Origin of the sequence: Allobosea sp. TAF32 (assembly GCF_052113585.1) — a bacterium.
Classification (GTDB): Bacteria; Pseudomonadota; Alphaproteobacteria; order Rhizobiales; family Beijerinckiaceae; genus Allobosea.
Genome location: NZ_JBFRDM010000010.1, coordinates 57,189 through 110,937, shown reverse-complemented (window position 1 = coordinate 110,937; position 53,749 = coordinate 57,189). Strand labels below are relative to the sequence as shown.

Genomic DNA, 53,749 nt, shown 5'->3' with positions numbered 1-53,749 from the left:
AGCTTGAGCTTTTCCTTCTGGGTGTCGAACAGGCCTGTCTTCGCATTGACCGTCACCCAGCCCTCCCGCTCCATCTGGATGCGTGCGGTCAGGATCTGAAGCTCGATCTGGGTCGGGTTCTTGATCTCCTGAAAGGCATTCTCGGCCGTGACCTGATAGGGCCGGTTATTCTTGCGGTAGCCGGAGAGCTTGGGCGTCTCCATCCGCACCTTGCCGCCGGTGATGCCGACCGAGCTGACCGAGACATTGGCGAGCTTGCCGCGGAGCGGGTTGAGAAAGGGGACGACGACCAGCGCGACCACCAGCGTCACTGCGGTCAGGGGAATAAGCGTGCGCAGGATGTGAACGGCCCGGGTGTGGCGACGCGCCGCGGCAAACGCCGCGCGACGGCTCAGCGCCTGCGCGGAAATCCTTCCCGCCGGGTCGTTCAAGGTCATTGCCACAGTCATGCCCCGCGCAATGGCAGCCGCTCACGGCTTTTTCGTGTCGCTAGGGCGAACCGCAACGCGCCCCCGCGCCGCCCGCTCCAGACCGGACGGGCGCGCCCCTCGCGCCAGTCTTCGCCGCAGACTGACGCAAGAACCCTTCGAAATTGTCAAGTGTGAGCGAAAATGTCGGTCTCGCCCCAGCCGGCCAGATCGAGCTCGGCGCGGTAAGGCAGGAAGTTGAAGCAGGCCTGGGCGAGATGGCTGCGGCCCTCGCGCGCCAGCATCGCCTCGAGCTTGGCGTGGAGCGCGTGAAGATGCAGCACGTCGGAGGCGGCGTAGGCGAGCTGGGCCTCGCTGAGCGTGTCCGCACCCCAATCCGAGGATTGCTGCTGCTTCGAGAGCTCGACGCCGAGTAGCTCCCGCACCAGATCCTTCAGGCCGTGGCGATCCGTATAGGTGCGGACCAGCTTCGAGGCGATCTTGGTGCAGTAGACCGGGGCCGTTACCACGCCGAAAGCGTGGCGCAACACGGCCACGTCGAAGCGCGCGAAGTGGAAGAGCTTCAGCACGGCCGGGTCTTCGAGCAGGCGGATCAGGTTCTTGGGCCGCTCGCCACTCTTCAGGATCTGGACGACGTCCGCCGTGCCGTCGCCACGCGAGAGCTGAACCACGCAGAGCCGATCGCGATGCGGGTTGAGGCCGAGCGTCTCGGTGTCGATCGCAACGCTCGAACCGGCCTCGTAGCCGTCAGGCAGATCGCCGCGATGAAAACGGATGGTCATGCTCGAAACCTCACTCGGGCCGCGCTGAGGCGCCCTTAAACGGTACTCACGGGAATGGAACGGCAGCAGACCGCGCCGGAGCGGCACGCCTTCCGCAGCTAGCGGCCTCGTATGGCTGGTTCAAGCCCTTTCTGATTTGGCACAACTGGCCGACCCTATCGTTAACCTTTTATTCACTATAAGCTTCAAGCTTTCGTTGAGGCATGCGACAAGAGTGACAATGGAGCACGACGCATGTCCCCGATTCGCCTTTTCTGCGATCTCGATGGCCGCATCGGCCTGCGGGCCTTCTGGCTCGGCAGCGCCGCCGTCGCGTTCACTCTGCTTGCCTTGCAGCGGATCCTGCCCCAACTGACGGATCCCCAGATCGCGCGAACCGTCCTTGCCTTCACAAACGCTTTTGCTATGTTTCCCTGGGTGGCGCTGGCCGCCAAGCGCGCCACTGACCGGGGCGGCAGCCCGCTTTTCGGCATCCTGCTGATCTGCGCGATCGTGCTGCCGGAGCACCTGCGTCTCTACATGCCACTCGGCTGGCGGCCTTCGCTGGAAGCGATCTCGACCATCGCCTGGGTGGTCGCCTTCATCGATCTCGGCCTGATGCCTTCGGCCAAGGACGGGCCGGCGGAGGCATTGGTCGCCGTCGAGGCCGGCTCCCGCTCAGCCTGAAGCGCGCCGGATCTCGGCGCGTCCTGCCGGCCCGGAAGTGCGATCTAACTCTTTGTCGGAGCATCGGATCTCTTCGAAGAGCCGATTCCACTTTTTGGTCCGATGCTTTAAAGCGGCGGCATGACGACGACGCCCTCCGCCTCTGCCCCTGCCCTTTCCTTCGATCCCGCCGATCCGGTCGCGCTGACGCAGGCGCTGGTGCGCTGTCCCTCCGTCACGCCGCAGGAAGGCGGCGCGCTCGCCCTGCTCGCCGCCGTGCTCACGGCCGAAGGCTATGAAGTCCACCGCCCGGTCTTCAGCGAGCCGGGCACACCGGATGTCGAGAATCTCTATGCCCGCATCGGCAGCGAGGCCCCGGTCTTCGTCATCGCCGGACATACCGACGTCGTGCCCGTCGGCAACGAGGCGGCCTGGACACGGGCGCCCTTCGACGGCGCAATCGAGAACGGGACCCTCTACGGGCGCGGCGCCTGCGACATGAAGGGCGGCCTCGCCGCCATGGTTGCGGCGGCGATCCGCTATCGCCGCGAGAACCCCGATGCGCCCGGCTCCATCGCCTTTCTGGTCACAGGCGACGAGGAGGGCCCCGCCGTCAACGGCACGGTGAAGCTGCTGGCCTGGGCGCATGAGCGTGGCGAGCGCTTCGACCATTGCATCCTCGGCGAGCCGACCAACCCGGCAACGATGAGCGACATGATCAAGATCGGCCGGCGCGGCTCGCTGACCGGCCAGATCACCGTCCATGGTATCCAGGGCCATGTCGGCTACCCGCACCTCGCCGATAACCCGATCCGCGGCATGGTCCGGCTGCTGGCGGCGCTCGACGCCGGGCCGCTCGACACCGGCACGGAGCATTTCGACCCGAGCAATCTCGAAGTCACGACGGTCGATGTCGGCAACCCCGCGTCGAACGTCATCCCCGCCCAGGCCAGGGCCGTCTTCAACATCCGCTTCAACGACGTCTGGACGCCCGAGACGCTCGCAGCCGAGATCGAGCGGCGTCTGCACGAGGCCGCGGGCAACACCGTGCGCTACGAGGTCGGCTTCCAGCCGACCAACGCCGTCGCCTTCCTGACCGCGCCCGGCCCGTTCGTGGCGATGGTCGGCGATGCCGTCGAAGCCGAGACCGGCAAGCCCCCCGCCCTGTCGACGACCGGCGGCACATCCGACGCGCGCTTCATCAAAAGCTTTTGCCCTGTCGTCGAGTACGGCGTCGTCGGCAAGACGATGCACCAGATCGACGAAAGCGTGGCCGTCGCCGACCTCGCTGCACTGGAGCGGATCACGCATCGGTTACTCGCCAGCTATTTTGCAGCGCAACATAAAGCTTGACGCGCCGGAACTGCGAGCCATTATCGCCGTTAGACGAAAGTCTAAGAACGCAGATAATGGAGATCGTGATGAGGCTTGCCGCCGACGACATCGCGCGCTCGCTGCGCGGTTCCTGGCATCTGATGACCCGCGGCACTGAAGCGCTTGCCGAACTCGACCTCAGCCGCGACGGCTTCTGGCGCTCCTTCCTCGCCTTCGCGCTGATGTTGCCGGCGACCGTCGCGATCCTCGCCGCGGCCCGCCTGTTCGCCGGCCTGCCGAACAGCGCCGGCCTCTTCACCGTGCCTGAGCTCGTGCTGGCGGTGATTGGCGCGCTCTGCCTCGCCATCCTCGCCGTGCCGGCCCTGCTGATCGCGCTGCGCCCGGAGCTTGCGCAGGCGCCGCGGTTCACCAGTTTCGTCATCGCCTGGAACTGGGCCGGCATCGTTTCGGCCAGCCTCATGGCGGTGCCCGCCGCCGTCTTCGCGCTGGGGTGGTCGACACCGGAGCTGGCGCTGGTGCAGGCGGCATTCTTCGCGGCGATCGTGCTGCGCTTGCGCTATTGCGTGGCGCGTGCGGCCTTTGGCCCGGAAGGGCACAGCATCGCGCTGCCGCTGGTCATCGCCAGCATCGTGCTCGACTATGGCGTGATTCGGCTGTTCAGCCTGTTCTGAGCCCGTCTCAGTAGTCTACACCTGCGAGGTAGAGCCCGCAGGACGGCGCGAGGGCGGCGCATTGCGCACGGTCGCGCGCCGCCAGGATCTGGCCGAGCTTCTCCTCGGGCCAGCGTCCCGCCCCGACCATCTTCAGGCTGCCGACGATCGAGCGGACCTGATGATGCAAGAAGGAGCGGGCGTGGGCGTAGACCACGATCTCCGCGCCCTCGCGCCGGACATCGAGCCGGTCGACCGTACGGATCGGGCTGTTGGCCTGGCATTCGGCAGCGCGGAAGGTCGTGAAATCGTGCTTTCCAAGCAGAGACTTGGCGGCGCGGTCCATCGCCTCGTGGTCGAGCTTCACCGGAACGTGCCAGACGCGGCCGCGATCGAGAGCGGGCGGCGCCCGCCTGTCGAGAATGCGGTAGATGTAGTAGCGGCGCTTTGCCGAAATGCGGGCGTCGAAATCATCGGGGACGATCTCGGCGCTGAGCACGCTGACCGGGAAGCGCGCCTTCAGCCGGGCATTGCTCGCATCGCGTACGACGTCGGTCCGCCATTCCCTGTCGATATCGACATGGGCGACCTGATGCGTGGCGTGGACGCCGGCATCCGTGCGCCCGGCGCAGTGCAGCCGGACGGGGTGGCCGCAGAAGGCCTCGACCGCCTCCTCGACGCGCTGCTGCACGGACGGGTCGCTCGCCTGGCGCTGCCAGCCCGAAAACGGCGTGCCGTCATATTCGATGACGAGCTTATAGCGCGGCATCAGAGCTGGCCGCCAAAAAGTGCGAAGCGGTTTTTGGACAACGGCCCGCTCCGTTAAAGCTTGTCGCCGGCCCCGAGCCGCGCGCCGCGCAGGAACTCGGCCCCGCTCATCGGCGCCTTTCCGGCGCGCTGGACCTGCAGCAGCTTCACCGCCCCGACGGCGCAGGCGACGGTGCCCTCGTCATCGAGCAGCGTGCCCGGCTCGGCCGCGCCGCCAGCGCGCGCCGTGCGCAGGATCTTCAGCCGCTCCGGCCCCTTGCCGAGGTCGATCTCGGCGAAGGCGCCCGGGAAGGGCGAGAGGCCGCGCACCCGGTCATGCACCAGTTGCGCCGGCAGCGTCCAGTTCAGCTTGGCCTCGGCATTGGTGATCTTGGCGGCATAGGTGACGCCTTCTTCCGGCTGCGGCGTGAACTGCAGGCCGCCGCGGCCCAGCGCCGCGAGTGCGCGCACCATCAGATCGGCACCGAGGATGCTGAGCTGGTCGTGCAGTTCGCCGGCGGTCAGGTCGGGCCCGATCGGCAGCGTCTCGACCATGGCGACAGGGCCGGTGTCGAGCCCCGCCTCCATCTTCATCACGCAGACGCCGGTTTCGGCATCGCCGGCCATGATCGCGCGCTGGAGCGGCGCCGCGCCGCGCCAGCGCGGCAGCAGCGAGGCATGGAGGTTGAGGCAGCCGAGCTCGGGCAGATCGAGGATCGCCTGGGGCAGGATCATGCCATAGGCGACAACGACGGCGACATCGGCCTGATGCGAGGCGATGATCTCGGCCTGCTCCGGCGTCTTCAGCGTCGCGGGCGTGAAGACCGGGATGCCGAAGCGCTCCGCCGCCTTGTGCACAGGCGAGGGCTTGAGATCGAGGCCGCGGCCGGCCTGCGCCGGGGCGCGGGTGTAGCAGGAGACGACCTCATGCCCCTGCCCGACGATCTCGGTCAGGACCGGCACGGCGAAATCCGGCGTGCCCATGAAAATGACGCGCAAACTCATACGCTCGACTTTACCTCAGCTCCGGCATGGCACCGGAAGAATGAAACAGCCTGCCGATTACGCAGCCCGCTCGCGCTTGGCCGCCTTGGCGAATTTCTTGGTGACGCGCTCGCGCTTCAGCCGCGAGAGATGATCGATGAAGAGCACGCCATCGAGATGGTCGATCTCGTGCTGCAGGCAGGTGGCGAGCAGGCCATCGGCTGCGATCTCCAGCGTCTTGCCGTCGAGATCCATATAACGGACCTTCACCTCTGCGGGACGCTCGACCTCCTCGTAATATTCCGGGATCGAGAGGCAGCCTTCCTCATAGACGTTGAATTCCTCCGAGGACCAGGTGACCTCCGGATTGATGAAGACCTGCGGCTTTCTCGGTTCCGGCTCCTCGCCCTCCTTCGCCTCCGGCTTCGAGAGGTCGATCGTCACCACGCGCAGCGGCACGCCGATCTGGATGGCGGCGAGCCCGATGCCCGGTGCGTCGTACATCGTCTCAAACATGTCCGCGACCAGCGCCTTGATTTCGGGCGTGACAGCCGCGACCGGCTTCGAAACAAGGCGAAGCTGGGCGTCGGGCAGGATGACGAGCGGGCGAACGGACATGGGATTCCAAGGAGAAAGAGCTGTTGAGCCCGGGACATAAGCATTTGTGGGCAAGCGGTCAAACTGTTCCGCTTTCGTTCGCCATTGCTCATCGAATCGGCTAGGCTCGGCGCATGAACGAGATCGCCTTCACCCTGCTGGAGCGCCCGGTGAGCTGGGCCGAAGCCGCCCTCGGCTTCGCAGCCCTGAGCCTTGTGCTCCTGCTCATGGCCGTGATCGCCGGCTGGCGTGGCGGCAGGAGCCGCGCGATTGAGGTCGCGATGGCGGCCGAGCGCGCCCGCGAAATGGACGACAAGGTCGCGGAGATGAACCGCCAGCAGGCGGAACTCGCCGGCCGGATGCAGTCCATGGCCGAAATCCTCTCGACGCGGCAGGGCGATCTTGCCCGGCTCGTAGCCGACCGGATGGACGGGCTTAGCCACAAGGTTGGCCAGGGCCTCGAACAAAATGTCCGCCAGACCACCGAAAGCCTCGGCAAGCTGCAGGAGCGGCTCGCGGTCATCGACACCGCCCAGAAGAACCTGACCGACCTGACCTCCGAAGTGGTGACGCTCAGGGACGTGCTCGCCAACAAGCAGGCGCGCGGGGCCTATGGCCAGGGCCGGATGGAAGCGATCGTCCGCGACGGCCTGCCCGCCGCCTTCTTCACGTTCCAGCCGCAGCTTTCGAACGGGCGCCGGCCGGACTGCCTCGTGACCCTGCCGGGTGACGGGCGCGGCCTCGTCATCGACGCCAAGTTCCCGCTGGAGAGCTTCACGCTGCTGCGCGAGGCACGCGGCGACGACGCACGCAAGGCCGCCGGCCAGCGCGTGCGCAGCGATGTCGGCGTGCATGTGAAGGATATCGCCGAACGCTATTTCCTGCCCGGCGAGACGCAGGATGTCGCGCTGCTCTTCGTTCCGTCGGAATCGATCTATGCCGACCTGCACGAGCATTTCGACGATGTCGTGCAGCGCGCGCACCGGGCGCGGGTGATGATCGTCTCGCCCTCGCTGCTGGCGCTGGCGATCCAGCTGATGCAGTCGCTGGTGCGCGATGCGCGCATGCGGGAAGAGGCGCAGGTCATCCAGACCGAGGTCGGCAAGCTGCTCGACGACGTCCGCCGGCTGGGCGAGCGGGTCGACAAGCTCGATACCCATTTCCGCCAGGCGCAGGACGATGTCGGCCAGATCAAAACCTCGGCCGGCAAGGTCACCAGCCGCGCCGAGAAGATCGGCGCGCTCGATTTCGAGGACGAGAAAAGCGAGCCCAAGCTGCCCTTCGCCAAGGGGCTGGAGCTGAAGGCCGCGGCGGAGTGATCAGCCGCGGCTGAGCACCGCCGAAAGCTCAGGTTTCACGTTCAGCGTCTGGAAAACGACACAGTAGCGCTCGGTGAGCTTGAGCAGCGTGTCGAGCTTCTCCTGCGGCGCGTCGCTCTCGACGTCGAAGAAGAGGCGGATGGCCTGGAAGCCGACCGGCGCATCCTTGGCGACGCCGAGCGTGCCACGGAAATCGAGATCGCCCTCGGCCCGGACGACGCCCTTCTTCAGCTCGATCTCGAGGGCGGTGGCTACCGCCTTCAGCGTCACACCGGCGCAGGCGACCAGCGCCTCCAGCAGCATGTCGCCGGAGCAGAGCTCGGCGCCCGAGCCGCCTGAGGCGGGATGCAGGCCGGCGAGCGCGATAGCCCGGCCCGTCTCGACCTTGCAGGCGATGCGCTGATCGTCGAGCTCGCCATGGGCCTTGAGCGTGATGACCGCAGCCTCAGGATTGGTGCGGTATTCGTCCTTGAGAGGAGCCTGCAAGGCACGCAGCGCGGTGACGTCCATCATCGTGATCCTTCTGAACCGGTCAGCCGGCTTGTAGCCGCTTCAGGCCGCCGCCTCCACCTGCGGCACGGCGGGCTGGCTTTCCTTTTCGAGCGCCCGGCGCAATTCGCGACGCAAGGTGACGAAGCCGACGGAGCCCTCCTCGCGCGGACGCGCCAGCAGATTGTCGAGGTTGAAAGCGACCGGCCCCGGCTGCCGCGGCAGGACGAGGATGCGATCGGCCAGGCGCAGGGCCTCCTCGACGGAGCCCGTGGCGATGACGACGGCGGGGCGCGCTTGCATACAAAGTTCCGGCAGGAAGGCGGTGAGCCGAACGCGCGCATCGGCATCGAGCGCCGCAAAGGGCTCGTCGATCAGCAGCTGCCGCGGTCTGACCAGCAAGAGGCGGGCGATGGCGAGCCGAAGCAGCTCCTCGGGCGAGAGCGCAGCGGGCCGCTGCTTCGCCTGCCCGGAGAGGCGGAGGCGAACCAGCACATTGGCGATCAGGCCCTCGCGCTCGAACGGCGTCACATTCGGGAGGACAAAAGCCAGGTTCTCGGTCAGATCGAGCCAGGGAAAGAAGCGCGGCCGGGCGCAGAGCAGGCCGATCTCAGTCGTCGGTATCGCCGCTTCCTCATCGCCCCGCAGACCGGCGAATGCTCGCAGCGCCGCCCCACGCACCTCCGGCGCACCGAGCAGGGCGACGACCTCGCCAGCCCTGGGGCGCGGCGGAGCGTATTCGGGAGAGCGGGAGAAATCGTGAAGAGCGGCCGACATCGCTGGCTCCATCCATAACAAGGCGGAAGGAGCGCAGACGGCATCGGGCCGTCCCGTCGTTCCCGCGCTTTAGCTGCATTTGTTTCGCGCCCGCAAGCTGAGGCTCAAATCGGCGCGTGTCCTCTTCTAAGGTCCGATTGTCCTTTTTGTCAAACGATACTCACCGCCACATGCCGGCATTTTCGGCCGCCTTTTCCTGATGCGGGGCCTCGTCGCGCAAGGACGCGCATCCGCCTTTCAGGTCCGATCGTTCTGCTTGTCAAACAACACAATCACGACCGTCAATTGGCCAATCACCAGGAAGCATCCGTGGATTTTAACCCTCTCGTCCCCTTTCCACGCGTGCTAGAACAGCCCCAGACGACGGAACCGTGCCCACGTGACAGCCTCCTCCACAACGCCCACGCTCGCCCTCTCCGACATGTTGCACGACCCGGAGGCGGGCATCGCGAAGCTGTTCGAGGCGGCACGGCGCAAGGACAAGGCGGAGAAGCGGCAGTTGCTCGTGGCCGGGCTGCGGCAGTTGCTCGACGACGGCCGGGTTTCGGCCAAGGCAATCCTGACGGGTCCGCGCGGCGGCCTCGCCTGCGCGCACCGGCTCTCGGCGGTGATGGATGCCGTCGTCATCGGGCTGCACAAGGCCGCGGCCTCTTATTTCTATCCGGCCGACAACCCCTCGCAATCGGAACGGATCGCGGTCGTTGCCGTCGGCGGCTATGGCCGCGGCACGCTGGCGCCGGGCTCCGACGTGGATTTGCTCTTCCTCTTCCCGCACAAGCAGACGGCCTGGGGCGAGAGCGTGGTCGAATCCATGCTCTACCCGCTCTGGGACCTGAAGCTGAAGGTCGGCCATTCCGTACGCTCGATCGACGATTGCGTGCGCGAAGCGCGGGCGGACATGACGATCCGCACGGCCTTGCTGGAAGCGCGCTTCCTGGTGGGCGACCGGGCGCTGTTCGACGAGATGACTCGTCGCTTCAATGCCGAGGTGGTGGAGGGCACGGCCGCCGCCTTTACCGAGGCGAAGCTCGCCGAACGCGAGACGCGGGTGCAACGGGCCGGCGCCTCCCGCTATCTGGTCGAGCCGAACGTCAAGGACGGCAAGGGCGGGCTGCGGGATCTCAACACGCTGTTCTGGATCGCCAAATACTCCTACCGCGTCGACGACGTGCGCGAGCTGGTCGCGGCCGGGCTCTTCGACGAGGACGAGCTGCAGATGTTCCAGCGGTCGGAGGAATTCCTCTGGCGCGTGCGCTGCTGGCTGCATTTCATCACGGGGCGCGCCGAGGAGCGGCTCTCCTTCGACCTGCAGCGCCAGGTCGCCGCCGCCATCGGCTATGTCGGCCGCAGCGGCCAAGCCCCCGTCGAGCGCTTCATGAAGGCCTACTTCCTGATCGCCAAGGATGTCGGCGACCTCACCGCCATCGTCTGCGCCGCGCTGGAAGCGCGCCAGCAGAAGCCGCGCGCGACGCTCTCGCGGCTGTTCGACACACTGGCGAAGCGCAAGCGCGAACGCTCCCTCGGCCATCGCGACTTCAAACTGACGAGCCAGCGCCTCAACGTCATCGACGACAGCGCCTTCGAACGTGATCCGGTCAATCTGCTCAGGCTCTACGAAATCGCCAGCCGCGAGGATCTCGCGATCCACCCCGGCGCAAGCCGTCTGGTGACGCAATCGCTGAGGCTGGTGACGCCGGGCTTGCGCAACGACCCGGAAGCCAACCGCATCTTCCTCGAAATCCTCACCGCCCGGCGCTCGCCGGAGGTTGTGCTGCGTCGCATGAACGAATCCGGCCTGCTCGGCCGCTTCATCCCGGATTTCGGACGCGTCGTGGCGATGATGCAGTTCAACATGTACCACCACTATACGGTGGACGAGCATCTGATCCGGGCGATCGGCGTTCTCGCCGAGATCGATGCCGGCGCGCTCGAGGCGGAGCACCCGCTCGCCAACGAGATCATGCCGACCATCGCCAACCGGCGCGCGCTTTATGTCGCGCTGTTCCTGCACGACATCGCCAAGGGGCGGCCGGACGACCATTCGCTTGCCGGTGCCCGCATCGCGCGCAAGCTCGGCCCGCGCTTCGGCCTGACCAGCGCCCAGACCGAGACGGTGGCGTGGCTCGTCGAGCACCATCTCGACATGTCGACCGTGGCGCAGAGCCGCGACCTCGGCGACCCCAAGACGATCGAGAGCTTCGCGGCGACGGTGCAGACCCTGGAGCGGCTGAAGCTGTTGCTCGTTCTCACCGTGGCGGACATCAAGGCAGTCGGCCCCGGCGTCTGGAACGGCTGGAAGGGCCAGTTGCTGCGCACGCTCTATTACGAGACCGAGCTCGTGCTGGCCGGCGGCCATTCGGCCGTCGAGCGCAAGGCACGGGTCACCGTGAAGCAGGACGCGCTGCGCCAGCGCCTGGCGGATTGGAGCAGCGAGGAGCGCGACGCCTATATTGCGCGCCATTACCCGGCCTACTGGATCAAGGTCGATCCCGACCGCCAGGAGAAGCACGCCCGCTTCCTGCGCGAGGCCGAGCAGGCAGGGCGGACCACCGCGACCATCGTCGAGACCGACCAGTTCCGCGGCGTCACCGAGCTTACCGTTCTCGCGCCCGACCATCCGCGGCTGCTCGCCATCGTCACCGGGGCTTGCGCGGCGGCCGGCGGCAACATCGTCGACGCCCAGATCTTCACCACCAGCGACGGGCTCGTGCTCGATACCATCTCGGTTTCGCGCGCCTTCGATCGCGATGACGACGAACTGCGCCGCGCCGAGCGGATCGCGGCTGCGATCGAGCGGGCGCTGAAGGGCGAGATCAAGATCGCCGATCTGGTGGCCCAGCGCCGGGCGCCGCCGCCCCGCGGCCAGACCTTCCAGGTGCAGCCCGAGGTCATCATCGACAACGTGCTCTCGACGCGCCACACCGTGCTGGAGGTCTCCGGCCTCGACCGACCGGGGCTGCTCTACGATCTCACCACCGCAATCGGAAAGCTCAACCTTAATATCGCCTCGGCCCATATCGCGACCTTCGGCGAGAAGGCGGTCGACGTGTTCTACGTCACCGACCTGACCCATGCAAAGATCGTCTCGACAGGACGGCAGCTCTCGATCCGCAAGGCGCTGCTCGACGTCTTCACGCTCGAGGCCGAGAAGCCGGCACCCACCAAGGTCAAAATGCCAGCTCGCGCTTGATTTAACGGGCTATAAGGCCGATATCCGGCACGAACGCGGCAGCGCCCCGACGTGACCGGCCCCGGCTCGGCAAGGAGCGGCGCAGCCAGCCAGACAAAGGGACCTGAAGACACAATGACGCAGAACCCTGCGACGCAAGACCCCAATCTCGAAGCCGCGGCCGATGCCCCCGAGCAGGCCGCGGCCACCGAGGGCACCGAAGCCCTGGTCGCGAAGCTCCAGGCCGAGCGCGACGACCTCAAGGACAAGCTGCTGCGCACCCTGGCCGAGATGGAGAATCTGCGCCGCCGCACCGAGCGCGAGATCGCCGATGCGAAGGCCTATGCGGTGACGAGCTTCGCGCGCGACATGCTCGGCTCCTCGGACAATCTGCGGCGCGCCCTGGAAAGCATGCCGGAGGGAGCCCTGACGACGGCCGACGCCGCCACCAAGGCACTGCATGAAGGCGTCGAGCTGACCGAGCGCGAGTTGCTGAAAACGCTGGAACGTCACGGCGTGCGCCGTATCGACCCGCAGGGCGAGAAGTTCGACCCGCACCTGCACCAGGCTATGTTCGAGGCGCCCGACGCCGCGATCGCCAAGGGCCTCGTCTCGAAGGTGGTGCAGGTCGGCTACAAGATCGGCGAGCGCGTCCTGCGCCCGGCGCTGGTCGGCGTCTCGGCCGGCGCGCCGAAGGCTGCGGAACCGCCGGCCGGCGACGCACCCAAGCACTGACGCCGTGTTCGAGGCTGCCGGCGTCGCCATCTTCGCGCTGACCGGCGCGATCGTCGCGGCCCGCAAGGGGATGGACCCCTTCGGCTTCATCCTGCTGGCGACCGTGACCGGCGCCGGCGGCGGCACGTTGCGGGACGTCCTGCTCGGGAACAGCGCGTTCTGGGTGAACGACCCGTCCGATGTCGCGGTCTGCGTCGTGGTGGCGCTCAGCGCCTGGACGACGGCCTATTTCCGGCCCGGGCTCCTCGAGGGCTGGGCCGGCCGCAAGGTGCTGATCTGGGCCGACGCGGCCGGGCTTTCCCTTTTCGCCGTCATCGGCACCTTCAAGGGACTTTCGGCCGGCGCGCCGGTCCTGTCAGCCGTGGCGCTCGGGGCCATGACCGCCAGTTTCGGCGGCATCCTGCGCGACATTCTGGCCGGCGACAGGCCGATGGTGCTCTGGAGCCGCGATTTCTATGTCACCGCGGCGACAGCCGGAGCGGCCGTCACTGCCCTGCTGGTGGGGCTCGGCGTTCCGACCGCGGTCGTCATGCTGGGCGGCCTGACAGCCGGATTCGGGCTCAGGGCCGGTTCGCTGCTGTGGGGCTGGGCATTCCCGGGCCTGCCCGGAAAACTCTAGGCCTTTGTTTTATCGTGTTTTCTTCGCACGTCCCGGCATCCGCCTCACGCGAAACGCTCCGGGTCAGGGCTTCGTCACGCGCCTGAGCGTCAGATTGATCCGCCCGCCTTCCGGCAGAAGCGTCGAGGAGCCGGAGAGGATGCGGTCGATGCCGTGATAGGCGAGCCGCGCCTCGCCGCCGAAGAGCAGCACATCCCCGGAGGACAGCTTGAGCGAGGTGGTCTTGCCGCCGCGCTCCGTGCCGCCGATGCGAAAGATCGCGGCGTCGCCGAGCGAGACCGAGAGGACCGGGGCATCGAACTCCTGCTCGTCGCGATCCTGATGCAGCCCCATCTTCGCGTTGCTCGCATAGAAATTGACGAGACAGGCCTCCGGCGGATGAGGATAGCCGGAGAGTTCGCTCCACAGATCCAGCAAAGGCGCCGGCATGATCGGCCAGGGCTCACCGGTCTCCGGGTGTTCCGGCTGATAGCGATAGCCGCTGCTGTCGGAAACCCAGCCGAGCGGGCCGCAATTGGTCATCCGCACCGAGAAGGGTTTGCCCGTCTTCGGCATGCGCGGCTGGAAGAACGGTGCCTTGCGGGCTACCGCGCGCAGCTCCGCCAGCAGCGCCGCCTGCTCCACCGGCGCGAGCTTGTCCGGCCAATGGACGACGCCCGGCGCTACGACGAGGCGGGTCATGGTCAGAGCGTATCGAGGCCGAGCACGTCGGCCATGGAGTAGAGACCGGGCGCCCTCCCTCGCCCCCAGAGCGCGGCCTTGACCGCCCCCTGTGCGAACAGGCTGCGATCCTCGGCGACATGGGCAAGTTCGAGCCGCTCGCCCGCGCCGGCGAAGATCACCTTGTGATCGCCGACCACCGTGCCGCCGCGCAGGGCGGCAAAGCCGATCGTGCCGGGCTCGCGTGCGCCGGTGATGCCGTCGCGCACGGCGACGCGATGCTGCGCCAGATCGACGGCGCGGCCTTCCGCGGCCGCCTCGCCAAGGAGCACCGCCGTACCTGAGGGCGCATCGACCTTCATGCGGTGATGCATCTCGAGGATCTCGATGTCCCAGTCCGTGCCCAGGGTCGCCGCGACCTTGCGCACCAGCGCCGCCAGCAGGTTGACGCCGAGGCTCATATTGCCGGAGCGGATGATCGGGGTGCGGCGCGCGACATCGGCCAGCCGGGCAAGATGCGCAGGCTCCAGCCCGGTCGTGCCGACGACATGCAGGATGCCGGCCTCGGCAGCGAGATCGGCGAAGGCCATTGTCGCTTCCGGCGCTGTGAAATCGAGCACGCCATCCGCAGCGGCGAAGGCGGCGGCGGCATCGCTCGTCACGGCAATGCCGAGCGGAGGCAGACCGGCGAGCACGCCCGCATCCGTTCCAAGGGCAGCGGAGCCCGGCCGCTCGATGGCCGCCACCAGCCGGCAGCCTTCGGCCTGCGCGATGGTACGGATCAACATCCGCCCCATGCGCCCGGCGGCTCCGACGACAACGAGACGCATGTCACTCATGGCAGGCAGGCTCCGGGCTCCTTCGACGGCAAAGACGCCATGACTTGGCCAGTATCGCAATAAGCCGACCTCCGCCAGCGCAACACCCGAAAGCCGCGCAAAGCAAAACGGCCGGGTTGCCCCGGCCGCTCTGGTTTCTCGCGCGATAGCGGATCAGGCCGCCTGCTGGATGCCCGAGAGCTTCCACGCGCCGCCACGCTCGCGCAGGAAGGTCCAGTATTCCTTGACCTCCTGGGTCTGCGCCGGGTTGCCCTCGACGACCTGGCCGCTCTTGCGATCGTAGAGCGCGTTGACCAGGCTGAAGCGCATCGCGACGGTGGCATAGTCGGCATCGCCCTCGTGCCAGGCCTGCGACAGGTCGCCCTGCAGCAGCTTGACGTCGGAGACGCGGTCGGCGACGCCGCGGCGGGCATTCGCCGTCAGGTCTTCGTCGAAATAGCCGAACATTTCCGGCGTGGTGCGCTGGCGCAGGCCAGCCTCATCTTCGTTCGAATAGGCGGTGTTGATCTCCCCGAGCAGACGCTCGAAGCTGTTGAAGTCCTCGCCGGTAAGTTCGATCGGCTGGGGCTGCGCCGCGGCAGCGCCTCCGCCGAAGCCGCCCATGCGGGCCGCGGCAGGCTGGGGCGCATCATAGCCCTGACGGGCATAGGGCGCGCCCGCGCCGGCGAGCTGCGGCTCGGAGCGGCGACGGAAGAAGCGGATGGCGAGCATGATGATGCCGGCGACCAGCGCGATCTGCAGCAGGAAGCCGAGCATGCCGGCCAGCGAGGCCAGACCGCCGAAGAAGCCGGAGCCGGAGAGCAGGCCGAACAGGCCGGCGCCGAGCAGGCCGGCGCCGATGCCCATCATCATGTTGCGGGCGAAGGACGGACGGGCGGCCTGCGCCGCAGCCGCACCGGCAGAGGGGCCAGCCATAGAGGGCGACGCCGGCGAGGACGGAGGAGCGGTACGCTGGAACGGCTGGGCGCCACCCGGCGTCGTATTCGTCGCAGGCGGCGCGCTGTTGGTGAACGACCCCCGGCCGCCCGAACTGCGGCCGCCGCCCGGACGGGCTTCGGCAACGAGCGGCACGAGCATCAGGGCCCCGACTACCAGGGCGACGGCACGTCCACGACGGGCGAGCGAAATCAGAGACATTGTTCCTCCCGGAGCCCTCCATGGGCCCACCGGCTCCGAATATGGAGAGCGATCGCGATCCACGCAAGCCCTCGCCCGGCTAACAGACTGAAATCTCTTACTCTTTCAAATCAGTGCATAATTATTCGTCGTGATCGGGCCTGCGTGGTAAACTCCAGCGCCATCCCGCCAAGCAGGGAGAGTGCCATGACCGGATCCGGACCGAGGCCTCACCGACACAGGGCGTTGAGCTGGCTGCTCGCCCTCGCTGTGCTGCTTCTGATCAGCGAGGCGGCCGCCGCCGCCGAGCCGGCCATAGCGCTCGATCCGCCACGCCTCGCGCAGGCGCCGGAACCGCTCTGCTTCTGCTGGAACAACGGCCGCAAGATCGCGGAAGGATCGAACTCCTGCATTCGGACGACCCAGGGCAGCCGGCTGGCGACCTGCGGAAGGGTGGTCAACATGATGTCCTGGCAGATCACCGAGACCCCCTGCCCCGAAAGCTGACGCGCGGGCGGGACAGCGGCATCGAAACAAAAACGCCGCCGGGATTTCCCGGCGGCGTCGCTTCTCATGGCTCTTGTGGTCCTAGCGACTTCGAGACTGACCTCGTCAGAACGCTCCCAGAACGATCGCCATCATGAACACGAAGGCCGCACCCATGATCCATCGGTCGAGACGTAGCGTGATACTCATCACACCCTCCTCCTGTCATTGACCTGTCGCGGAAGCTAGCAGAACTGACGGGGGCCGCAAGGGGGCGAGACCGTGGCCGCGCGACGGCGGAGGCTAGATCACCCTTAAAACTTACTTAAAGCGTTGATTAGATTTGGGGATATTTCGCAAGACAAAACGTCACGGAAACGTCTTGCCATGCCCCTCGCCTTGCCGGCGCCACGTTTGTCCACCGGGCCTAGCCGGCTGATCTTCACGGCAACTGAGAACCTCGGCCGGGCGGCACAGGGAGCCCATAGTTAACGCGCGCGCAGCCCGAATTAAGGACCGATTCACCACCCCGCCAAAGTTAATCGGGCTGTGGCGGCCGGGGCGCAGCCGGTTGAGAAACCGTTCACCAAACGCTTCGCATTTGATAGGTCATGCGACGCGCAAAACTCGCCCTCATCGCACTGGGACTGGCCGCCGCAGCCGGCCTGGCCGGCTGCGGCAAATTCCAGAAGCCGCAGCGCGCTCCCTGGCGCGACCAGGCGGAAGCAACCTGCATGGCCGCCGGCCAGGTGCAGATTTCGAGCTATGTCAGCCTGCGTGGCAAGGCGATCGACGGCCCCGGAATCTGCGGCATGCAACAGCCGCTGAAGGTGACGGCCCTGCAGAGCGGCAGCGTCAGCCTGACGAGCCCTGCCCTGCTCGCCTGCCCTGTCGTGGCGACCACCGACCAATGGTTCGCCGAGATCGTGCAGCCCGCCGCCATGAACATCCTCGGCGCGCAGGTCATCGAGATCCGCGCCGGCTCCTATTCCTGTCGCGCGATGAACAACGGAACCTATACGACGCGCACGTCGGAGCACGCCTATGGCAATGCCGTCGACGTCTTCTCCTTCCGGCTGAACGACAGCCGCGTCGTCACCGTCAAGGATGGCTGGCGCGGCTCGCCCGAGGAACAGAACTTCCTGCGCGAGATCTTCGTCGGCGCCTGCACCTATTTCGGCACGGTACTCGGCCCTGGCGCCGATCCGATGCACTATGACCACCTCCACATCGACCTCGCCCGCCACGCCAAGGGCCGGCACATCTGCAAGCCGATCATCAAGTACACCCCGAACTACAACCTGCCGCCGCCGGACCCGGCCAGGCCCTACTCCTCGGCGCAGAACGCTCCGGCGTCTCAGCGCGGCAACGCACCGGCCGCCACTGCCTATGCCGCCGGGCCTCTGCTGCGCCAGCCGAGCGACGGCCTGCGGCCGCCCGGAGCCGTGCAGGGTGGCTACCCGGTCGCGAACAACGGGCGGGGCCAGGACCACAGCCTCGACGCACAGCAGCGCTTCCTGGACCAATACGACGCGCGGCAGCGGCAAGGGCGCTTTCAGCCCCAGCCCTTACCGAGCGAGGCGCGCGGGCCGCTCACGCTGCCCGGTGCGGTCGAGCCCTCGGAGGAGGAGGCCGTTCTCGGCGATGGCGGCGGCGGGGGCGTCGTCGACCAGCAGGGCTCCGAGGAGGCTCTGCCGATCAGCCCCGAGCGCGACCCCTTCGCCTACAGCTCCGGGCGCACCACGGCGAGGCGCTGAGGCCAGACCTAGGGCGAGACGAGCACCTGCCGGCACTCCGGCGGCAGGGCATCGAGCGACATGGGCGGCTTGGGTTTGGGTTTCGGACCCGGCTTGGGCTTGGGCGGGTTGAAGATCGCCTGGCGCTGGCGCTCGACCCAGCCGCTCAGCTCCGCCCCGCAGCCATCGCCGAAATTCGGCGGCTCCTGCCCCTGGCAACTCGCCATGCCGGCCGGGCAGGCCATGCGGATGTGGAAGTGATAGTTGTGGCCCCAGATCGGCCGGACCTTCTCGAGCCATGTTTTGTCGGCTCCAGCCTCGCGGCAAAGCGCGACCTTGAGCGCCGGATTGACGAAGATGCGCTCGACCCGGGGCTCGGCCGCAACGGCTTTGATCAGGCGGGTATGCGCCGGGGTCCAGTTGCGCGGATCGACGTCGCGCCAGTCGGAACGGGCCATGTTGACCGCCGGCATGTTCTCGCGCTCCTCCCGATCGAGCCGGCCCTTCGGCATCGGCGTCAGCCAGACATCGGCATCGAGCCCGATCTGGTGCGAGGCATGGCCGGTGAGCATCGGACCACCGCGCGGCTGTGACATATCGCCGACGAGAAGGCCCGGCCAGCCGGCGATGCGAGGCACGTCGCGGGCGAGCTTTTCGAGATAATCGATCAGGACCGGATGGCCCCAGTTGCGGTTGCGGTTGAGCCGCATCACCTGCCAGCTCGGCCCATCGACCGGCAAAGATTCGGCGCCCGCGAGGCAGCCGCGGGCATAGGAGCCAATGGCGCGCGCCTGCATGCTGGCCGGCGTGGTCTTCTGGCCGAAGAGCGCGCGAGCAGCGTCAGGATAGGCGGCGATGTTGGCGGCCCGCGTCTTCGCCTCCTGATCGGCGGTCGACTGTGCAAGGCTGGCGGCCGGCAGGAGAACCAACGACGCAAGCAGGGCAGCGATTCGGGAGGTGTTGTGCATGGCTGCAGAATCGCCGCGACCTTCGACGGCGGTCAAGCACGATAGCTGGACAAGCGGCGCGACGGATTGCAGCCTTGGGGCAACGCGGCGCAGAGCACGCTCTCAGGCGCGCGCCGACCGCGCCGGAATTTACGCCCGACGCGGAGACGGTGCCGGGCTTCGACGCATTCTCCTGGCTCGCGCTGTTCGCCCAGCGAAGACGCCGCCGTCGATCATTGCGACGATCCAGGCTGACACCAATCTGCGATCGCCGACCCCGCCGCCAGGTCGAAGATGGATCTGCTCCCCGAACGCGCCGACCGGAGCCAGGCGGAAACGGCCAGCTCCCCGCAATCCGAAATGAAGAAAATGGGGCGGCCTGATCCGGGATGCCGGCATCAAGGCCGAATAATCCCTGGGGCATCTCTTCGGAACCGGCGGTTTCCGGACAGCGTTTCCCGCTAGACCGCGCCCCGCAGGGGCGCCGATTTACGGGAGATTGCCATGTCCACCCTTCTGATCGTCCTGCTCGTCATCCTGCTGCTCGGCGGCGGCGGGTATTATGGCCACCGCAGCTACGGCACCGCCGGCCTCGGCGGCGTGCTCGGCCTCGTGCTCGTCATCGTGCTGATCCTGTGGCTGCTCGGAGCCATTGGCGGTGCGCCGATAGCGTAGGTACGCCTGTGTTCGGCAGGGAACGCGACGACCCAGGCGTCAGGCGCGGTTGTCCCAGACGGCGACGGCAGCGGCCAGATCCTCCAGCGCGACGCCGACCGATTTGAACAACGTGATGCCGCCACCCTCGATCTGGCCGGCGATCCGCCCATGGCAGAGATCGGCGAGGGTGCCGGCGACTTTGTCGGCGCTGTAGCTGCCCTCGGCAATCGCCACGGCGACATCACCGCCCTCGTCGATCGCCTTGCTGGAATCGACGATGACGCGCGCGCGATGCAGCGCGTCCGCATCGGCCTCGCGCATCTGCATGGTGAAGCCGCCGATGAGGTCGAGATGCGCCTCGCGCTTCAGCCAATGGCCATGGATCAGCGGTTCGGTCGCGTTGGTGGCGCAGGAGATAATGTCCGCCATGCGGGCCTCGCCTTCAAGGTCGGCGGTGGCGCGGGCCTCGATGCCGTCCTTCGCCAGCTCGGCGACGACAGCCTCGGCGGCTTCAGGGCGGCGCGCCCAGATCGCGATCTCCGTAAGGGGCCGGACCGCGCGATGCGCCTTGACGATGAAGGGCGAAAGCGCGCCGGCGCCGACCATCAGCATGCGGCTGGCTTCCGGATTGGACATATAGCGCGAAGCCAGGGCCGAGGCCGCGGCGGTACGCCAGGTCGTCAGGCGGTTGCCGTCCATCACCGCAAGCGGCGCGCCGGTTTCGCCGTTCATCAGCAGATAGGCGCCCATCACGCCCGGCAGGTTGCGGCGGCCGTTGCCGAAGAAGACCGAGACGATCTTCGTGCCGATATAGGGCTTGTCGACCTCCGGCCCGCTCCAGGCCGGCATGGTCAGCAGGATGGCATTCTCTTCTTCCGGCCGCTCGATCGCGTACTGGCCACGCTTGGGCGCAATGACCTCGCTGCGGAAGGCATCGTCGAGAATGTCGATCAGTGCGGGATAGCTCAGGGCCGCGTCGATCTCGGCCGCATCGAAAAGGCGCATCAATTACGTCCGCTGGTCAGGGCCGGCAGGGCAGAATCGGGAACGGCGGAGCGCAGGGCCTGCGTCTCGGAGCGCAGGGCCTCGACCTCGCGCCGGTTGCGGCGCGCGGCCTTGCGGTGCTTGCGCTGGGCAATCCAGGACGCCAGTCCGCCGACGAGGACGCCGACGGCGATCGCCGCCAGCACCACGGCAAAGAGCGGCAGCTCATAGGAAAGCGCCGGCAGGTCACGGCTGAAGGGGTCGAGCGAAACCCGCACCGGGGCACGGTTCGCCACCGAAAACAGCACGATCAGCAGCGCGACCGGAACGAGCACCAATGCCTTGAGGAAGGCTTTCATCGCGATCTCCGTGCGACAGGAACGGCCGGCCTAAGGCTCAATCTTTGCCGTTGAGGCGCAGCCGCAGCTCCTTGCCCGTCTTGAAGACGGGGACGAACTTCTCCTCGACCTCCACCGCATCGCCCGTGCGGGGGTTGCGGCCGACGCGGGCGGAGCGCGCCTTGCGCGAAAAAGCGCCGAAGCCACGCAACTCCACCCTGTCGCCACGTGCGAGAGCCTTCACAACCTCGTCCAGGATGGCCGAGACGATGTTCTCGATGTCGCGCTGATAAAGGTGGGTGTTCTGATCAGCAATCCGCTGAACGAGTTCAGACTTAATCATCGCCGGAGTATAACCATTTGTATCAACATCACTTTTCAGCGGCAGGCTGCCAGAGCGCCAAGGGCGCGTCAAGCCGCAAGCCGACCGGCTGGTCGGCTGCCCGTGCAATCGTCGCCGCCAGAGCCTCCAGCCCCGCACCACGTGCCATCGCCTCGGCCAGGCTCCAGAGCCCAAAGGACGAGGATTCGCTGCGGCGACGCCAGTCCCGCACCTTGAGATCCTTGGCGACGCCCTTTTCGCGCTCGAGCCATGTGATCGCTTCGGCCTCACCGCCGATCTGGTCGACCAGCTTCAGCCCCAGCGCCTGACGGCCAGAATGGACCCGTCCATCCGAGACGGTCGCCAATTCGGCATCGGCGAGGTGGCGGCGGTCGCGGACCATCTGCTTGAACCAGGCGTAATTGTCGTCGACGACGCGCTGGAGCGCCTCGCGCGCCTCCGGAGAGGTCGGCTCGAAGCCGCTCGGCGCCGCCTTGAGCGGGCTCGATTTGATCGACTCGACCTTGACGCCGACCGTGTCCAGCAGATGCGAGACATTGGGGAACTGGAAGAGGACGCCGATCGAGCCGACGAGCGAGGTCTGGCGTGCGACGATGCGGTCGGCACCCATGGCGGCGATATAGCCACCCGACGCAGCGACGCCATCGACCACGGCGATCATCGGCTTCTTGGCCGCAAGCTGGCGCAGCGCCGTATGTAATGCCTCCGAGCCGGAGGTGGTGCCGCCGGGGCTGTCGACCCTGAGCACGACGGCGGAGACGGCGCTGCTGTCCTCGACAGACTTGATCAGATCGAGCGTGCGGCGATCGCCGGAGATGAAGCCGGAGACGGTGATGCGCGCGATATGCGCGCTCGACAGACTCGCAGGGCTATCGCCCCTCCAGGCGAGGCCGCCGACCACCGCGGCGACGATCACGCCGAGCACGGCGAGCACGCGCCAAAGCGTCAGCTTGCGCCGCAGGCTGCGGCGATCTGCGAGCAGATCTGCGTCGGACGACATCGGGCACTCCTGGCGGCTGTGGGTCCGTGATGTAGACCCGCCATGCCGGGCAGGCAAGGCGCGAGCTTGGCCTTTAGGCCGCGACCGAGGCGCGCGCCCGGTCGAGCGCCAGCAATGCGAGGCCGCTCGCGACCGAGCGGAAGGCATCGCCGATATGGACTTTCCCGGCGCCGAAGCGGCGATCGAACAGGCGGCGCACCGCCGGGACATAGGAGGTGCCGCCGGTCATGAAGACCGCCTCGATCCGATCTCCGCCAAGCCCTGCCTCGGCCAGCGCGCGGTCAAGCGCAGCTTCGATCGCACCGACATCCTCGGCGATCCAGCGCTCGAAATCGGTCCGGCGGATCGCCTTCTCGATGACGACGCCCATCTGGCTGAAGCTCAGCGTCGTCATCTCGTTGTCGGAAAGCGCGACCTTGGTTGCGGAGACAGCGCGGTAGAGCTCGTAGCCGAGATCGTATTCGATCACCGTCAGCAGGTCCTCGAGCTTGGCCGGCTCGACCGCCTCGCGGATCAGGGCGTTGAGCTCGGCCATGGTCTCGCGGCTCTTCATCAGCGAGAGCTTGTGCCATTGCGCGAAGGCGGCGTGGTAATGCGCGGGCACCGGCAGGAGCTTGTCGAAGGAGCGGTACTCCGTGCCCTTGCCCAGCGCCGGCGAGACCGCATGCTCGATGATGCGGTAGTCGAAGGTATCGCCGGCGACGCCGACGCCGGCGTGGGAGAGCGGGATCGCCTCCAGACCGCCATTGCGGCCGGGCTCGAAGCGCATCACCGAGAAGTCGCTGGTGCCGCCGCCGAAATCCGCGACCAGCATGGTCTGCGGCGTCTTGAGGTCACGGGCGTACCAATAGGCGGCGCCGAGCGGCTCATAGGCGAAATCGACCTGCTCCATGCCGGCCTTGCCGTAGGAGGCCTTCAGGCGGCCGACCGCCAGTTCCTCGTCGGGGCGCTCGCCGGCGAAGACGACCGGGCGGCCGGAAACCAGCGGCAATTCGTCATGGCCGGGCAGGTCCGTCGTCAGGTCGGACAGGAAGACGCCGATCAGATCCTCCAGCCGGAAGAGCTTGCCGAACAGCCGCGTCTCCTGAAAGGCGCGGCTCGAAAGATGGGTCTTGAGCGACTGCAGGAAGCGATGCTCGGTCGTCATGCCCAGGGCCATGTCGAGCGCATCGGGGCCGCTGACATGGGTGATGCGGGTCTCAGGGGGACGGCCCTCGCGCCAGAACATCAGCGCCGAGCGGTAAGCGTCGACCGCGCCCTGCTTGGTGGCGAAGGAGCGCGTCATGACCGAGCCGTCCGCTCCCGCCAGCGCGACGACGCTGTTGGTGGTGCCGAAGTCGATGCCGATGGCGGCGGGGGGCATGGCGAGTTCCTCGTGTTGCGTCATGGTCGGGCTTGACCCGACCATCTCGGAAACCAGCGGACTCTGGTCACGAGATTCTCGGGTCTGCGCTTCGCTCCGCCCGAGAATGACGGGCAGGACCGAAACAAAAGCCCGCGCGGATCGCTCCGCGCGGGCTGTCTTGAATGTCCGGCCGCTTGCGCAGCCGAAACCTCACTTCTTGTCGGTGGCCTTCTTGAGGGCCGCGCCGAGGATGTCGCCGAGCGAGGCGCCGGAATCGGCGGAGCCGTACTGGGCCATCGCCTCCTTCTCCTCGGCCATCTCCAGGGCCTTGATCGAGACCTGGATCTTGCGGGCCTTCTTGTCGAAGAGCACGACGCGGGCGTCGATGCGCTCGCCGGCCGCGAAGCGCTCGGGGCGCTGCTCGGAGCGATCACGCGCCAGCTCGGCACGCTTGATGAAGGTCATCATGTCGGTGTCGGCGATCTTGACGTCGAGACCCGACTCCTTCACCTCGACCACCTCACAGGTGACGATCTGGCCCTTCTTGAACTCGCCGGCATCCACGAAGGGATCGCCGCCAAGCTGCTTCAGGCCGAGCGAGATACGCTCCTTCTCGACGTCCACATCGAGAACGACGGCCTGCAGGACGTCGCCCTTCTTGTATTCCTCGATGACCTGCTCGCCCGGACGGTTCCAGTCGAGATCCGAGAGGTGGATCATGCCGTCGATGTCGCCTTCCAGGCCCAGGAACAGACCGAACTCGGTCTTGTTCTTGACCTCGCCCTCGACCGTCGAACCGGCCGGGTGCTGCTCCGCGAAGAGCTCCCACGGATTGCGCAGGGTCTGCTTGAGGCCGAGCGAGATGCGGCGCTTGACGGGATCGACCTCGAGGATCGCAACGTCGACTTCCTGCGAGGTCGAGACGATCTTGCCGGGGTGGACGTTCTTCTTGGTCCAGGACATCTCGGAGACGTGGATCAGGCCTTCGATGCCCGGCTCCACTTCGACGAACGCGCCGTAGTCCGTGATGTTGGTCACGCGGCCCTTGAGGCGGGTGCCGACCGGGTAACGCTCGGCGATGCCATCCCACGGATCGGCCAGCAGCTGCTTGATGCCGAGCGAGATGCGGTGCGTGTCCTGGTTGATCTTGATGATCTTGACCTTGACCGTCTGGCCGATGGTCACGACCTCGGACGGGTGGTTCACGCGGCGCCACGCCATGTCGGTGACGTGCAGCAGGCCGTCAATGCCGCCGAGGTCAACGAACGCACCGTATTCGGTGATGTTCTTGACGACGCCGTCGATGACCTGGCCCTCTTCGAGCGAGGCGACGAGCTCGGAACGAGCCTCGGCGCGGGTCTCTTCGAGGACGGTGCGGCGCGACACGACGATGTTGCCGCGGCGGCGATCCATCTTGAGGATCTCGAAGGGCTGCGGCTGGCCCATCAGCGGGCCGACGTCGCGGATCGGACGGATGTCGACTTGGCTGCGCGGCAGGAAGGCCACGGCGCCGTCGAGATCGACGGTGTAACCGCCCTTGACGGTGTTGAAGATCATGCCGGTGACCTTCTCGCGGGCCTCGAAGGCCTTCTCGAGCTTGACCCAGCTCTCTTCGCGGCGAGCCTTGTCGCGCGAGATGACGGCTTCGCCGAGCGCGTTCTCGATCCGGTCGAGATAAACCTCGACCTCGTCGCCGACGCCGATCTCCTGCTCACGGCCGGGGCCGGTGAATTCCTTGAGCGCGACGCGACCTTCGGTCTTCAGACCGACGTCGATGATCGCCATGTCCTTCTCAATGGCAACAACCTTGCCCTTGATGACGGTACCTTCCATCGCCTCGTTGCGGGCGAAGGACTCTTCGAGAAGGGCGGCGAAATCCTCGCGACCCGCGCTGTAGCTCTCAACTGCAGACATGTAATCTCCTGGGAGCCGGCCGCGTATCCCGCGGATGTCCGGCTTGGGCGCCTGGGCTAGTGTTGCGTTCCGGACCGCGACCGTCAGCTTCTCCTTTCGGAGGAATCCCGCCCCGACATATCGGGGCCGGAGGCGCCGTGCCGCCGGTTCGATCCGTATCCAAAGAGCCCGCTTCCAGCACGAAACGGGAGCAGGTCTCGAAGACCGCCCCCGGCGCATGATCGATCACGGCCCTTCGGACAAGGGCGATGTAATCCACTCCAGCCGTCAGAGCAAGCTTTCTGCCGCTTTTCCGAGGTCCCCGGCCGTGCCAGTGTGCATGCTCCGGGGCCGGCACAAGGGGAGCTTTGCATGGGCTGGGTCATTCTGGGGCTGATCGTGGCCGTCGTCGCCTATGCGATCATGACCTATAACGGGCTCGTCACGATGCGGCAGCGCGTCAACCAGGCCTTCGCCGACATCGACGTCCAGCTCAAGCAGCGCCACGACCTGATCCCCAACCTCGTCGAGACGGTGAAGGGCTACGCAACGCACGAGAAGTCGACACTCGACGCGGTGATCGCCGCGCGCAACGCGGCACAGGGCGCAAGCGGCGTGCACGACAAGGCTGCCGCCGAGCAGCAGCTTTCCGGCGCCGTCGGGCGGCTGCTGGCGCTGGGAGAGGCCTATCCCGACCTCAAGGCCAGCGCGAACTTCCAGCAACTCCAGGTCGATCTCGGCAATGTCGAGGACAAGCTGGCCGCGGCGCGGCGATTCTTCAACAATGCGGTGGGCGAGTTCAACGCGGCGATCCAGGCCTTCCCGGCCATGCTCTTTGCGCCGCAGATGGGCTTCACGCAACGCGAATTCTTCGATGTCGGCGAGACCGCACGCGCCCAGATCGAGGTCGCGCCGAGCGTGAAGTTCTAGCGCAAGACTGCCGGCGGCAGGGGGAGCGGCTGCGATGGCCCAGGCCTTCGGGCTCTATACCCACCAGCGCAACAACCGGATCAGGTCCAACCTCCTGATCGCCGGGCTTTTCCTGCTCGTCTATCTCACCGCCTGGGGGCTGTTGCTGATCGCCTATGGCTATGGCGGCGTGCCGCGCGGACAAACCGTCTTCGGCGAGGCGAACCGCATCTTCCGCTCCTGGTTTCCCTTCGTCACGCTGACGACGATCCTCTGGATCTTCGTCGGCTTCCGCATCAACGTCGCGCTGATCGGCGCGGTGACCGGCGCCAGGGGCATCGGGCGCGAGGACAACCCCAAGCTCTACCGGATGCTGGAGAATCTCTGCATCTCGCGTGGCCTGCCGATGCCGAAGCTCGCGATCGTCGAGAGCGACGCGCTCAACGCCTTCGCCAGCGGCGTCAACGACAAGCAATTCACGGTCAGCGTCACCAGCGGGCTCCTCGCCCAGCTCAACGACGCCGAGGTCGAGGCGGTTCTCGCCCATGAGCTGACCCATATCCGCAACGGCGATGTCCGGTTGATGGTGGTCGCCGTGGTGATCGCCGGCGTCGTCTCCTTCATCGGCGAGATCGTTTTCCGCGGTTTCGGCCGCAGCAGGATCAGGGTTTCGTCGGACGATTCCAAGAAGGGCAACGGGTTGGCGATCGTCGTCGGTGTCGCGGTGATCGCGATCTCCTGGTTCCTGGCCATTCTGATCCGGCTGTCTCTGTCGCGCTCGCGCGAATATCTGGCCGATGCCGGAGCGGTCGAGCTGACCAAGAATCCGGATGCGATGATCTCCGCCCTGCTCAAGATCTCCGGCCGGGCCGATATCGAGGGCGTTCCCTCCGGCGTGATGGACATGTGCTTCGAGAACGATCCGGACGATTTCGCCGACCTGTTCTCGACCCACCCTTCCGTCACCAAGCGCGTGCAGGCGTTGATCGAGACAGCGGGCGGGCGCATGCCGGAGATGCCGCCGCACCCGCCCAAGCTCGCCGAGCGTCAGGACCTGCCGACCATGGTCGAGGAGACGGTGGCACGCGGCCCCTGGTCCCGCCCGCCGCAAGCGCCCGGCCAAGGCTGATCAGGCGACGACCAGCTTCGCGGGGTCGACTTCGAAAACGACGGGGAAGAAGGTGCTCCAGCGGTTCCAGCGCTGCGTCCCGGCCTCGCTGACCGCACAGAGCTTGCCATCCGGCGCGCGGCCGAGGTCTTCGATGCCGCCAGGGGCCGCGTAACGCGCCAGAACCGCGCCGGTGCGGCTGTCGAGCCTCGAGAGGAATGCGGGTCGATTGCCGGCGCTCTGCGCTATCCAGATGCTCCCGTCATCGTCGAAAGTTGCGCCCTGCGCGAAGAGCGGCAGCGGGACGGTCGCATCCGCATCCGCCAGGCCGATCGCCGCCTCGCTCCCGGACAACACCCGCGCGACCGGCACGGCATGGAGGCTGGGCGTGCCCTCCCGGCGGAAGGGGCCGAACCAGAGCCTGTCGCCGGATGCGGCAAGGAACGAAGGGCCCATCGCCTTGTCGACGCGCGCCTCCTTCAGCGGAACGCATTCCCCGGTGCGACAGGATTCCCTGAAATCGAGTGCGAGCAGGCGCCCCGAATTGGCAACGAACAGCGTGTCCTTGACCATGGCGAGGCCGCCCGGATGGCCATAAGTCGCCGGCAAGGCGAAGCTACCGAGCAAGCGCCCATCGGTACGCGACAGGCGAAAGAGCCGGGACGGACCATTCTCCTGATCACGCTCGCTGCTGCGATAGGCGGCGATCAGGATCTCGTCCCGATAAACCGTCAGCCCCTGGGGAATGTAGCCTTCGTTCAGCCCCGGAGACCAATAACGGCGACCGATGGCAGGCTCGTTGGGCACGGCGCTGAGTTCGCGCGTGTCGTAACCCGGCGCATCGCCCGGCAAAGACGGACGCGCCAGCGCAGCGGGAGCCAGGCATAGACCTGCCCCCGCCGCCAAGAGACGGCGGCGATCGACGATCACGGTTTCAGCGCCCGTCCTGCGCCCATTCGAGCGCTTCCTCCAGCCGATCGTCGCCCCAGAACAGCTCGCCATCGCCAGCGACGAAGAAGGGCGCGCCGAAGATGCCGATCGACTTGGCATATTCGATCTCGGCCCGCAGGCGCCCCTTGGTCTCCTCACTGCGGGAAAGCGGCATGGCGACGCCGGGCTCGCTGCCCGCTTCCTTCAATGCCGCCGCAAGCACCCCCTCCTCGGAGATGTTCTTTCCTTCGCAAAACTGGGCCCGGAACAGCGCCTTGGAGAAGGCCGGCGTCCACCCCGCATCGCGGCCAGCCAGAGCCAACCGCGTCGCGGCCAGCGAATTCTGGGGAAAATTGTCGGGCTTGACGAAGCCGAGCCCCTGCCGCCGAGCGCGCCGAGCCGTGTCGCGCCACATATAGCGGCCCTTGCTGGGATAAAGAGCGAAGGGTGAGGTGTTCAAGCCTTGCGCAGCAAAGATCGGCCCCAACAGGAAAGGCCGCCAGCGCAACATCACGCCGGCCTGCTCGGCCAGCTTTTCGATTCTGAGGGCGCTCAGGCAGGAATAGGGCGACGCGAACTCATACCAGAAGTCCAGAACGGGACGATTCGGCATTCAGCCTCCGAACAAGTCGTCATCTCGTGTCGCGCACCGGCGAGCCTGCGCCCTCCGAAGCACGACCGCAAGCGCCGCGAATGGGCGCCTGTGGAATGGAGGGACGACGCGCTCGCCCACGTCGATCCATCACCGGACGACGCGGGATCGATCAGAAGGTTCCGATTGCTTCGCCCCGAACCCTGCGATAGTGCGCCATTGCGTCCGAAACGCGGCCCATGGGGCTGCCAGAAGGAAATTGAACAGATGGCTGACAGCAGCGTGAAAAAGGTCGTCCTCGCCTATTCCGGCGGTCTCGACACCTCGATCATCCTCAAATGGCTGCAGACCACCTATCGATGCGAGGTCGTGACCTTCACCGCCGATCTCGGCCAGGGCGAGGAGCTCGGGCCGGCGCGCGACAAGGCGCTGCTGCTCGGCATCAAGCCCGAGAACATCTACATCGAAGACCTGCGCGAGGAATTCGTGCGCGACTACGTCTTCCCGATGTTCCGCGCCAACGCCGCCTATGAGGGCGTCTATCTCCTGGGCACCTCGATCGCGCGGCCGCTGATCGCCAAGAAGCTGATCGAGATCGCCGAGAAGACCGGCGCCGACGCCGTCTCCCACGGCGCCACCGGCAAGGGCAACGACCAGGTCCGCTTCGAGCTCACCGCCTATGCGCTCAAGCCCGACGTCGTGGTGATCGCGCCCTGGCGCGAATGGGACCTGCGCTCGCGCGAGCAGTTGATCGCCTTCGCCGAGCAGCACCAGATCCCGATCGCCAAGAACAAGCGCGGCGAAGCGCCCTTCTCGGTCGACGCCAACCTGCTGCACGCCTCCTCGGAAGGCCGCGTGCTGGAAGATCCGGCGGTCGAGGTTCCCGATTATGTCTATTCGCGCACGATCTCGCCGGAAGACGCGCCGGACACCCCGACGATCGTCACCGTCTCGTTCGAGAAGGGCGACGCGGTCGCGATCGACGGCGAGAAGCTCTCGCCCGCGACGCTGCTCGCCAAGCTCAACGATCTCGGCCGCGACAACGGCATCGGCCGGCTGGACCTCGTCGAGAACCGCTTCGTCGGCATGAAGAGCCGCGGCATGTACGAGACGCCCGGCGGCACGATCCTGCACGCGGCGCATCGCGCGATCGAGTCGATCACGCTCGACCGCGGCGCGGCGCATCTCAAGGACCAGATCATGCCGCAATATGCCGAGCTGATCTATAACGGCTTCTGGTTCTCGCCGGAGCGCGAGATGCTGCAGGCGCTGATCGACAAGAGCCAGGAATTCGTCACCGGCGACGTGCGCCTCAAGCTCTACAAGGGCGGCGTCCACGTCATCGGCCGCTCCAGCGACTACTCGCTCTACGATCAGGACCTCGTCACCTTCGAGGAAGGCGCCGTGGCCTATGACCACCGCGACGCTGCGGGCTTCATCAAGCTCAACGCGCTGCGCCTGCGCACGCTGGGCCAACGCAAGAAGAAGCTCGGTCTCTGAGCCCTGCCCACGGAAGCCCGCCCAACGGCGGGCTTCTTCTTTTGAACCGGCGGCCTCCTGAAGCGTTCAGCACTCTCCATTGTCGATGTGAGTGCTCCTGCATGCTCCGCTGCCTCGCCGCCGTTCTGATCTCCACCGCACTATCGGCTTCCGCCTTCGCACAAGAAGTCCCTCCGAAGAGCGAGAAGCCGGCGACGCCGGAAATCGCGACCTGCAAGGCAGCGGCGCTCCAGACGCTGCATGCCAGGGAACCGGCGATCAAGGACATCTATATCGATGAGGACGGCACCACGGTCGCGGTATCGGAATCGAAGATCGAGACCATTCCGGTTACGCGTATCGTGATGGGCGAGGCCTATCTCCGGACCGACCGCACCGACAAACCCCGCCGCTTCCTCTGCCTTCTAGGCGAGAACAGCAAGGTGCTGCTGACCTTCTTCACCGCGCGCTGAAGCCGCATCCGATCGCGTCGCGGTTCGATCGATCGGCTTGGATCGGAGGCAAAGCGCGCCGCCCCTAGGGCTCGTCGATGACTTCGGTCGCAGGGCGATCATGGCCGTCAGCCAACTCCTGACGCCACTGGCCATCCTTGTCCTGATAGACGATGCCATCCGTGTGGCCAGCGACCGTCTGGCGTGCCGCTGCTCGCGTGGCGGCCTTCAGCGCCGCCTCATGCGAACGGAATGTTTCCGACAACACGTCGCCGACCTTATAGGCCCACCCGCCATCGTGCTCGACGATCTGGTACCTGACCAGGGCCATCGCATGTCCTCCTACCGATCCGGAAAGAACGATGGTCCCGTCGCAGGGTTCCGTCTACTCCCCGTTGCCGCTGTCGGCGGCACGCAGGCTTTCGAGCGTCGGCATCGAAGTGATGTGATAGCCGGCGTCGATGTGGTGGATGTCGCCTGTGACACCACCCGACAGGTCAGAAAGATAGTATAGCGCCGAGCCGCCGATCTCATCGAGCGAGACCGATTTGCGCAGCGGCGAGTTGGCCCGCTGCCAGGACAGCATGGCGCGCGCATCAGAGATGCCGGCACCGGCCAGCGTCCGCACCGGGCCGGGCGAGAGAGCGTTCACGCGGATGCCGCGCGGGCCGTAGTCGCCGGCGAGATAGCGCACGCTCGCCTCGAGCGCCGCCTTGGCCACGCCCATGACGTTGTAGTTCGGCATGATCCGGGTCGAGCCGCCATAGGTCAGCGTGATCATGCTGCCGCCCTTCGGCATGCGATCTGCGGCCCGTCTGGCGATCTCGGTGAAGGAGAAGCAGGAGATCACCATGGTGCGCGAGAAGTTCTCGCGCGAGGTGTCGGCATAGAGACCCTTGAGCTCGTTCTTGTCGGAGAAGCCGATGGCGTGGACGACGAAGTCGAGCGTGTTGCGCTCGGGATCACCGCCCCAGGCCTCGTCGAGAGCGGCAAAGGTCGCATCGACAGAGGCAATGTCCTCGACATCGCAGGGGATGACGAGGTTGGAACCGAGGCTCTCCGCCAGCGGCCGGACGCGCTTGCCGAGCGCATCGCCCTGATAGGTGAAAGCGACCTCGGCACCATGCGCGTGAAGGGTGCGGGCAATGCCCCAGGCAATCGAGTTCTGGTTGGCGACGCCCATGATGAGGCCGCGCTTGTTATGCATCAGCGGGAGCATGGCACACTCTGGAAGGGATCTTCAGGAACTGGTCGGATGGCGGGAGAAGTGGAAAACGCTCGGCAACTCTGGCTCATCAAGCCTGAACGGCAGCTGGTGATTGCACGCCCGTTGCACGGGCGGCAACCGCGACGCCGCGCAACTAGGATTTCAGCACCGCGCCCGCCGCCGCCTTCGACGTCGCGACGGGCACGATCTCGAAGCGGGCAAGGTCGCCCCACTGCAGGACCCACTCCTGCAACAGAGCGACATCGTCGCATTCCATGATCTGGAAGCAGCGGCCTAGATCGGCGGCAACCCAGCTTTCAACGTAGCGCAAACCCTCCGGCGCCATACGCCCGCGCTCCTGGAAGCGGGCATAGACATCCTTCACTCGGGCCTGATCGAAATGCTCGATCACCATGAAGAGCATGGCGGCCTCAGGCCTCCAGGCGCTTCATCACGATGGTGGCGTTGGTGCCGCCGAAACCGAAGGAGTTCGAGAGCACGCAGCCGAGGCCGGCGTTGTCGATGCGCTTGCGCACGATCGGCATGTCGGCGAAGGCCGGGTCGAGTTCCTCGATATGGGCGCTTTCGCAAATGAAATCGTTGTTCAGCATCAGCAGCGAGTAGATCGCCTCCTGCACGCCGGTCGCGCCGAGCGAATGGCCGGTGAGCGACTTGGTCGCCGAAATCGGCGGCGCCTTGTCGCCGGCGCCGAACACGGCGCGGATCGCCTCGATCTCCTTGCCGTCGCCGACCGGGGTCGAGGTGCCGTGCGGGTTGATGTAGTCGACCTTGGCCTTCACGCCCTGCAGCGCCATGCGCATGCAGCGCTCCGCACCCTCGCCCGAGGGAGCGACCATGTCGTAGCCGTCCGAAGTCGCGCCATAGCCGACGATCTCGCCATAGATCTTGGCGCCGCGCGCCTTGGCGTGCTCCAGTTCCTCAAGCACGACGACGCCGGCGCCGCCGGCGATGACGAAGCCGTCGCGGGCCACGTCATAAGCGCGCGAAGCGACGGCGGGGCGGTCGTTGAAGTCGGAGGACATCGCGCCCATGGCGTCGAAGAGAACGGAGAGCGTCCAGTCGAGCTCCTCGCAGCCGCCGGCGAAGATCATGTCCTGCTTGCCCCACTGGATCAGCTCGTAGGCATTCCCGATGCAGTGGTTCGAGGTCGCGCAGGCCGAGGAAATCGAATAGTTGACGCCCTTGATCTTGAACCAGGTGGCGAGCGTCGCCGAGGCGGTCGAGGACATGCCTTTCGGCACGGCGAAGGGGCCGACCTTCTTGGACGAACCGCTCTCACGGGCCTTGTCGTAGGCGTCGATCAGCGCGCGGGTCGAGGGTCCGCCCGAACCCATGATGATTCCGGCGCGTTCGTTGCTGACCTCGGCCGGCTCCAAGCCCGCATCCACGATCGCCTGTTCCATCGCGACCTGATTCCAGGCGGAACCGCCACCGTGAAAGCGCATGGCACGCCGGTCGAGCACGCTCGCGGGATCCAGCGTGGGAACGCCGGCAACCTGGCTGCGGAAGCCGTGCGCGGCGAATTCCGCGACATGGGAGATGCCCGATTTCGCTTCGTGCAGCGAGGCCAGGACCTCCTGCGTGTTGTTGCCGATGGACGAGACGATGCCCATCCCGGTGACGACGACGCGTCTCATGCTCGCTTCACTCCAGCTGTCAGCGCACGGCGGGCTGGCCCGCCGCTCTGGATTCATACCGCGCAAATGGACCGAGCAGCAGCTGCGCGCAAGGTCGCGGCGCGTTTTTCCTCAGGCCGCTTCCGGCTTGAACAGGCCGACGCGCATGTCGCTGACCGTGTAGATGCGCTTGCCGTCCGCCTCTAGCCAGCCATCGGCAATGCCGAGCACGAGCTTCGACTTGAAGACACGCTTGAAGTCGACGCCGTAGACGACCTTCTTGACCGAAGGCAGCACCTGGTCGGCGAACTTGACCTCGCCGACGCCGAGCGCACGGCCGCGGCCCTGCAGGCCGAGCCAGCCGAGGAAGAAGCCGGTGAGCTGCCAGAGCGCATCGAGCCCGAGGCAGCCCGGCATCACCGGATCGCCCTTGAAATGGCAGTCGAAGAACCAGAGGTCGGGCTTGATGTCGAATTCGGCGCGGACGAGGCCCTTGCCGTGCTCACCGCCCTCCTCGGCGATCTCGGTGATGCGGTCGAACATCAGCATCGGCGGCAGCGGCAGCTGCGCGTTGCCCGGCCCGAACAGCTCCCCGCGACCACAGGCGAGGATCTCCTCGTAGCTGAAAGACGACTGACGCTGCATTCCCGTTCCGCTCCTTTGCGCCGGCCGGATTCGGCAAGGCGTATTCTGCGCCGTGCCTAACACGGCGGGAAGCGGAAACGAAAGGGCACAGGCGCGTCGACCCACACGCCAACGTCAAAAACAGCGTTCGACATGCGCCAGATCAAAGCCGGCACGCCCATCATCTGCTAGGAAGCCTGCGTCATGCTTGCGGGGGTGGAGCCGAGGCCCTACATTTCCTTGGAATGATTGCAATCAATCGGCGGAGCTGCGGGCGCCCGTTGCGAACGAAGACATGAGAACGAGAATTAGCATGAGCGATCTGACTTCGCAAAACCAGGGCGACGGGTCGGTTGTGCGGCAAGGTTGCCCCTTCCACGACGTCCGGCAGAAGTTGAGACGCGTCGGCCTGCGGCCAACGCGTCAGCGCGTTTCGCTCGGCTGGGTGCTCTTCGCCAAGGGTCAGCGCCATGTCAGCGCCGAGATGCTCTATGAAGAGGCGATGAAGGAGCGGATCCCGGTCTCGCTGGCGACGATCTACAACACACTGCGCCAGTTCACCGAGGCGGGCCTGCTGCGCGAGCTGACGCTCGACGGCGCCAAGGCCTATTTCGACACCGCCGATCACGAGCATCACCATTTCGTCGTGGAAGGCGAGAACCGGGTGATCGACATCCCTGCCCAGGAGATCGACGTCGCCAGCCTGCCGACACCGCCCGCGGGCTATGAGATCGCCCGCGTCGACGTCGTGGTCCGGCTCCGCAAGATCGACGGCTGAGCGGGCGAGCAAAATGCGCCCTCCCCGCCCCCTGATCTCGCGGCGGATTTTCGCGGGGCTGGCTTTCGCCGCGGCTCTTCCCGCCCTTCCCGCAGCCGCCGCGCCGCGGACGCTGAGCGGAACCGTATCCTATCGCGAGCGCATGCTGCTGCCGCCGGGTGCGATCATCGAGGTCAAGCTTCTCGACGTCTCCCTGGCCGACGCACCGGCGCGCACCATCGCCGAAACCCGCGTCTCCGGGCGGCGCATCCCGGCGCCGTGGACCCTGCATTTCGATTCGCGGCAGATCGAGCCGCGGCACAGCTACGCGCTACAGGCGCGCATCCTCGATCGCGGACAGCTGCTGTTCATCACGACCGAACGGCACAGCGTCTTCACGGGCGGCCAGGACGACACCGCAATCTGGGTCCAGCGCGCGGCGACGCAGGATCAGCCCGCCGCGCCGGCCTCATCCCCCATCGGGAGCTGGCGCCTCGCCAGTCTCGGTGGCACCGAGACACCGGGATCGATCACCACCGTCATCACCATCGCTGACGATGGCAGGGTGTCGGGCCGCGGCGGCTGCAACGGCTTCGGCGGAAACGCGACGGTCAAGGGCCGGATAATCCGGTTCTCCCGCATGGTCTCGACGATGATGGCCTGCGCACCCGATGTGATGGATCAGGAGCAGCGCTTCCTGAAGACGTTGGAGCGGGTTCACCGCTGGAGCATCGAGCGTCGCACGGGGCGGCTCGCTTTGCTCGACCGGGGCGGCCGGTCGTTGATGACGCTGACCCGGCAGTAGTCCCGGCAGCCAACAGCGTCAGTCGACCTTTTCGTTCGGATAGACACCCCAGAGCCGGTCCTGCCGGATAAAGCCGATGATGTTGCCGACGCTGACGCGGCACCAGGCGTTGGCGCAGGACGCGACATTCGTGACGACCCCCGCCTGCAACCGGGCAACGACATTCGCATCTTCCGAAGCGCTGGCGCGCATCGGGAACACCTCGTCCTTGTTGCGAGACCATGGCGCCACAAGGGCTGTGCGGCGCCCGGACAACAGGCTGTGCAGCACCCACCCCTCCGTGCCATCCGCATCGCGCACACGGCGCCAGGTCTCGAACTCCGCCGTCACCTCGACCGGCAGACCGGCGCGCTGATAGACCCAGCGTGTCCGATGCTCCTTCGACGGCCCCTCGCGCAGATTCACCCGATCCGTCTTCAGACTGACATAGCGCGGCACCGGCAGCCCGGTGACGGAGCCCGCCTGCATGTCCTGCGCGGCGGCGGTGAGCGACGAGCCGATGAAGAGAGCGCCGATCAGGGCGATTTGGCGCATCGTCGTAACCTTCATCCGCCGTTCTCTCTACTCGGCACCTTGCCCCCGGCGAAGGGTCAAGTTGTGTTCCGCTGCGCCGCCGCATAGACAACTCATACGGGGTCGCGCAACCGCTCCATTCCTGGGCCAGCAGGGTTAATGGCTGGTTGAAGGCCGAGGCGAATACGGATGACGGAAGGGTGACCGCCATGTCGAAGAAGAAACCCCTGGTCGTGGTGACGCGCAAGCTGCCCGCGGTGGTGGAAACCCGAATGCGCGAGCTGTTCGACGCCAGGCTCAATATCGACGACAAGCCGATGTCGCAGGCCGCCCTCGTCGAAGCCGTGAAGACCGCCGACGTCCTGGTCCCGACGGTAACCGACAAGATCGACGCCGCCATCATCGCGCAGGCCGGGGACCAGCTCCGGCTCATCGCCAATTTCGGCAACGGCGTCGACAACATCGACGTCGCCAGCGCCGTGCAGCGCGGCATCACCGTCACCAACACGCCGGGCGTGCTGACCGACGACACCGCCGACATGACGATCGCTCTGATCCTCGCCGTCGCCCGTCGGATCGCCGAGGGTGCCCGCGTCATCCCAGACGACGACTGGGCCGGCTGGTCCCCCACATGGATGCTTGGCCGGCGCATCACCGGCAAGCGCCTCGGCATCGTCGGCATGGGGCGCATCGGCCAGGCGCTGGCGAAGCGCGCCGCCGCCTTCGGCCTGTCGATCCACTATCACAACCGCCGCCGGGTCGACCCGCGCATTGAGGAGAAGCTCGATGCGACCTACTGGGATTCACTCGACCAGATGCTGGCGCGGATGGACATCGTCTCGGTCAACTGCCCGCATACGCCGGCGACCTATCACCTGCTCTCGGCGCGGCGCCTCAAGCTGATGAAGCCGGACGCCATTCTGGTGAACACCGCCCGCGGCGAGGTCGTCGACGAAACCGCCCTCGCGCGCATGCTGGAAGCCGGAGAACTCGCCGGCGCCGGGCTCGACGTGTTCGAGAGCGAGCCAGCAGTCAATCCGCGCCTGCTCAAGCTCGCCCGCCAGCACAAGGTCGTCGTGCTGCCGCATATGGGCTCCGCCACCCATGAGGGCCGCGCCGACATGGGCGAGAAGGTCATCGTCAACATCAAGACCTTCATGGACGGGCACAAGCCGCCGGATCGCGTGCTGCCCAGCATGCTCTGAGGCACACTCAGTTCCTCCCCGAGCCCTCGTCCGCGATGCTCCGGGAGGTTCCGAGATATCTGGAACATCCTGCGAGACGGCCCTGCGGGCCTCCTTGCGATGAGGGCTCAGACGTCCGGTAGCCTGCGAGGCAAGTCCTCAGGCGGCGTGGAGTTCCGCGACCCGCGCCGCCTCGCCCGGCCAGTCCCGATAGGTGTCGATCACGCCGGCGGCCCCTGCCGCCAGCAGGCGTTCGCGCATGCGCGGCTTGTCATGGGCCGTTCCGGTGAAGCCCACCACCGGCATGCCCGCCGCCCGGGCGGCCTGCACGCCCGGCACGGAATCCTCCAGGACAAGGCAATTTGCCGGCTCAACAACCATCTGCCCGGCGGCGAAGAGGAAGACGTCGGGCGCCGGCTTGCCACGCGCGACCTGCGAGGCCGAGAAGACATGCGGATCGAACAGGTCGAGGAGGCCGGCCAGGCCGAGATTGCGCCTGAGCGGCTCGAGGCTCGTCGAGGATGCGACGCAGCGGCGTCCGGCGAGCAACGGCAACGCCTCCCGTACTCCCGGCAGCGCCCGCAGCTCGCATTCGAGCCGGGCAGCCACGCCGTCCTCGATTCTGCGCTCGAAATCAGGTGGCAGCCGGCGGCCGAGCGCCGCTTCGATCACCTTGAAGCCGTCGGCAAGCGGAATCCCGACGAGATGCGCGTTGTAATCCTCGATCGTCCACTGCGTCAGGCCGATCTCGTGGCAAAGCACGAGGCTGACCTCGCTGTAGAGCGTCTCGCTGTCGATCAGCGTGCCGTCGCAATCGTAGATGACGAGTTCGAACGGCATCCTCGCCTCCCGGCGTTGGCGCTCAGTTCGCCCGGGCGGTATCGAATTGGCCGGTTTTGCGGAAGCGCCAGAGATAGGAGGAGATGATCGCCTCGACGGAGGTCGGCGCAACGCCGATCCCGGCGAAGTCCCGACCTTCCTTGGCCGCAGCCGCGGAAACGACATTGTCGCTTTGGAGCAGCGTCACCTGATCGCGGGTCAGGACCAGTTCGTCGGGAATCAGCCCGAGCGTCAGCGTGTCCACTACCTGCAGCACGCTGCCCATGATCCGCGCCAGCGGGAAAGGCAGCGGCGCCAGCAGGCGCTTGCGGCCGGTCACGCGGCAGACCTCTTCGAGGATCTGGCGCAGGCTCATGACCTCCGGGCCGCCGAGCTCGTAGACGCGCCCGCCCTGCACCGTGCCGTCGACCGCACGCGCGGCCACCACGGCGACATCGCCGACGAAGGCAGGCTGAAACTTCGTCTTCCCGCCGCCGACCAACGGCAGCACCGGCAGCATCCGCGCCATCGAGGCGAAGCGGTTGAAGAAGGTGTCCTCCGGCCCGAACATCACCGAAGGCCGCAGCACGACCGCGCCCGGTACGGAGGCGAACACTGCGGCCTCGCCCTCGGCCTTGGTGCGGGCATAGGCCGATGCCGATTCGGCGGTGGCACCGAGCGCCGAGACATGGACGAGCCGGGTGATGCCGGCGGCGGCGCAGGCCTGGGCTATGGCGCGCGCGCCATTCGCCTGCACGGCAGAAAAGCTCTGGCGCCCCTGCTCCTGCATGATGCCGACGAGATTGATGACGGCGTCGGCCCCCTTCACGGCGGCGGCGACCGAGGCGGGATAACGCAGATTGGCCTGCACGGCATGGATCTGGCCGACAGTGCCGATCGGCTGCAGGAAGCCTGCGAGATCCGGGCGGCGCACCGCGACGCGCACCCGATAGCCGCGCTTGACGAGCGCCCGCACGACATGGCGGCCGACGAATCCGGAACCACCGAAAACCGTGACGAGTTGCTGAGCCGGGGCTTGAAGGGCCATCGCGGGAGCTCCGTTTAGAATGCTTCTGCCCTCCTAGATCATGTTCCGCGAAAGTGGAAATCTCTTTTGCGCCGAATGCGCACCTGGCCTGAGCATGCGGCCTTTCGCCCGAGGACGGCTCGGCTATTCGGGCATTCCTTCCCCTTTCCGCGCGGCTTTCCGTCCACTCCGATATTCCGGGCCGGAACTCTTTCCACAGGCTGCGGACGGCCGAATGCATTTCGTTGATGCGGGCCCGTTGACAGGACGACTCGCCCCCCGTAAACGAACCGCCGTTGCCCAGGTGGCGGAATTGGTAGACGCACCAGCTTCAGGTGCTGGCGCCTGCAAGGGCGTGGAGGTTCGAGTCCTCTCCTGGGCACCACTCATCTACCAGAGTGGTGGTTTGTCAGCGCCTTAGCTGACATTATGGGGCTATGCCTCGCCGTTGTCGTGAACAATGGCGAGCGTTGATTTCGTTGCGCTTCGGCGTCCCCATTAGGCAGAATTCCTTTTCCATCGCCTACGTCGCCCAGCCCATCCCGTCAGACCGGATGACCGGGGCGGTGGAACGCAAGCTGCGCATGCTCCCTTCATGAGCAAGGTCGGCTTGGCTTGCCGCACCGAGGTGACCCAGACATCGCGCGCTACCGCTTCCCCCGGCCGCGACGCCATGACGGTGCTGTTCATGTCTCCATCGATGGTGCTGCATGTCGTGCTCGGCATCGCCTTCCTGCACTTCTTCACGCAGATTGGCCTCTCCGGAACATTCCTCGGGCTTGTGCTGAGCCATGTCATCGTGATCCTGCCCGTTCGGATGCTCCTCTATATCCAGGACAATATCGACCCGCTCATCGCAGCCGTCTGCGCCTGCCTGATCGCCCTGACCGCGGCTCCTCTGATCGCGCTGGACAGGCTGTTCGGCCTCGACCAGCTGTTCGTCGGAACCGGAAGAGGCTGATCCCGTGCCCAGCAAATCCACAGAACCCGATGTTGCCGTGATCGGCGGCGGGGTGGTCGGCGGCGCCATCGCGCTCGGGCTCGCCCGCCGCGGCGCCCGTGTCGCCATCCTCGACGAGGGCGATACGGCCTTCCGGGCCTCGCGCGGTAATTTCGCGCTGGTCTGGGTACAGTCCAAAGGCTTCGGCATGCCGGACTATGCGCTCTGGTCGCGCCGCTCGGCCGATAGCTGGCACGAGCTTGCCGGCATCCTGCGCCAGGAGGCCGGTATCGATGTCGCGCACAGCCAGCCCGGCGGCTTCATGCTCTGCCTCTCCGAGGCCGAACTCGACAAGCGCATCGACGCGATGCGGCGTCTCCACAACAGCCGGCCGCTGACCGATTTCCCCTATGAGGTGCTCGACCATGCCGAAACGAGGCGACGCCTGCCCGCCATCGGCAAGGGTGTCGTCGGCTCGATCTACTCCCCGCTCGACGGCCATGTGAATTCGCTGAAGCTGTTCCGGGCGTTGCGCGAGGCGACGGTCCGGTGCGGCGTCGACTATCGCCCTAACAGCCCGGTCGAGCGTATCCTGCCGAAGGAAGGCGGCTTCGCGATTTCGGGGCCGTGGGGAGAGATGCGCGCCGGCAGGATCGTCCTCTGCGCCGGGCTCGGCAATGCGCGGCTCGCCCCGATGGTCGGGCTCGACGCGCCGGTGAAGCCGAGCAAGGGCCAGATCATCGTCACCGAGAAGACCGAGCCCTTCCTGAGCAACCCCATGGTCACGGTGCGCCAGACCGACGAGGGCGGCGTCATGATCGGCGACAGCCACGAGGATCGCGGCTTCGACACTGTGGTCGGCCAGCCGGTCCTGTCGGCGATGGCCGAGCGCGCGGTCAGGATGTTTCCGCGACTCGCCGGCCTCAACGTCGTGCGGACATGGTCGGCCCTGCGGGTGATGAGCCCCGACGGCTTCCCGATCTACGACCAGTCCGAAACGTGCCCCGGCGCCTTCGTCGTCACCTGCCATTCCGGCGTGACGCTGGCCGCCAATCACGTCTCGACCCTCGCCCCCGCGATCCTCTCCGGCGCGCTGCCGGAGGCGGTGGCGTCCTTTACCGCGCGGAGGTTCCATGTTCCGGCCCATAGCTGAGGCGAGAGAGGGGGCGATCGGCGCCGCGAGACTCAGCTTCACCTTCGACGGCACGCCGCTTACCGGCCGCTCCGGCGACACCGTCGCCGCCGCTCTGCTCGCCAACGGCATCGTCGCATGCCGCGAGACCCCGGTCTCCGACACGCCGCGCGCGCCCTATTGCCTGATGGGCGTGTGCTTCGACTGCCTCGTCGTCATCGACGGCATCGGCAACCGGCAGGGCTGCCTGGTAACGCTGACTGAGGGCATGCGGATCGAGACCCAGCATGGCCGCCGCCATCTCGCGGAGGTCGGCCAATGACTCCGGCCGAAACCATCGAACGACTCGCCGAGAGCTATGATGTCGTGGTGGTCGGCGCCGGCCCGGCCGGCCTCTCCGCCGCGGCGCGCGCCGCGGGGCTCGGCCTCACCGTCCTGCTCGCCGACGAAAATCCGGCGCCCGGCGGCCAGATCTACCGCGCCGTCACCACGACGCCGGTCAAGGACCGCACGGTCCTCGGCGCGGACTATTGGCGCGGCGCCGAGATCATCGAGCGTTGTGAGCGCTCGCAGGCCACCTATGCGGCACGCTGCACCGTCTGGTCGCTCGGCCCGGACGAAACGGCACCCGACTCGTTCGAGCTCGGCCTCTCGCTCGACGGCAAGGCCCGCATGATCGGCGCCCGGCAGGTCATCCTCGCCACCGGCGCGCTGGAACGCCCCTTCCCGATTCCGGGGTGGACGCTGCCCGGCGTGATGACCGCCGGCGCCGCGCAGATCGCCCTGAAGGGCGCCGGCATCGTGCCGGCAGGACGCACCGTCATCGCCGGCTGCGGCCCCCTGCTCTATCTGCTGGCGAGCCAGCTTTCGGCGGCCGGCTGCGAGATCGTCGCCGTGCTCGACACGACCTCGCGCACCAACTGGCCGAAGGCGCTCGCCGCGCTGCCGGACTTCCTGCGCTCGCCCTATCTGGCCAAGGGGCTCAAGCTGATGGCTGCGACGCGGCGGAAGCTGCGATTCGTGCGCGATGTGACCGGCCTTTCGGCGAAAGGCGAAGGCAAGCTACGGCAAGTCGAGTTCGAGCAAGGCGGACGACAGGGCGCGATCGCCTGTGACACGCTGCTGCTGCATCAGGGCGTGATCCCAAGCGTCAACCTCTCCAACGCGGCCGGCTGCGCCCATGACTTCGACGAAGAGCAGCATGCCTGGGTGCCTCGCGTCGATGCCTGGTTCGCCTCCAGCGTACCGGGCATCGCCATCGCGGGCGACGGAGCCGGCATCGGCGGGGCGGAGAGCGCGGCCCTGCGCGGCGAGATCGCGGCCTTGGGCGCAGCGTCGCGGCTGGGCAAGCTGAGCGAGGCCGAGCGCGACCGGCAGGCGACGCCGATCCGCACCGCACTCGCGCGCCTGCTGCATGGCCGCCGTTTCCTTGACCTGCTCTACAAGCCGGCACCGCAGTTTCTGGCGCCGCCGCAGGACGAGACCATCATCTGCCGCTGCGAAGAGGTCACCGCAGGACAGGTGCGCGATGCGGCGGCGCGCCTCGGCGTCACCGGCCCCAATCAGATGAAGGCGTTCCTGCGCTGCGGCATGGGGCCGTGTCAGGGCCGGCTCTGCGGGCCCACGGTCGTCGAGCTGATCGCCCGGACGCGCGGAACAACGCCGGCCGAGGTCGGCTATTACCGCCTGCGCCCGCCGGTCAAGCCGGTGACGTTGGCGGAGCTGGCGGCGCTGCCGCAGACCGAGGCTGCGGTGAAGGCGGTCGCGCGATGAGATCTGCCCGGCATGCCGGCGCGCGCCACGCGCCAGCCCGCTATGGCCGGTCCGGATCGAAGTGCTTCGCAAGCTTGTGTCCGTACCCTCCATAGTCCTTCTGAAAGGCATTGGAACCAGCGGCGAAGGCGGTGACCTGCTGCGGAAACCGCGTCTCGAACATGAAGGCGAGCGTTCCCTCCAGCTTGTGCGGCTTCAATTCGACATTGCTCGCCCGCTCGAAGGCGTCCACATCCGGGCCGTGCGGCAGCATCATATTGTGCAGCGAGACGCCGCCGGGCATGAAGCCGCCGCCGGTCTTGGCGTCGTAGACTCCATAGACCAGCCCCATGAACTCGCTCATCACGTTCATGTGGTACCAGGGCGGGCGGAAGGTATTTTCCGCCACCAGCCACCGGTCGGAGAAGATGACGAAGTCGATATTGGCGGTGCCGGGCGTCTCGGAGGGCGAGGTCAGCACCGTGAAGATCGACGGGTCGGCATGGTCATAGAGCACCGGCCCGACCGGAGAATATTTGCGCAGGTCGTATTTGTAGGGCGCGTAGTTGCCGTGCCAGGCGACGACGTCGAGCGGTGAATGGTCGATGTCGGCAACCCAGAGATTGCCGCCCCACTTCACGAACATCTTGGAAAGCGCGTCGCGATCCTCATAGGCGGCGACCGGCGTCAGGAAGTCGCGGGGGTTGGCGAGGCAGTTGGCGCCGATCGGTCCCCTCTCCGGCAAGGAGAAGGCGCCGCCATAGTTCTCGCAAATGTAGCCGCGTGCCGGCTCGCCGGGCAGCTCGACGCGGATCTTCACGCCACGCGGGATCACCGCGATCTCGCCCGGCTCGATGTCGATGATGCCGAATTCGGTCCAGAGTCTTAAACTCCCCTGCTGCGGCACGAACAGCATCTCGCCATCGGCATTGTAGAAATACTCATCCACCATCGACCGCGTGACCAGATAGACATGCGCCCCCATGCCGCCCTGGCTGCCGGCATCGCCGGCCGTGGTCATGCTGTGCATGCCCTCGATGAAGGATAGCGGCTGCGACGGTATCGGCAGCGGGCTCCAGCGCAGCGGGGCGAGCGGCAGATCGACCTCGCGGGCCGGCGCGGTGCGCCACAGCCCGATATCGGCCTTTCGGAACTGGTTCCAATGCGCCACCGTCGGCCGGATGCGGTAGAGCCAGGAGCGCTCATTGGTGGTGCGCGGCGCAGTGAAGGGCGAGCCCGAGAGCTGCTCTGCATAAAGGCCATAGGCGCAGCGCTGGGGCGAGTTGCGGCCGAGCGGCAGTGCGCCCGGCAGCGCCTCGGTCTCGAAGCCGTTGCCGAAGCCGGACATGTAGCCCGCCCGGATGGCGCTCTCGACCTTGCGCACGCCTGCGGGCGGCCGAGCGGGATCCTGAACGTTCATGGTGCGACCTCCCGATGGTGGCTCGCGGCGCGGCAGGGACAAGGGCCGGTGTGTTCGCCGGTACCCGCGCGTCAAATAAGTTGCTTTCGTAACGGTTGATTTTGTAACCAACAAGGCATGACGACGCTCGCGCTTGAACGCTTCCTGCCCTATCGCTTCAACCGGCTCAGCAGCGCGCTCTCGCTGAAATTCCGCGCTGTCTATGGGCCGCATCACGATCTGACGGTGCCGGAATGGCGCGTCCTGGCCACGCTCGGCCAGTTCGGCGCGGTGACCGCGAAGGCCGTCGGCGCCCATTCCGCCATGCACAAGACCAAGGTCAGCCGGGCAGTGCGCGCGCTCGAGGAGCGCCGCTGGCTCTCCCGCCGCGAAAACGAGGCCGACCGACGCGAGGAGAGCCTGATGCTGACGGCGGCGGGGCTGCGCGCCTATGGCGAGATCGTGCCGCGCGCACTCGCCTTCGAACAAGAGATCCTGGCGGCGCTCGGCCCGGACGCCACCCGGCTGCTACGAGGACTGGATCGGCTGGAGGCGCGCTTGTGGGCCCCGGATGCGCCCCGTCAGAACCGTGGCGGACGCTTGTCGAAGAAGGCCTGAATCCCTTCCCTGAAATCAGCCGTAGCCGCATTGGCCATGAAGGCCCGCTTCTCCAGATCGAGCTGCGCGTCGAAGGAGCCTTCCATCGCGGCCTGAATGAGGGCCTTGCTCGCCCTGTTGGCGCCGACGCTGCACTGGCTCAGGCGCCCGGCCAGCGCCTGCGCCGCGCCCGCCAGCTCGCCATCCGGCACCACCCGGTTGACGAGGCCGAGGCGCAACGCGGTGTCGGCATCGATCGGCTCGTTGAACAGCACGAATTCGAGCGCGCGGCGCGGGCCGAGCAGCCGCGCGAGCGACCATGTCGTGCCGCCATCCGGGTTGGTTCCCAGTTTGGTGTAGGCCGACAGAAAGCTCGCGCCCTGAGCCGCGACGACCATGTCGCAAGCGAGCGCGAGACCGACGCCGCCGCCAGCGACAGGCCCCTGCACTGCGGCGACAACGGGCTGCGGCAGGGCTTTGATCAGACGCATCAGGGCATGAAAGCGATCGATGAGCAGGCCCGCGGTTGCAGGCGCCCCAGCAAGATCGGCATGGAAGCGGGAGAGATCCCCGCCCGCCATGAAGGAGCGGCCGGCGCCGGCGAGAACCACCGCTCGGATGTCCGAATCCGCGGCGACCGGCTCAAATGCCGCGATCAGCGCATCCGCCAGCGTCTCGTCGAGCACATTCAGCACCTTCGGCCGGTTCATCGTCACCGTCAGCACGGTGCCGTGTCTTTCGATGACGACCACGTCGCCCGAGGAATTCTCCATTGTCCCGACGCCTTTCAGATGATGCGCCGCCACTCTGCCGCTCCGGGCTCATGAAGACCAGCAGAAGGGGTCTGCTCCCAGCGCATCGCTCGATGGCGGATTTTTCTTGCGCTCCGTTCTGGCACGACCGAAGACGGATCGTCGTTCCCAGCTAACAATCCGAGGATCGCGGCGATGACCAGCCCCGCCGGCCAGGCACCCGAGGCTTTGACCGACAACGAAGCCTTTCGTCCGCATACCTCGCATTGGGGCGTGTTTTCGGCGCGGATGAAGGACGGACAGCTCGAGGTTCGGCCGCATCCGGGCGACCCCGACCCGAACGACATCATCCAGAACTTTCCGGGGGCGCTGCGCCACCGCGCCCGCATCGCCCGGCCGATGGTGCGACGCGGCTGGCTGGAGAATGGGCCGGGTCCCGACGACCGCCGCGGGCGTGACGAGTACGTGCCGATGTCCTGGTCGGCGGTGCTCGACAAACTCGCGGGGGAACTGCGCCGCGTGCGGGACGACCACGGCCCCGGCGCGATCTTCGGCGGCTCCTATGGCTGGGCGAGCGCGGGGCGCTTTCATCATGCCCAGAGCCAGATCCACCGCTTCCTCAACACCTCGACCGGCGGCTATGTGAAGTCGGTCAACAGCTACTCTTCGGGCGCTTCCTCCGTCCTCGTGCCGCACATCATCGGCGACTACGAGGATCTGGTGAAACGTAACGTCTCCTGGGAGCAGATCGCCGAGCACAGCGAGATCGTGCTCGCCTTCGGCGGCATGGCGCTCAAGAACAGCATGGTGGCCGGCGGCAGCATCAGCCGCCATGTCGAGCGCGGCGCGATGGAGCGCGCCCAGGAACGCGGCTGCGAATTCGTGCTGGTCAGCCCGCTGCGCGGCGACCTGCCGACGGAGGCCGGCGCCGAGTGGGTTGCGAACATCCCCGGCAGTGACACCGCGCTGATGCTGGCGCTCGTCCACGCGCTCGTCGTCAACGGACTGCACGACCGCGCCTTCCTGGAGCGCTACACGGCCGGATGGCCGGTCTTCGAGCGCTATCTCACCGGCGAGAGCGACGGTCAGCCCAAGGATGCGGCCTGGGCCGCTCCCATCACCGGCATGCCGGCCGAGGAGATCGTGGCGCTGGCCAAGCGCCTGCACGGCAAGCGCGCGCTGATCGTCGTGGCCCATGCCCTGCAGCGCGCGACACATGGCGAGCAGCCGGTCTGGATGGGCATGGTGCTCGCGGCGGCGCTCGGGCAGATCGGCCTCCCCGGCGGCGGCTATGGCTATGGGCTCGGCGCCATCGCCTATTACGGGCGGCGCTACAATGCCGTGCCGATGCCGACATTCTCGCAAGGGAAGAACCCGGTCAGCGATTTCATCCCGGTCGCGCGCATTTCCGACATGCTGCTCAATCCGGGCTCGACCTATCGCTATAACGGCCAAACCCGGACCTACCCCGAGATCAAGCTGGTCTACTGGGCCGGAGGCAATCCGTTCCATCATCATCAGGACCTGAACCGGTTGCGGCAGGCCTTCGCCCGGCTCGATACTCTCGTCGTCCACGAACTCGCCTGGACGGCGACGGCGCGCCATGCCGACATCGTGTTGCCCTGCACGATGACGCTCGAGCGCGAGGATATCGGCGGCAATTCCAACGACCCGCTGCTGGTGCCGATGCATCCGGTCGTCGCGCCCTATGGCGAGGCGCGCGACGACTACGCCATCTTCGCCGGACTGGCCGAGCGGTTGGGCACGGCCGAGGCCTTCACCGAAGGCCGCAGCGTGCGGCAATGGCTGGAGCATCTCTACGAGCCCACGCGCATTGGCCTCGCGGAGAAGGGACTGCCGGCGCCGAGCTTCGCCGAGTTCTGGGCGAGCGAAGGCTATGAGCTGCCGCAGCAACCCGACGATGGCGGCAATCTGCGCGCCTTCAGGCAGGATCCGGCGGGCTCGCCACTGCGGACCCCAAGCGGCAAGCTGGAGGTCTTCTCCGAGACCATTGCAAGCTTCGGCGAAACGGACTGCCTCGGGCACCCGGCCTGGCTCGGCGCGACGAACATCCCCGATGCGGCTGCCCCTTACGTCCTCGTCGCCAACCAGCCGCGGACCCGGCTACACAGCCAATTCGATTTCGGCGGTCATAGCGGCGAGGGCAAGCTTCGCGGCCGCGAGGTCGCGCGCATGCATCCGGAAGATGCTGCCACACGCGGCATCGTCGATGGCGACATCATCCGCATCTCGAATGAGCGCGGCGCCTGCCTTGCCGGCGTCATCCTCACCGACGGCATTCGCAAGGGCGTCGTCCAGCTGCCGACCGGCGCCTGGTACGATCCGGCCGACCCGACCGAGGACAAGCCGCTCTGCGTCCACGGCAATCCGAACGTCCTGACCCGCGATATCGGCACCTCGGCGCTGGCGCAGGGCTGCACCGGGCAGTTGACGACGGTGCAGGTCGAGCGCTTCGACGGCAATCTGCCGCCGATCCAGGCCTATGATCCGCCGGGCGGATCGGCCGCCGAAGCGGCGGAATAGGCCATCGCGGCTTGAAGCGCGGATCCGTTGTGCCGAAAGGTGTTAGCGGGTCGCGCGACAGCGCTCCACCGAAATCGTCTTCCGCCTGCCGCGAGCCCCGATGTCCCCGACCTATATCGATACCTACTACCGCCGCACACTCGCTTCGGCCGACGGCTACCCGCCTGCCGAGGGGCAGATCAAAGCGGAGATCTGCATCGTCGGCGGCGGGCTGGCAGGGCTCACCGCCGCGCTCGAACTGGCCCGCGCCGGACGGTCGGTCGTGCTGCTGGAAGCGCAGCGTGTCGCCTGGGGCGCCTCGGGGCGCAATGGCGGCTTCGTCAGCGCTGGCTATGCGACCTCGCTCTCGGCCATCGAGCGCCAGGCAGGGCGTCAGCAGGCCGAAGAACTCTATCGCCTGACCCTCGAAGGCGTCGGCATCGTCCGGCGCAATATCGAAAGCCTCGGCATCGCCGACGCCGCGCCCTCGCCCGGCATCATGCGGGTCGTGCGCCATGATGGCGGCGCGGCGCTGCAACAGGAGCGGGACGCGCAGGAAAAGCGCTTCGGGCGCAAACTGCGCTATCTCGGGCGGGAGGAAACGCGCGGGCTGCTGCGCTCGCCGAAATACCACGCCGCGCTGGCAGACGACGACGCCTTCCACTTCCATCCGCTGAACTATGCGCACGGCCTTGCTCGCGAGCTCGTGCGGAGCGGCGGCGTGATCCATGAAGGCTCGCCGGTCCTCTCCTGCGAGCTGGAGGGACCGGTGAAGCATCTGCGCACGGCGCAGGCCACAATCGAGGCAGAGCAACTGCTGTTCACCACGGGCGGCTATACCGGCGGCCTGTTCGCGCCGTTGAAGCGCGCCTTTCTGCCGATCGCGACCTATGTGCTGCTGACCGAGACGGCGCCGGAGTTGATCCGCGAGGCCATCCGGACCAGCGCAGGCGTTGGCGACGACCGGCGCGCCGGTGATTACTACCGATTGGTCGAAGGCGGCTCCCGCATCCTCTGGGGCGGCCGCATCACGACGCGCACGACCGAGCCGCGCGATGTCGCCGCGCTCCTGCGCCGCGAGATGGTCACAACCTATCCGCAGCTCTCGGAACTCAAGGTCGAGCTCGCCTGGTCGGGCCTGATGTCCTATGCGCGTCATCTGATGCCGCAGATCGGTCAGTATCGCCCGGGTGTCTGGTACTGCACCGCCTTCGGCGGCCACGGCATGAACACGACGGCGGTTGGCGGCGCCGTCATCGCGGAGGCGATCCGAGGCGCGAGCGATCGGTTCAAGCTGTTTGCCCCATTCGGCCTCGCCTGGAACGGCGGGCCGTTCGGCACCGCCGCGGTCCAGCTGACCTATTGGCGCTACCAGGCAGCCGATTTCCTGCGGGAACGCCGGCAGTAACGGCCGGATCGGCGCCAGGGCGGTTCTTCGAATCGTAGCGGTGCTCTTCAACAGTCGGGAAATAACTCCACGCTAACGATGATTCGGGGCGTTCCGTCCGCGCGTCTGCTCGACCGCGATCGGGGCCCACTGCGCGTCGATGAGAGATTGAACCATGAAGAGCCTGACGATACGCCGCCGTATCCTGCTCAGCTTCGCCGCCGTGATGGCAGTGATGTCTGCCATCGCGGCGCTCTGCTATGTCTGGTTCCTGCAGACCGAGCGCGAGGCGCTGACCGTCGAAACCAATACGGTGCCCGGCCTCTACTACAGCGCGCAGCTGACCACGGCCTGGACCGGAGCCCGCGGCCTCATCCGCGAATTCCAGCTTTCGGACACGGCGGCGGAAAGGACCCGCGCAAGCGATGCCATCCTCGCGAGCAGGGAGACGATGCGCTCCCTGCTGAAGGCGTATCAACCCACCATCGACTCCGAGGAGGATCGCAAGAACTACGCCGAGGCGCAGCGGCTGTTCGAGCAATATGTCCCGATCGAGGACGCGATGCTCGCGTCCTCGAAGCTCGCGGCCACCAATGGGCAGGCGATCGATCAGAGCGCCATCGTGAAGGACCAGATCGAACCGCTCGCGACCCGGCTCGGCAGCGCCCTCCGGACCATGATGGAGTTCAACAAGACCGAGGCCGACGACTCGACCCGCAACATCGTCCGCATCGTCCGCGCCGCCGAGTTCGGGCTGATCATCGCTTTCGTCGTCGCGCTCGGCCTCGCGATCCTCTGCGGCTATCTGCTGTTCCGGGCGATCACCGTGCCGCTCGGCAAGCTGCTGGGCATTGTCGAGGTGATGCGGCGCGGCGATTTCAGCGAGAGGCTCGCCCTCGCGCGGCGCGACGAATTCAGCACGCTGGCGGATGGCGTCAACGCCATGGCCGACGACCTGGCCGGGCTGATCGGGCAGATCCAGAAGTCGAGCATCCAGGTCAACACCTCGATCACGGAAGTCGCCGCGACATCGAAGGAGCAACAGGCAACGGCGAGCGAGATCGCCGCGACCACGACGGAGATCGGCGCGACGTCCAAGGAGATTTCCGCGACCTCGAACGAGCTCGTGCGGACGATGGACGAGGTCTCCGCCGTGGCCGAGCAGACCGCGACGCTCGCCGGCGGCGGCCAGGCGGGCCTCGCGCGGATGGAGGCCACGATGCATCAGGTGATGGAGGCGGCCGGCGCGATCAACGCCAAGCTCGCGATCCTCAGCGAGAAGGCCGGCAACATCAATCAGGTCGTCACCACCATCACCAAGGTCGCCGACCAGACCAACCTGCTGTCGCTGAACGCCGCGATCGAGGCGGAGAAGGCGGGGCAATACGGGCGCGGCTTCGCCGTCGTGGCGACCGAGATTCGCCGCCTCGCCGACCAGACTGCCGTCTCGACCTACGACATCGAGCAGATCGTCAAGGACATCCAGTCGGCCGTCGCCGCCGGTGTGATGGGCATGGACAAGTTCTCCGAGGAGGTCCGGCGCGGCATGCAGGATGTCCAGCAGGTCGGCGGGCAACTGTCGGAGATCATCGAGCAGGTGCAGGGGTTGGTGCCGCGCTTCGAGGTCGCGAACGACGGCATGCAGGCGCAGGCGACCGGCGCTGGCCAGATCAGCGAGGCGCTGGCGCAGCTCAGCGAAGCCGCGCAACAGACCGTCGAATCCCTGCAGCAATCCACCCTGGCGATCGACGAGCTGAACCAGGTGTCGAGCGGGCTGCGCAGCAGCATCTCGCGCTTCAAGCTCCGGGCCTGACGGAGGCCCGAACGGGAGCGACAGATGCTGTTCCTGATGTTCCAGCTCGGGGCGGATCGCTACGTGCTCGACACCGCGCAGGTCGAGACCGTGCTGCCGCTGCTGTCCGTGAAGCAGCTACCGGCCGCTCCAGCCGGTGTCGCCGGCGCGATCAGCTATCGCGGCACGCCCGTGCCGCTGATCGACCTCTCCCTGCTCGCGCTCGGCCGCCCGGCCGCGCCGGTGCTGAGCACCCGGATCATCCTGCTGCACTATCCGACGGAACAGGGAGATCCCAGGCTCCTCGGGCTGATCGCCGAGCGGGCCATCGAGACCGTCGCGCGCGATCCCGCCGATTTCACCGCCTCCGGCGTCGAGGCCGGGACGCCGGCCTATCTCGGACCGGTCGCGGCCGACGAGGAGGGCCTCATTCAGTGGATCAGGGCGGAAGCGCTGCTGCCACCGGAGATCCGCGACATCCTGTTCCGGCAGATGACGGCAGAGCCGTGATGGAGAAGGGCGCGGCCACCGGCGACTTCGAGCGTATCCTTCGGGAGATGATCGGGCTGAGCATCGAGACAGTCGGCCCCTCCGTCATCCGTCACGCCCTGACGCGGCGCATGACGGCTTGCGGGCAGCCTGACCTCGAGGCCTATCGGCGATACTTCGCCGAGAACGAGAGCGAGCGCCAGGAACTGGTCGACTGCGTCGTCGTGCCGGAGACCTGGTTCTTTCGCGATCGCGAGGCCTTCGCCGCGATGGCGCGCAAGGCACGCGAGTTGCGGCGCGCGGAGCGCCCGATCCGGCTGCTGAGCCTGCCCTGCTCGACGGGCGAAGAGCCCTATTCCATGGCGATGGCGCTGTTCGATGCCGGATTCGAGCCGAAGGATTTCGCGATCGACGCCATCGACGTCAGCAGCCGCAACCTCCTGCTGGCCGAGCGGGCCGTTTATGGGCGCAACTCCTTCCGGGGCAGCGACCTCGCGTTCCGGGCACTTTACTTCGAGGCGCTCGACGGCGAATTTCGGCCGCATGAGCTCGTGCGGCGGCAGGTCCGGTTTTCGCTCGGCAACGTCCTCGATCCGGCGCATGCGCCCGGGCGCGACGCGTACGACATCATCTTCTGCCGCAATCTCCTGATCTATTTCGATCGCGAGACGCAGGCCGTCGCCCTTGCGGTGCTGCGTCAGGCCTTGGCCCCGGAGGGGTTGCTGCTCGTCGGACCGGGAGAGTCCGGCCTGCCCTCCCTGTACGGCTTCACGGGCGCGCGCCTGCCGCGCGCATTCGCCTTTACGAAGGCCCCTACCCCGCCGAGCATCGAAACCATGGCGCGCCCCGCGCCGGCACCGCAGGCGCGCCACAAGCCGCCGGTTTCCATCCTCTCCGGCGCTGCCCCGCCACAGAAACATCGGCCCTTCACGGCTCCGCTGCGGACCGCATCGCAGGCCTCGGCCGTGCCGCCCGATGGCGAGGCTACGGGACTTGCCGCCATCGAGAATGCCGCCAATGCCGGGCGCCTGGCCGAAGCGCGTATCGCGGCGGAGCGCCACATCGCCGCATTCGGCCCATCGGCGCAGGTCTTCTACCTGCTCGGCCTCGCCCAGGATGCCGACAACGCCGAGGAGGCCGCCGCGGGCAATTACCGCAAGGCGCTCTATCTTGCGCCGGACCACCGCCAGGCGCTGGCGCATCTCAAGCTGCTGCTGCAACGCCGCGGTGACGAGACGGGCGCCAGGGCGCTCGCCAACCGGCTCGATCGGCTGACGAAGAGGAGCGGAACCTGATGTCCGTCGCAGTCGAGATCACGCCGGA

General features: G+C 67.0%; 56 protein-coding genes, 1 tRNA gene and 1 pseudogene (2 of these 58 only partly in view). 29 read left to right on the top strand and 29 right to left on the bottom strand.

What is annotated here, in order from left to right; genetic code table 11:
* Together lptC and AB4Z16_RS22885 are read right to left on the bottom strand one after the other, a co-directional pair.
* On the bottom strand, positions 1 to 437 hold the 5' portion of the coding sequence (gene lptC / locus AB4Z16_RS22890; protein ID WP_441513621.1) for an LPS export ABC transporter periplasmic protein LptC. 340 nt of this gene lie to the left of the window's left edge; the window shows 437 of its 777 coding nt (coding positions 1-437); its start codon is at positions 435 to 437; its stop codon lies off the left edge, out of view.
* Between the two features lie 158 nt (positions 438 to 595).
* Entirely contained in the window at positions 596 to 1,210 is a 615-nt protein-coding gene (locus AB4Z16_RS22885; RefSeq protein WP_441513620.1) for a ribonuclease D, read from the bottom strand.
* A 234-nt stretch (positions 1,211 to 1,444) separates the two neighbouring features.
* On the opposite strand from AB4Z16_RS22885, the gene AB4Z16_RS22880 reads away from it, so the two are divergent.
* From AB4Z16_RS22880 to AB4Z16_RS22870, 3 genes are all read left to right on the top strand, one after another.
* The gene (locus AB4Z16_RS22880) at positions 1,445 to 1,876 is read left to right on the top strand and encodes a DUF805 domain-containing protein (RefSeq protein WP_441513619.1); all 432 of its coding nucleotides are present in this window, start codon (positions 1,445 to 1,447) and stop codon (positions 1,874 to 1,876) included.
* 120 nt (positions 1,877 to 1,996) lie between these two features.
* Positions 1,997 to 3,208 (top strand): succinyl-diaminopimelate desuccinylase, encoded by a 1,212-nt coding sequence (dapE, locus tag AB4Z16_RS22875; protein ID WP_441513618.1) that lies wholly within the window; start codon positions 1,997 to 1,999, stop codon positions 3,206 to 3,208.
* 68 nt (positions 3,209 to 3,276) lie between these two features.
* Positions 3,277 to 3,861, top strand: coding sequence for a hypothetical protein (locus AB4Z16_RS22870; RefSeq protein WP_441513617.1), 585 nt, complete (start codon positions 3,277 to 3,279; stop codon positions 3,859 to 3,861).
* 7 nt (positions 3,862 to 3,868) lie between these two features.
* Here the strand turns inward: AB4Z16_RS22870 and truA are convergent, their stop codons facing one another.
* The 3 genes from truA to def are packed head-to-tail and all read right to left on the bottom strand — an operon-like array spanning position 3,869 to position 6,189.
* A complete protein-coding gene (gene truA / locus AB4Z16_RS22865; protein WP_441513616.1) occupies positions 3,869 to 4,609 on the bottom strand; it encodes a tRNA pseudouridine(38-40) synthase TruA in 741 nt (246 codons plus the stop codon).
* Between the two features lie 53 nt (positions 4,610 to 4,662).
* The gene (fmt, locus tag AB4Z16_RS22860) at positions 4,663 to 5,592 is read right to left on the bottom strand and encodes a methionyl-tRNA formyltransferase (protein ID WP_441513615.1); all 930 of its coding nucleotides are present in this window, start codon (positions 5,590 to 5,592) and stop codon (positions 4,663 to 4,665) included.
* Between the two features lie 57 nt (positions 5,593 to 5,649).
* A complete protein-coding gene (gene def, locus AB4Z16_RS22855; RefSeq protein ID WP_441513614.1) occupies positions 5,650 to 6,189 on the bottom strand; it encodes a peptide deformylase in 540 nt (179 codons plus the stop codon).
* Positions 6,190 to 6,302: 113 nt separating this feature from the next.
* On the opposite strand from def, the gene AB4Z16_RS22850 reads away from it, so the two are divergent.
* Positions 6,303 to 7,487 (top strand): DNA recombination protein RmuC, encoded by a 1,185-nt coding sequence (locus AB4Z16_RS22850; protein ID WP_441513613.1) that lies wholly within the window; start codon positions 6,303 to 6,305, stop codon positions 7,485 to 7,487.
* Here AB4Z16_RS22850 and AB4Z16_RS22845 read toward each other — a convergent pair whose 3' ends face one another.
* Together AB4Z16_RS22845 and AB4Z16_RS22840 are read right to left on the bottom strand one after the other, a co-directional pair.
* Complete coding sequence (locus AB4Z16_RS22845; RefSeq protein WP_441513710.1) at positions 7,488 to 7,997, bottom strand: OsmC family protein; 510 nt, start codon at positions 7,995 to 7,997, stop codon at positions 7,488 to 7,490. It lies immediately after the preceding gene.
* Between the two features lie 42 nt (positions 7,998 to 8,039).
* Complete coding sequence (locus tag AB4Z16_RS22840; protein ID WP_441513612.1) at positions 8,040 to 8,753, bottom strand: ATP-binding cassette domain-containing protein; 714 nt, start codon at positions 8,751 to 8,753, stop codon at positions 8,040 to 8,042.
* Between the two features lie 421 nt (positions 8,754 to 9,174).
* On the opposite strand from AB4Z16_RS22840, the gene AB4Z16_RS22835 reads away from it, so the two are divergent.
* The 3 genes from AB4Z16_RS22835 to AB4Z16_RS22825 all read left to right on the top strand — a co-directional run bounded on the left by AB4Z16_RS22835 (position 9,175) and on the right by AB4Z16_RS22825 (position 13,276).
* Positions 9,175 to 11,943 carry a [protein-PII] uridylyltransferase gene (locus AB4Z16_RS22835; protein ID WP_441513709.1) on the top strand — a complete coding sequence of 923 codons (2,769 nt, stop codon included), beginning with the start codon at positions 9,175 to 9,177 and terminating at the stop codon, positions 11,941 to 11,943.
* Between the two features lie 114 nt (positions 11,944 to 12,057).
* A complete protein-coding gene (gene grpE, locus AB4Z16_RS22830) occupies positions 12,058 to 12,657 on the top strand; it encodes a nucleotide exchange factor GrpE (protein ID WP_441513611.1) in 600 nt (199 codons plus the stop codon).
* A gap of 4 nt (positions 12,658 to 12,661) precedes the next feature.
* A complete protein-coding gene (locus AB4Z16_RS22825) occupies positions 12,662 to 13,276 on the top strand; it encodes a trimeric intracellular cation channel family protein (protein ID WP_441513610.1) in 615 nt (204 codons plus the stop codon).
* Positions 13,277 to 13,339: 63 nt separating this feature from the next.
* Here AB4Z16_RS22825 and AB4Z16_RS22820 read toward each other — a convergent pair whose 3' ends face one another.
* The 3 genes from AB4Z16_RS22820 to AB4Z16_RS22810 all read right to left on the bottom strand — a co-directional run bounded on the left by AB4Z16_RS22820 (position 13,340) and on the right by AB4Z16_RS22810 (position 15,912).
* Positions 13,340 to 13,957 (bottom strand): alpha-ketoglutarate-dependent dioxygenase AlkB family protein, encoded by a 618-nt coding sequence (locus AB4Z16_RS22820; protein WP_441513609.1) that lies wholly within the window; start codon positions 13,955 to 13,957, stop codon positions 13,340 to 13,342.
* Between the two features lie 2 nt (positions 13,958 to 13,959).
* Positions 13,960 to 14,766: a 4-hydroxy-tetrahydrodipicolinate reductase gene (dapB, locus tag AB4Z16_RS22815; RefSeq protein ID WP_441513708.1), complete on the bottom strand. Its 807-nt coding sequence runs from the start codon at positions 14,764 to 14,766 to the stop codon at positions 13,960 to 13,962.
* Positions 14,767 to 14,928: 162 nt separating this feature from the next.
* A complete protein-coding gene (locus tag AB4Z16_RS22810; protein ID WP_441513608.1) occupies positions 14,929 to 15,912 on the bottom strand; it encodes a Tim44 domain-containing protein in 984 nt (327 codons plus the stop codon).
* Positions 15,913 to 16,098: 186 nt separating this feature from the next.
* On the opposite strand from AB4Z16_RS22810, the gene AB4Z16_RS22805 reads away from it, so the two are divergent.
* Entirely contained in the window at positions 16,099 to 16,398 is a 300-nt protein-coding gene (locus AB4Z16_RS22805) for a hypothetical protein (protein ID WP_441513607.1), read from the top strand.
* Between the two features lie 590 nt (positions 16,399 to 16,988).
* Positions 16,989 to 18,134 (top strand): extensin-like domain-containing protein, encoded by a 1,146-nt coding sequence (locus tag AB4Z16_RS22800; protein ID WP_441513606.1) that lies wholly within the window; start codon positions 16,989 to 16,991, stop codon positions 18,132 to 18,134.
* Between the two features lie 8 nt (positions 18,135 to 18,142).
* On the opposite strand, the gene mepA is transcribed toward AB4Z16_RS22800, so the two are convergent.
* Positions 18,143 to 19,081: a penicillin-insensitive murein endopeptidase gene (gene mepA, locus AB4Z16_RS22795; protein WP_441513605.1), complete on the bottom strand. Its 939-nt coding sequence runs from the start codon at positions 19,079 to 19,081 to the stop codon at positions 18,143 to 18,145.
* A 483-nt stretch (positions 19,082 to 19,564) separates the two neighbouring features.
* Between mepA and AB4Z16_RS22790 the strand changes: the two genes are divergently transcribed.
* Complete coding sequence (locus tag AB4Z16_RS22790) at positions 19,565 to 19,735, top strand: DUF3309 family protein (RefSeq protein ID WP_441513604.1); 171 nt, start codon at positions 19,565 to 19,567, stop codon at positions 19,733 to 19,735.
* Between the two features lie 39 nt (positions 19,736 to 19,774).
* Here AB4Z16_RS22790 and lhpI read toward each other — a convergent pair whose 3' ends face one another.
* From lhpI to rpsA, 6 genes are all read right to left on the bottom strand, one after another.
* Positions 19,775 to 20,722 carry a bifunctional Delta(1)-pyrroline-2-carboxylate/Delta(1)-piperideine-2-carboxylate reductase gene (lhpI, locus tag AB4Z16_RS22785; protein ID WP_441513603.1) on the bottom strand — a complete coding sequence of 316 codons (948 nt, stop codon included), beginning with the start codon at positions 20,720 to 20,722 and terminating at the stop codon, positions 19,775 to 19,777.
* Positions 20,722 to 21,060, bottom strand: a complete 339-nt coding sequence (locus tag AB4Z16_RS22780; protein WP_441513602.1) for a LapA family protein — start codon at positions 21,058 to 21,060, stop codon at positions 20,722 to 20,724. The genes lhpI and AB4Z16_RS22780 overlap by 1 nt, the downstream gene beginning before the upstream one ends.
* Before the next feature lie 37 nt (positions 21,061 to 21,097).
* On the bottom strand, positions 21,098 to 21,382 hold the full coding sequence (ihfB, locus tag AB4Z16_RS22775) for an integration host factor subunit beta (protein WP_441513707.1): 285 nt from the start codon (positions 21,380 to 21,382) through the stop codon (positions 21,098 to 21,100).
* 28 nt (positions 21,383 to 21,410) lie between these two features.
* Complete coding sequence (gene sppA / locus AB4Z16_RS22770; RefSeq protein ID WP_441513601.1) at positions 21,411 to 22,382, bottom strand: signal peptide peptidase SppA; 972 nt, start codon at positions 22,380 to 22,382, stop codon at positions 21,411 to 21,413.
* Positions 22,383 to 22,455: 73 nt separating this feature from the next.
* Complete coding sequence (locus AB4Z16_RS22765; protein WP_441513600.1) at positions 22,456 to 23,769, bottom strand: Hsp70 family protein; 1,314 nt, start codon at positions 23,767 to 23,769, stop codon at positions 22,456 to 22,458.
* A 168-nt stretch (positions 23,770 to 23,937) separates the two neighbouring features.
* Complete coding sequence (gene rpsA / locus AB4Z16_RS22760; RefSeq protein WP_441513599.1) at positions 23,938 to 25,641, bottom strand: 30S ribosomal protein S1; 1,704 nt, start codon at positions 25,639 to 25,641, stop codon at positions 23,938 to 23,940.
* Between the two features lie 351 nt (positions 25,642 to 25,992).
* On the opposite strand from rpsA, the gene AB4Z16_RS22755 reads away from it, so the two are divergent.
* Positions 25,993 to 26,550: a LemA family protein gene (locus AB4Z16_RS22755; protein ID WP_441513598.1), complete on the top strand. Its 558-nt coding sequence runs from the start codon at positions 25,993 to 25,995 to the stop codon at positions 26,548 to 26,550.
* Between the two features lie 34 nt (positions 26,551 to 26,584).
* A complete protein-coding gene (locus AB4Z16_RS22750) occupies positions 26,585 to 27,658 on the top strand; it encodes a M48 family metallopeptidase (protein ID WP_441513597.1) in 1,074 nt (357 codons plus the stop codon).
* Here AB4Z16_RS22750 and AB4Z16_RS22745 read toward each other — a convergent pair whose 3' ends face one another.
* Positions 27,659 to 28,567, bottom strand: coding sequence for an NHL repeat-containing protein (locus AB4Z16_RS22745; protein WP_441513596.1), 909 nt, complete (start codon positions 28,565 to 28,567; stop codon positions 27,659 to 27,661). It abuts the gene before it with no gap.
* A gap of 4 nt (positions 28,568 to 28,571) precedes the next feature.
* Positions 28,572 to 29,180 carry a 2-hydroxychromene-2-carboxylate isomerase gene (locus AB4Z16_RS22740; protein WP_441513595.1) on the bottom strand — a complete coding sequence of 203 codons (609 nt, stop codon included), beginning with the start codon at positions 29,178 to 29,180 and terminating at the stop codon, positions 28,572 to 28,574.
* Positions 29,181 to 29,426: 246 nt separating this feature from the next.
* Between AB4Z16_RS22740 and AB4Z16_RS22735 the strand changes: the two genes are divergently transcribed.
* Together AB4Z16_RS22735 and AB4Z16_RS22730 are read left to right on the top strand one after the other, a co-directional pair.
* Positions 29,427 to 30,659 carry an argininosuccinate synthase gene (locus AB4Z16_RS22735; protein ID WP_441471549.1) on the top strand — a complete coding sequence of 411 codons (1,233 nt, stop codon included), beginning with the start codon at positions 29,427 to 29,429 and terminating at the stop codon, positions 30,657 to 30,659.
* Between the two features lie 101 nt (positions 30,660 to 30,760).
* The gene (locus tag AB4Z16_RS22730) at positions 30,761 to 31,111 is read left to right on the top strand and encodes a hypothetical protein (protein ID WP_441513594.1); all 351 of its coding nucleotides are present in this window, start codon (positions 30,761 to 30,763) and stop codon (positions 31,109 to 31,111) included.
* A gap of 64 nt (positions 31,112 to 31,175) precedes the next feature.
* On the opposite strand, the gene AB4Z16_RS22725 is transcribed toward AB4Z16_RS22730, so the two are convergent.
* The 5 genes from AB4Z16_RS22725 to fabA all read right to left on the bottom strand — a co-directional run bounded on the left by AB4Z16_RS22725 (position 31,176) and on the right by fabA (position 34,579).
* Positions 31,176 to 31,421, bottom strand: coding sequence for a DUF2188 domain-containing protein (locus AB4Z16_RS22725; RefSeq protein WP_441513593.1), 246 nt, complete (start codon positions 31,419 to 31,421; stop codon positions 31,176 to 31,178).
* Between the two features lie 54 nt (positions 31,422 to 31,475).
* Complete coding sequence (gene fabI / locus AB4Z16_RS22720) at positions 31,476 to 32,309, bottom strand: enoyl-ACP reductase FabI (RefSeq protein WP_441513592.1); 834 nt, start codon at positions 32,307 to 32,309, stop codon at positions 31,476 to 31,478.
* 142 nt (positions 32,310 to 32,451) lie between these two features.
* Entirely contained in the window at positions 32,452 to 32,721 is a 270-nt protein-coding gene (locus tag AB4Z16_RS22715) for a DUF3303 domain-containing protein (protein ID WP_441513591.1), read from the bottom strand.
* Positions 32,722 to 32,728: 7 nt separating this feature from the next.
* A complete protein-coding gene (gene fabB / locus AB4Z16_RS22710) occupies positions 32,729 to 33,955 on the bottom strand; it encodes a beta-ketoacyl-ACP synthase I (RefSeq protein ID WP_441513590.1) in 1,227 nt (408 codons plus the stop codon).
* A gap of 111 nt (positions 33,956 to 34,066) precedes the next feature.
* On the bottom strand, positions 34,067 to 34,579 hold the full coding sequence (gene fabA / locus AB4Z16_RS22705) for a 3-hydroxyacyl-[acyl-carrier-protein] dehydratase FabA (protein WP_441513589.1): 513 nt from the start codon (positions 34,577 to 34,579) through the stop codon (positions 34,067 to 34,069).
* A 292-nt stretch (positions 34,580 to 34,871) separates the two neighbouring features.
* Here fabA and irr point away from each other — a divergent pair, with 292 nt between their 5' ends.
* Positions 34,872 to 35,336, top strand: a complete 465-nt coding sequence (gene irr, locus AB4Z16_RS22700; protein WP_441513588.1) for a Fur family transcriptional regulator Irr — start codon at positions 34,872 to 34,874, stop codon at positions 35,334 to 35,336.
* 13 nt (positions 35,337 to 35,349) lie between these two features.
* The gene (locus tag AB4Z16_RS22695) at positions 35,350 to 36,120 is read left to right on the top strand and encodes a YbaY family lipoprotein (protein WP_441513587.1); all 771 of its coding nucleotides are present in this window, start codon (positions 35,350 to 35,352) and stop codon (positions 36,118 to 36,120) included.
* A gap of 18 nt (positions 36,121 to 36,138) precedes the next feature.
* On the opposite strand, the gene AB4Z16_RS22690 is transcribed toward AB4Z16_RS22695, so the two are convergent.
* Positions 36,139 to 36,669 (bottom strand): SH3 domain-containing protein, encoded by a 531-nt coding sequence (locus AB4Z16_RS22690; protein WP_441513586.1) that lies wholly within the window; start codon positions 36,667 to 36,669, stop codon positions 36,139 to 36,141.
* Between the two features lie 173 nt (positions 36,670 to 36,842).
* Between AB4Z16_RS22690 and AB4Z16_RS22685 the strand changes: the two genes are divergently transcribed.
* Positions 36,843 to 37,838 (top strand): 2-hydroxyacid dehydrogenase, encoded by a 996-nt coding sequence (locus AB4Z16_RS22685; RefSeq protein ID WP_265058007.1) that lies wholly within the window; start codon positions 36,843 to 36,845, stop codon positions 37,836 to 37,838.
* 138 nt (positions 37,839 to 37,976) lie between these two features.
* Here the strand turns inward: AB4Z16_RS22685 and AB4Z16_RS22680 are convergent, their stop codons facing one another.
* Positions 37,977 to 38,657, bottom strand: coding sequence for an HAD family hydrolase (locus tag AB4Z16_RS22680; RefSeq protein ID WP_441513585.1), 681 nt, complete (start codon positions 38,655 to 38,657; stop codon positions 37,977 to 37,979).
* Positions 38,658 to 38,679: 22 nt separating this feature from the next.
* Positions 38,680 to 39,684: a complex I NDUFA9 subunit family protein gene (locus AB4Z16_RS22675; RefSeq protein ID WP_441513584.1), complete on the bottom strand. Its 1,005-nt coding sequence runs from the start codon at positions 39,682 to 39,684 to the stop codon at positions 38,680 to 38,682.
* 277 nt (positions 39,685 to 39,961) lie between these two features.
* Here AB4Z16_RS22675 and AB4Z16_RS22670 point away from each other — a divergent pair.
* From AB4Z16_RS22670 to AB4Z16_RS22650, 5 genes and pseudogenes are all read left to right on the top strand, one after another.
* Positions 39,962 to 40,048 (top strand) — tRNA-Leu (locus tag AB4Z16_RS22670).
* A gap of 254 nt (positions 40,049 to 40,302) precedes the next feature.
* Positions 40,303 to 40,624 (top strand): annotated as a pseudogene (locus tag AB4Z16_RS22665) (hypothetical protein); the annotation flags it as partial.
* 4 nt (positions 40,625 to 40,628) lie between these two features.
* The gene (locus AB4Z16_RS22660) at positions 40,629 to 41,756 is read left to right on the top strand and encodes an NAD(P)/FAD-dependent oxidoreductase (protein WP_441513583.1); all 1,128 of its coding nucleotides are present in this window, start codon (positions 40,629 to 40,631) and stop codon (positions 41,754 to 41,756) included.
* Positions 41,737 to 42,057, top strand: coding sequence for a (2Fe-2S)-binding protein (locus tag AB4Z16_RS22655; protein WP_441513582.1), 321 nt, complete (start codon positions 41,737 to 41,739; stop codon positions 42,055 to 42,057). The genes AB4Z16_RS22660 and AB4Z16_RS22655 overlap by 20 nt, the downstream gene beginning before the upstream one ends.
* Positions 42,054 to 43,508, top strand: a complete 1,455-nt coding sequence (locus tag AB4Z16_RS22650; protein WP_441513581.1) for an FAD/NAD(P)-dependent oxidoreductase — start codon at positions 42,054 to 42,056, stop codon at positions 43,506 to 43,508. The genes AB4Z16_RS22655 and AB4Z16_RS22650 overlap by 4 nt, the downstream gene beginning before the upstream one ends.
* 40 nt (positions 43,509 to 43,548) lie before the next feature.
* Here AB4Z16_RS22650 and hmgA read toward each other — a convergent pair whose 3' ends face one another.
* The gene (gene hmgA, locus AB4Z16_RS22645; protein WP_441513580.1) at positions 43,549 to 44,907 is read right to left on the bottom strand and encodes a homogentisate 1,2-dioxygenase; all 1,359 of its coding nucleotides are present in this window, start codon (positions 44,905 to 44,907) and stop codon (positions 43,549 to 43,551) included.
* Positions 44,908 to 45,024: 117 nt separating this feature from the next.
* Here hmgA and AB4Z16_RS22640 point away from each other — a divergent pair, with 117 nt between their 5' ends.
* Positions 45,025 to 45,504 carry a MarR family winged helix-turn-helix transcriptional regulator gene (locus tag AB4Z16_RS22640; RefSeq protein ID WP_441513579.1) on the top strand — a complete coding sequence of 160 codons (480 nt, stop codon included), beginning with the start codon at positions 45,025 to 45,027 and terminating at the stop codon, positions 45,502 to 45,504.
* On the opposite strand, the gene AB4Z16_RS22635 is transcribed toward AB4Z16_RS22640, so the two are convergent.
* Complete coding sequence (locus AB4Z16_RS22635; RefSeq protein WP_441513578.1) at positions 45,468 to 46,289, bottom strand: enoyl-CoA hydratase/isomerase family protein; 822 nt, start codon at positions 46,287 to 46,289, stop codon at positions 45,468 to 45,470. The genes AB4Z16_RS22640 and AB4Z16_RS22635 overlap by 37 nt on opposite strands.
* 141 nt (positions 46,290 to 46,430) lie before the next feature.
* Between AB4Z16_RS22635 and AB4Z16_RS22630 the strand changes: the two genes are divergently transcribed.
* From AB4Z16_RS22630 to AB4Z16_RS22605, 6 genes are all read left to right on the top strand, one after another.
* Positions 46,431 to 48,779, top strand: a complete 2,349-nt coding sequence (locus AB4Z16_RS22630; protein WP_441513577.1) for a molybdopterin guanine dinucleotide-containing S/N-oxide reductase — start codon at positions 46,431 to 46,433, stop codon at positions 48,777 to 48,779.
* Between the two features lie 100 nt (positions 48,780 to 48,879).
* Complete coding sequence (locus AB4Z16_RS22625) at positions 48,880 to 50,166, top strand: NAD(P)/FAD-dependent oxidoreductase (protein WP_441513576.1); 1,287 nt, start codon at positions 48,880 to 48,882, stop codon at positions 50,164 to 50,166.
* A 154-nt stretch (positions 50,167 to 50,320) separates the two neighbouring features.
* Positions 50,321 to 51,958, top strand: a complete 1,638-nt coding sequence (locus tag AB4Z16_RS22620; protein WP_441513575.1) for a methyl-accepting chemotaxis protein — start codon at positions 50,321 to 50,323, stop codon at positions 51,956 to 51,958.
* A 24-nt stretch (positions 51,959 to 51,982) separates the two neighbouring features.
* The gene (locus AB4Z16_RS22615) at positions 51,983 to 52,447 is read left to right on the top strand and encodes a chemotaxis protein CheW (RefSeq protein ID WP_441513574.1); all 465 of its coding nucleotides are present in this window, start codon (positions 51,983 to 51,985) and stop codon (positions 52,445 to 52,447) included.
* Positions 52,447 to 53,721 (top strand): CheR family methyltransferase, encoded by a 1,275-nt coding sequence (locus tag AB4Z16_RS22610; protein ID WP_441513573.1) that lies wholly within the window; start codon positions 52,447 to 52,449, stop codon positions 53,719 to 53,721. Before AB4Z16_RS22615 ends, AB4Z16_RS22610 begins: the two co-directional genes overlap by 1 nt.
* Positions 53,721 to 53,749 carry the 5' end (the start) of a chemotaxis protein CheW gene (locus AB4Z16_RS22605; RefSeq protein WP_441513572.1) on the top strand. The gene runs 673 nt beyond the window's last position, so the window shows 29 of its 702 coding nt (coding positions 1-29); its start codon is at positions 53,721 to 53,723; its stop codon lies off the right edge, out of view. Before AB4Z16_RS22610 ends, AB4Z16_RS22605 begins: the two co-directional genes overlap by 1 nt.

Excerpts from the sequence above, each read along its gene's own strand:
- AB4Z16_RS22885 (WP_441513620.1), bottom strand. The coding sequence starts at position 1,210 with ATGACCATCCGTTTTCATCGCGGCGATCTGCCTGACGGCTACGAGGCC.
- AB4Z16_RS22880 (WP_441513619.1), top strand. The coding sequence starts at position 1,445 with ATGTCCCCGATTCGCCTTTTCTGCGATCTCGATGGCCGCATCGGCCTG.
- dapE (WP_441513618.1), top strand. The coding sequence starts at position 1,997 with ATGACGACGACGCCCTCCGCCTCTGCCCCTGCCCTTTCCTTCGATCCC.
- AB4Z16_RS22870 (WP_441513617.1), top strand. The coding sequence starts at position 3,277 with ATGAGGCTTGCCGCCGACGACATCGCGCGCTCGCTGCGCGGTTCCTGG.
- truA (WP_441513616.1), bottom strand. The coding sequence starts at position 4,609 with ATGCCGCGCTATAAGCTCGTCATCGAATATGACGGCACGCCGTTTTCG.
- fmt (WP_441513615.1), bottom strand. The coding sequence starts at position 5,592 with ATGAGTTTGCGCGTCATTTTCATGGGCACGCCGGATTTCGCCGTGCCG.
- def (WP_441513614.1), bottom strand. The coding sequence starts at position 6,189 with ATGTCCGTTCGCCCGCTCGTCATCCTGCCCGACGCCCAGCTTCGCCTT.
- AB4Z16_RS22850 (WP_441513613.1), top strand. The coding sequence starts at position 6,303 with ATGAACGAGATCGCCTTCACCCTGCTGGAGCGCCCGGTGAGCTGGGCC.
- AB4Z16_RS22845 (WP_441513710.1), bottom strand. The coding sequence starts at position 7,997 with ATGGACGTCACCGCGCTGCGTGCCTTGCAGGCTCCTCTCAAGGACGAA.
- AB4Z16_RS22840 (WP_441513612.1), bottom strand. The coding sequence starts at position 8,753 with ATGTCGGCCGCTCTTCACGATTTCTCCCGCTCTCCCGAATACGCTCCG.
- AB4Z16_RS22835 (WP_441513709.1), top strand. The coding sequence starts at position 9,175 with ATGTTGCACGACCCGGAGGCGGGCATCGCGAAGCTGTTCGAGGCGGCA.
- grpE (WP_441513611.1), top strand. The coding sequence starts at position 12,058 with ATGACGCAGAACCCTGCGACGCAAGACCCCAATCTCGAAGCCGCGGCC.
- AB4Z16_RS22820 (WP_441513609.1), bottom strand. The coding sequence starts at position 13,957 with ATGACCCGCCTCGTCGTAGCGCCGGGCGTCGTCCATTGGCCGGACAAG.
- dapB (WP_441513708.1), bottom strand. The coding sequence starts at position 14,766 with ATGCGTCTCGTTGTCGTCGGAGCCGCCGGGCGCATGGGGCGGATGTTG.
- AB4Z16_RS22810 (WP_441513608.1), bottom strand. The coding sequence starts at position 15,912 with ATGTCTCTGATTTCGCTCGCCCGTCGTGGACGTGCCGTCGCCCTGGTA.
- AB4Z16_RS22805 (WP_441513607.1), top strand. The coding sequence starts at position 16,099 with ATGACCGGATCCGGACCGAGGCCTCACCGACACAGGGCGTTGAGCTGG.
- AB4Z16_RS22800 (WP_441513606.1), top strand. The coding sequence starts at position 16,989 with ATGCGACGCGCAAAACTCGCCCTCATCGCACTGGGACTGGCCGCCGCA.
- mepA (WP_441513605.1), bottom strand. The coding sequence starts at position 19,081 with ATGCACAACACCTCCCGAATCGCTGCCCTGCTTGCGTCGTTGGTTCTC.
- AB4Z16_RS22790 (WP_441513604.1), top strand. The coding sequence starts at position 19,565 with ATGTCCACCCTTCTGATCGTCCTGCTCGTCATCCTGCTGCTCGGCGGC.
- lhpI (WP_441513603.1), bottom strand. The coding sequence starts at position 20,722 with ATGCGCCTTTTCGATGCGGCCGAGATCGACGCGGCCCTGAGCTATCCC.
- AB4Z16_RS22780 (WP_441513602.1), bottom strand. The coding sequence starts at position 21,060 with ATGAAAGCCTTCCTCAAGGCATTGGTGCTCGTTCCGGTCGCGCTGCTG.
- ihfB (WP_441513707.1), bottom strand. The coding sequence starts at position 21,382 with ATGATTAAGTCTGAACTCGTTCAGCGGATTGCTGATCAGAACACCCAC.
- sppA (WP_441513601.1), bottom strand. The coding sequence starts at position 22,382 with ATGTCGTCCGACGCAGATCTGCTCGCAGATCGCCGCAGCCTGCGGCGC.
- AB4Z16_RS22765 (WP_441513600.1), bottom strand. The coding sequence starts at position 23,769 with ATGACGCAACACGAGGAACTCGCCATGCCCCCCGCCGCCATCGGCATC.
- rpsA (WP_441513599.1), bottom strand. The coding sequence starts at position 25,641 with ATGTCTGCAGTTGAGAGCTACAGCGCGGGTCGCGAGGATTTCGCCGCC.
- AB4Z16_RS22755 (WP_441513598.1), top strand. The coding sequence starts at position 25,993 with ATGGGCTGGGTCATTCTGGGGCTGATCGTGGCCGTCGTCGCCTATGCG.
- AB4Z16_RS22750 (WP_441513597.1), top strand. The coding sequence starts at position 26,585 with ATGGCCCAGGCCTTCGGGCTCTATACCCACCAGCGCAACAACCGGATC.
- AB4Z16_RS22740 (WP_441513595.1), bottom strand. The coding sequence starts at position 29,180 with ATGCCGAATCGTCCCGTTCTGGACTTCTGGTATGAGTTCGCGTCGCCC.
- AB4Z16_RS22735 (WP_441471549.1), top strand. The coding sequence starts at position 29,427 with ATGGCTGACAGCAGCGTGAAAAAGGTCGTCCTCGCCTATTCCGGCGGT.
- AB4Z16_RS22730 (WP_441513594.1), top strand. The coding sequence starts at position 30,761 with ATGCTCCGCTGCCTCGCCGCCGTTCTGATCTCCACCGCACTATCGGCT.
- AB4Z16_RS22725 (WP_441513593.1), bottom strand. The coding sequence starts at position 31,421 with ATGGCCCTGGTCAGGTACCAGATCGTCGAGCACGATGGCGGGTGGGCC.
- fabI (WP_441513592.1), bottom strand. The coding sequence starts at position 32,309 with ATGCTCCCGCTGATGCATAACAAGCGCGGCCTCATCATGGGCGTCGCC.
- AB4Z16_RS22715 (WP_441513591.1), bottom strand. The coding sequence starts at position 32,721 with ATGCTCTTCATGGTGATCGAGCATTTCGATCAGGCCCGAGTGAAGGAT.
- fabB (WP_441513590.1), bottom strand. The coding sequence starts at position 33,955 with ATGAGACGCGTCGTCGTCACCGGGATGGGCATCGTCTCGTCCATCGGC.
- fabA (WP_441513589.1), bottom strand. The coding sequence starts at position 34,579 with ATGCAGCGTCAGTCGTCTTTCAGCTACGAGGAGATCCTCGCCTGTGGT.
- irr (WP_441513588.1), top strand. The coding sequence starts at position 34,872 with ATGAGCGATCTGACTTCGCAAAACCAGGGCGACGGGTCGGTTGTGCGG.
- AB4Z16_RS22695 (WP_441513587.1), top strand. The coding sequence starts at position 35,350 with ATGCGCCCTCCCCGCCCCCTGATCTCGCGGCGGATTTTCGCGGGGCTG.
- AB4Z16_RS22690 (WP_441513586.1), bottom strand. The coding sequence starts at position 36,669 with ATGAAGGTTACGACGATGCGCCAAATCGCCCTGATCGGCGCTCTCTTC.
- AB4Z16_RS22685 (WP_265058007.1), top strand. The coding sequence starts at position 36,843 with ATGTCGAAGAAGAAACCCCTGGTCGTGGTGACGCGCAAGCTGCCCGCG.
- AB4Z16_RS22680 (WP_441513585.1), bottom strand. The coding sequence starts at position 38,657 with ATGCCGTTCGAACTCGTCATCTACGATTGCGACGGCACGCTGATCGAC.
- AB4Z16_RS22675 (WP_441513584.1), bottom strand. The coding sequence starts at position 39,684 with ATGGCCCTTCAAGCCCCGGCTCAGCAACTCGTCACGGTTTTCGGTGGT.
- AB4Z16_RS22655 (WP_441513582.1), top strand. The coding sequence starts at position 41,737 with ATGTTCCGGCCCATAGCTGAGGCGAGAGAGGGGGCGATCGGCGCCGCG.
- AB4Z16_RS22650 (WP_441513581.1), top strand. The coding sequence starts at position 42,054 with ATGACTCCGGCCGAAACCATCGAACGACTCGCCGAGAGCTATGATGTC.
- hmgA (WP_441513580.1), bottom strand. The coding sequence starts at position 44,907 with ATGAACGTTCAGGATCCCGCTCGGCCGCCCGCAGGCGTGCGCAAGGTC.
- AB4Z16_RS22640 (WP_441513579.1), top strand. The coding sequence starts at position 45,025 with ATGACGACGCTCGCGCTTGAACGCTTCCTGCCCTATCGCTTCAACCGG.
- AB4Z16_RS22630 (WP_441513577.1), top strand. The coding sequence starts at position 46,431 with ATGACCAGCCCCGCCGGCCAGGCACCCGAGGCTTTGACCGACAACGAA.
- AB4Z16_RS22625 (WP_441513576.1), top strand. The coding sequence starts at position 48,880 with ATGTCCCCGACCTATATCGATACCTACTACCGCCGCACACTCGCTTCG.
- AB4Z16_RS22620 (WP_441513575.1), top strand. The coding sequence starts at position 50,321 with ATGAAGAGCCTGACGATACGCCGCCGTATCCTGCTCAGCTTCGCCGCC.
- AB4Z16_RS22615 (WP_441513574.1), top strand. The coding sequence starts at position 51,983 with ATGCTGTTCCTGATGTTCCAGCTCGGGGCGGATCGCTACGTGCTCGAC.
- AB4Z16_RS22610 (WP_441513573.1), top strand. The coding sequence starts at position 52,447 with ATGGAGAAGGGCGCGGCCACCGGCGACTTCGAGCGTATCCTTCGGGAG.